The organism is Achromobacter xylosoxidans (assembly GCF_002192695.1).
GTDB lineage: Bacteria > Pseudomonadota > Gammaproteobacteria > Burkholderiales > Burkholderiaceae_B > Achromobacter > Achromobacter xylosoxidans_C.
Map to the genome: position 1 here is coordinate 1 of NZ_MTLG01000115.1, position 56836 is coordinate 56836.

48 protein-coding genes (1 of these 48 cut by a window edge) are annotated in these 56836 nt (G+C 66.2%); 29 read left to right on the plus strand and 19 right to left on the minus strand.

Translation table 11 applies throughout. The features are described from left to right. The first annotated feature begins 188 nt into the window (after positions 1-188). The 9 genes from BRO63_RS28620 to BRO63_RS28660 all read left to right on the plus strand — a co-directional run bounded on the left by BRO63_RS28620 (position 189) and on the right by BRO63_RS28660 (position 10228). A complete protein-coding gene (locus BRO63_RS28620; protein WP_013391329.1) occupies positions 189-1109 on the plus strand; it encodes a branched-chain amino acid ABC transporter permease in 921 nt (306 codons plus the stop codon). A gap of 2 nt (positions 1110-1111) precedes the next feature. Beyond that, positions 1112-2077, plus strand: a complete 966-nt coding sequence (locus BRO63_RS28625; RefSeq protein ID WP_088143018.1) for a branched-chain amino acid ABC transporter permease — start codon at positions 1112-1114, stop codon at positions 2075-2077. Beyond that, positions 2074-2841: an ABC transporter ATP-binding protein gene (locus tag BRO63_RS28630; RefSeq protein WP_088143019.1), complete on the plus strand. Its 768-nt coding sequence runs from the start codon at positions 2074-2076 to the stop codon at positions 2839-2841. Before BRO63_RS28625 ends, BRO63_RS28630 begins: the two co-directional genes overlap by 4 nt. Next, positions 2841-3545: an ABC transporter ATP-binding protein gene (locus tag BRO63_RS28635; protein ID WP_088143020.1), complete on the plus strand. Its 705-nt coding sequence runs from the start codon at positions 2841-2843 to the stop codon at positions 3543-3545. The genes BRO63_RS28630 and BRO63_RS28635 overlap by 1 nt, the downstream gene beginning before the upstream one ends. A gap of 308 nt (positions 3546-3853) precedes the next feature. Then, positions 3854-5842, plus strand: a complete 1989-nt coding sequence (gene siaA / locus BRO63_RS28640) for a biofilm regulation protein phosphatase SiaA (protein WP_218824122.1) — start codon at positions 3854-3856, stop codon at positions 5840-5842. A 23-nt stretch (positions 5843-5865) separates the two neighbouring features. Next, positions 5866-6405 carry a biofilm regulation protein kinase SiaB gene (gene siaB, locus BRO63_RS28645; RefSeq protein ID WP_088143022.1) on the plus strand — a complete coding sequence of 180 codons (540 nt, stop codon included), beginning with the start codon at positions 5866-5868 and terminating at the stop codon, positions 6403-6405. Between the two features lie 36 nt (positions 6406-6441). Further along, positions 6442-6819: a biofilm regulation phosphoprotein SiaC gene (gene siaC, locus BRO63_RS28650; protein WP_088143023.1), complete on the plus strand. Its 378-nt coding sequence runs from the start codon at positions 6442-6444 to the stop codon at positions 6817-6819. Beyond that, entirely contained in the window at positions 6816-7613 is a 798-nt protein-coding gene (siaD, locus tag BRO63_RS28655) for a biofilm regulation diguanylate cyclase SiaD (protein ID WP_088143024.1), read from the plus strand. The genes siaC and siaD overlap by 4 nt, the downstream gene beginning before the upstream one ends. Before the next feature lie 38 nt (positions 7614-7651). Next, positions 7652-10228 (plus strand): sensor domain-containing protein, encoded by a 2577-nt coding sequence (locus BRO63_RS28660; RefSeq protein ID WP_256943428.1) that lies wholly within the window; start codon positions 7652-7654, stop codon positions 10226-10228. Between the two features lie 430 nt (positions 10229-10658). On the opposite strand, the gene BRO63_RS28665 is transcribed toward BRO63_RS28660, so the two are convergent. From BRO63_RS28665 to BRO63_RS28675, 3 genes are all read right to left on the minus strand, one after another. After that, positions 10659-12137 (minus strand): efflux transporter outer membrane subunit, encoded by a 1479-nt coding sequence (locus BRO63_RS28665; RefSeq protein ID WP_088143026.1) that lies wholly within the window; start codon positions 12135-12137, stop codon positions 10659-10661. 74 nt (positions 12138-12211) lie between these two features. Further along, positions 12212-15427 (minus strand): efflux RND transporter permease subunit, encoded by a 3216-nt coding sequence (locus tag BRO63_RS28670; protein WP_088143027.1) that lies wholly within the window; start codon positions 15425-15427, stop codon positions 12212-12214. Positions 15428-15452: 25 nt separating this feature from the next. Further along, the gene (locus BRO63_RS28675) at positions 15453-16649 is read right to left on the minus strand and encodes an efflux RND transporter periplasmic adaptor subunit (RefSeq protein WP_088143028.1); all 1197 of its coding nucleotides are present in this window, start codon (positions 16647-16649) and stop codon (positions 15453-15455) included. 384 nt (positions 16650-17033) lie between these two features. Here BRO63_RS28675 and BRO63_RS28680 point away from each other — a divergent pair, with 384 nt between their 5' ends. The 3 genes from BRO63_RS28680 (at position 17034) to BRO63_RS28690 (ending at position 20129) form a co-directional block, all read left to right on the plus strand. Beyond that, the gene (locus tag BRO63_RS28680; protein ID WP_088143029.1) at positions 17034-18101 is read left to right on the plus strand and encodes a LysR family transcriptional regulator; all 1068 of its coding nucleotides are present in this window, start codon (positions 17034-17036) and stop codon (positions 18099-18101) included. A 151-nt stretch (positions 18102-18252) separates the two neighbouring features. Next, positions 18253-19353: an AI-2E family transporter gene (locus BRO63_RS28685; RefSeq protein ID WP_088143030.1), complete on the plus strand. Its 1101-nt coding sequence runs from the start codon at positions 18253-18255 to the stop codon at positions 19351-19353. 5 nt (positions 19354-19358) lie between these two features. After that, positions 19359-20129, plus strand: coding sequence for a phytanoyl-CoA dioxygenase family protein (locus BRO63_RS28690; protein ID WP_088143031.1), 771 nt, complete (start codon positions 19359-19361; stop codon positions 20127-20129). Between the two features lie 36 nt (positions 20130-20165). Here the strand turns inward: BRO63_RS28690 and BRO63_RS28695 are convergent, their stop codons facing one another. Continuing rightward, complete coding sequence (locus tag BRO63_RS28695) at positions 20166-21632, minus strand: MFS transporter (RefSeq protein ID WP_088143069.1); 1467 nt, start codon at positions 21630-21632, stop codon at positions 20166-20168. Between the two features lie 97 nt (positions 21633-21729). On the opposite strand from BRO63_RS28695, the gene BRO63_RS28700 reads away from it, so the two are divergent. The 4 genes from BRO63_RS28700 (at position 21730) to BRO63_RS28715 (ending at position 25282) form a co-directional block, all read left to right on the plus strand. Next, positions 21730-22620 carry a helix-turn-helix transcriptional regulator gene (locus BRO63_RS28700; protein WP_088143032.1) on the plus strand — a complete coding sequence of 297 codons (891 nt, stop codon included), beginning with the start codon at positions 21730-21732 and terminating at the stop codon, positions 22618-22620. A 91-nt stretch (positions 22621-22711) separates the two neighbouring features. After that, positions 22712-23605, plus strand: a complete 894-nt coding sequence (locus BRO63_RS28705; protein WP_088143033.1) for a DMT family transporter — start codon at positions 22712-22714, stop codon at positions 23603-23605. Positions 23606-23682: 77 nt separating this feature from the next. Then, entirely contained in the window at positions 23683-24444 is a 762-nt protein-coding gene (locus tag BRO63_RS34595; protein ID WP_256943429.1) for a PadR family transcriptional regulator, read from the plus strand. 22 nt (positions 24445-24466) lie between these two features. Next, positions 24467-25282, plus strand: coding sequence for a siderophore-interacting protein (locus BRO63_RS28715; RefSeq protein ID WP_088143034.1), 816 nt, complete (start codon positions 24467-24469; stop codon positions 25280-25282). 40 nt (positions 25283-25322) lie between these two features. Here BRO63_RS28715 and BRO63_RS28720 read toward each other — a convergent pair whose 3' ends face one another. Continuing rightward, on the minus strand, positions 25323-26201 hold the full coding sequence (locus BRO63_RS28720) for a LysR family transcriptional regulator (protein ID WP_088143035.1): 879 nt from the start codon (positions 26199-26201) through the stop codon (positions 25323-25325). A 103-nt stretch (positions 26202-26304) separates the two neighbouring features. Between BRO63_RS28720 and BRO63_RS28725 the strand changes: the two genes are divergently transcribed. Next, positions 26305-27165: an isocitrate lyase/PEP mutase family protein gene (locus tag BRO63_RS28725; RefSeq protein WP_088143036.1), complete on the plus strand. Its 861-nt coding sequence runs from the start codon at positions 26305-26307 to the stop codon at positions 27163-27165. Between the two features lie 10 nt (positions 27166-27175). Here the strand turns inward: BRO63_RS28725 and BRO63_RS28730 are convergent, their stop codons facing one another. Together BRO63_RS28730 and BRO63_RS28735 are read right to left on the minus strand one after the other, a co-directional pair. After that, positions 27176-30046 (minus strand): WG repeat-containing protein, encoded by a 2871-nt coding sequence (locus BRO63_RS28730; protein ID WP_088143037.1) that lies wholly within the window; start codon positions 30044-30046, stop codon positions 27176-27178. Next, positions 30043-33141: a WG repeat-containing protein gene (locus BRO63_RS28735; RefSeq protein WP_088143038.1), complete on the minus strand. Its 3099-nt coding sequence runs from the start codon at positions 33139-33141 to the stop codon at positions 30043-30045. The genes BRO63_RS28730 and BRO63_RS28735 overlap by 4 nt, the downstream gene beginning before the upstream one ends. Before the next feature lie 324 nt (positions 33142-33465). On the opposite strand from BRO63_RS28735, the gene BRO63_RS28740 reads away from it, so the two are divergent. Beyond that, positions 33466-34704 carry an MFS transporter gene (locus BRO63_RS28740; RefSeq protein ID WP_088143039.1) on the plus strand — a complete coding sequence of 413 codons (1239 nt, stop codon included), beginning with the start codon at positions 33466-33468 and terminating at the stop codon, positions 34702-34704. 7 nt (positions 34705-34711) lie between these two features. Here the strand turns inward: BRO63_RS28740 and BRO63_RS28745 are convergent, their stop codons facing one another. After that, positions 34712-35092 (minus strand): cupin domain-containing protein, encoded by a 381-nt coding sequence (locus BRO63_RS28745; RefSeq protein WP_088143040.1) that lies wholly within the window; start codon positions 35090-35092, stop codon positions 34712-34714. Positions 35093-35175: 83 nt separating this feature from the next. Here BRO63_RS28745 and BRO63_RS28750 point away from each other — a divergent pair, with 83 nt between their 5' ends. The 4 genes from BRO63_RS28750 to BRO63_RS28765 all read left to right on the plus strand — a co-directional run bounded on the left by BRO63_RS28750 (position 35176) and on the right by BRO63_RS28765 (position 38592). Continuing rightward, positions 35176-35418, plus strand: coding sequence for an Arm DNA-binding domain-containing protein (locus BRO63_RS28750; RefSeq protein ID WP_088143041.1), 243 nt, complete (start codon positions 35176-35178; stop codon positions 35416-35418). Further along, positions 35415-35960 carry an ureidoglycolate lyase gene (locus tag BRO63_RS28755; protein ID WP_088143042.1) on the plus strand — a complete coding sequence of 182 codons (546 nt, stop codon included), beginning with the start codon at positions 35415-35417 and terminating at the stop codon, positions 35958-35960. Before BRO63_RS28750 ends, BRO63_RS28755 begins: the two co-directional genes overlap by 4 nt. A gap of 103 nt (positions 35961-36063) precedes the next feature. Further along, positions 36064-37563 (plus strand): DUF1254 domain-containing protein, encoded by a 1500-nt coding sequence (locus tag BRO63_RS28760; protein ID WP_088143043.1) that lies wholly within the window; start codon positions 36064-36066, stop codon positions 37561-37563. 99 nt (positions 37564-37662) lie between these two features. Further along, positions 37663-38592: a LysR family transcriptional regulator gene (locus BRO63_RS28765; protein ID WP_088143044.1), complete on the plus strand. Its 930-nt coding sequence runs from the start codon at positions 37663-37665 to the stop codon at positions 38590-38592. Between the two features lie 8 nt (positions 38593-38600). Here BRO63_RS28765 and BRO63_RS28770 read toward each other — a convergent pair whose 3' ends face one another. From BRO63_RS28770 to BRO63_RS28780, 3 genes are read right to left on the minus strand one after another with little or no spacing between them, the layout of a single operon-like run. After that, on the minus strand, positions 38601-39419 hold the full coding sequence (locus tag BRO63_RS28770) for an SDR family oxidoreductase (RefSeq protein ID WP_088143045.1): 819 nt from the start codon (positions 39417-39419) through the stop codon (positions 38601-38603). Between the two features lie 22 nt (positions 39420-39441). Continuing rightward, entirely contained in the window at positions 39442-40641 is a 1200-nt protein-coding gene (locus BRO63_RS28775) for an ABC transporter substrate-binding protein (RefSeq protein WP_088143046.1), read from the minus strand. A 31-nt stretch (positions 40642-40672) separates the two neighbouring features. Further along, complete coding sequence (locus BRO63_RS28780; RefSeq protein ID WP_088143047.1) at positions 40673-41608, minus strand: 3-keto-5-aminohexanoate cleavage protein; 936 nt, start codon at positions 41606-41608, stop codon at positions 40673-40675. 338 nt (positions 41609-41946) lie between these two features. Here BRO63_RS28780 and BRO63_RS28785 point away from each other — a divergent pair, with 338 nt between their 5' ends. The 4 genes from BRO63_RS28785 to BRO63_RS28800 all read left to right on the plus strand — a co-directional run bounded on the left by BRO63_RS28785 (position 41947) and on the right by BRO63_RS28800 (position 46216). Continuing rightward, complete coding sequence (locus BRO63_RS28785; RefSeq protein ID WP_088143048.1) at positions 41947-43455, plus strand: xylulokinase; 1509 nt, start codon at positions 41947-41949, stop codon at positions 43453-43455. 84 nt (positions 43456-43539) lie between these two features. Further along, entirely contained in the window at positions 43540-44481 is a 942-nt protein-coding gene (locus tag BRO63_RS28790) for an ABC transporter permease (protein WP_088143049.1), read from the plus strand. Positions 44482-44500: 19 nt separating this feature from the next. Next, positions 44501-45463 carry a sugar ABC transporter substrate-binding protein gene (locus BRO63_RS28795; protein ID WP_088143050.1) on the plus strand — a complete coding sequence of 321 codons (963 nt, stop codon included), beginning with the start codon at positions 44501-44503 and terminating at the stop codon, positions 45461-45463. 12 nt (positions 45464-45475) lie between these two features. After that, positions 45476-46216, plus strand: coding sequence for an ATP-binding cassette domain-containing protein (locus tag BRO63_RS28800; RefSeq protein WP_088143051.1), 741 nt, complete (start codon positions 45476-45478; stop codon positions 46214-46216). Between the two features lie 86 nt (positions 46217-46302). Here BRO63_RS28800 and BRO63_RS28805 read toward each other — a convergent pair whose 3' ends face one another. Further along, a complete protein-coding gene (locus BRO63_RS28805) occupies positions 46303-46584 on the minus strand; it encodes a peptidylprolyl isomerase (RefSeq protein WP_006385706.1) in 282 nt (93 codons plus the stop codon). A 197-nt stretch (positions 46585-46781) separates the two neighbouring features. Between BRO63_RS28805 and BRO63_RS28810 the strand changes: the two genes are divergently transcribed. Further along, positions 46782-47210, plus strand: a complete 429-nt coding sequence (locus tag BRO63_RS28810; RefSeq protein ID WP_088143052.1) for a very short patch repair endonuclease — start codon at positions 46782-46784, stop codon at positions 47208-47210. A gap of 83 nt (positions 47211-47293) precedes the next feature. Here BRO63_RS28810 and BRO63_RS28815 read toward each other — a convergent pair whose 3' ends face one another. The 4 genes from BRO63_RS28815 to BRO63_RS28830 all read right to left on the minus strand — a co-directional run bounded on the left by BRO63_RS28815 (position 47294) and on the right by BRO63_RS28830 (position 52112). Continuing rightward, positions 47294-47944 carry an Eco29kI family restriction endonuclease gene (locus tag BRO63_RS28815; protein WP_088143053.1) on the minus strand — a complete coding sequence of 217 codons (651 nt, stop codon included), beginning with the start codon at positions 47942-47944 and terminating at the stop codon, positions 47294-47296. Next, positions 47919-49154 carry a DNA cytosine methyltransferase gene (locus BRO63_RS28820; RefSeq protein ID WP_088143054.1) on the minus strand — a complete coding sequence of 412 codons (1236 nt, stop codon included), beginning with the start codon at positions 49152-49154 and terminating at the stop codon, positions 47919-47921. Before BRO63_RS28820 ends, BRO63_RS28815 begins: the two co-directional genes overlap by 26 nt. 526 nt (positions 49155-49680) lie before the next feature. Then, entirely contained in the window at positions 49681-51126 is a 1446-nt protein-coding gene (locus BRO63_RS28825) for a M81 family metallopeptidase (protein ID WP_088143055.1), read from the minus strand. 11 nt (positions 51127-51137) lie between these two features. Next, positions 51138-52112: a tripartite tricarboxylate transporter substrate binding protein gene (locus tag BRO63_RS28830; protein ID WP_088143056.1), complete on the minus strand. Its 975-nt coding sequence runs from the start codon at positions 52110-52112 to the stop codon at positions 51138-51140. Positions 52113-52304: 192 nt separating this feature from the next. Between BRO63_RS28830 and BRO63_RS28835 the strand changes: the two genes are divergently transcribed. Next, positions 52305-53225, plus strand: a complete 921-nt coding sequence (locus tag BRO63_RS28835; protein ID WP_088143057.1) for a LysR family transcriptional regulator — start codon at positions 52305-52307, stop codon at positions 53223-53225. Between the two features lie 29 nt (positions 53226-53254). Here BRO63_RS28835 and BRO63_RS28840 read toward each other — a convergent pair whose 3' ends face one another. Then, a complete protein-coding gene (locus BRO63_RS28840) occupies positions 53255-54271 on the minus strand; it encodes an amino acid ABC transporter substrate-binding protein (protein ID WP_088143058.1) in 1017 nt (338 codons plus the stop codon). 140 nt (positions 54272-54411) lie between these two features. Here BRO63_RS28840 and BRO63_RS28845 point away from each other — a divergent pair, with 140 nt between their 5' ends. Continuing rightward, a complete protein-coding gene (locus tag BRO63_RS28845) occupies positions 54412-55536 on the plus strand; it encodes an FUSC family protein (RefSeq protein ID WP_088143059.1) in 1125 nt (374 codons plus the stop codon). A gap of 74 nt (positions 55537-55610) precedes the next feature. On the opposite strand, the gene BRO63_RS28850 is transcribed toward BRO63_RS28845, so the two are convergent. Both BRO63_RS28850 and BRO63_RS28855 read right to left on the minus strand, forming a co-directional pair. Beyond that, positions 55611-56456, minus strand: a complete 846-nt coding sequence (locus BRO63_RS28850; RefSeq protein WP_088143060.1) for a DMT family transporter — start codon at positions 56454-56456, stop codon at positions 55611-55613. A gap of 120 nt (positions 56457-56576) precedes the next feature. Then, positions 56577-56836 carry the 3' end of a LysR family transcriptional regulator gene (locus BRO63_RS28855; RefSeq protein WP_088143061.1) on the minus strand. Its footprint extends 649 nt past the window's final position, so 260 of the gene's 909 nt are visible here — the last part of the coding sequence; its start codon lies off the right edge, out of view; its stop codon occupies positions 56577-56579.

Sequence of the window (56836 nt, forward strand, 5' to 3'; positions counted from 1 at the left end):
GCCCACCCCCGAAGCGCTGCGCGCTTCCCCCTCAAGGGGGCATGCCTGTGGACCGGCGAAGCCGGCTCCGCGGCATCCGGATGGAGTGACACCAGTGCATGCGCCGTGCGTGGTGCGCAATCAGATTGGCTTTGGTGATTTGACCGCGAGCTAGGCCATCGGCAATTCGCGGCAAGGGGGAAGTCTTCATGACGTTTACGCTGATCGTCGAGCAATTGCTGAACGGTCTGCAGTTTGGGTTGATGTTGTTTCTGATCGCGGCCGGGCTGACCCTGGTGTTCGGCATCATGGACATCATGAATCTGGCTCACGGCTCGCTCTACATGGCCGGCGCTTATGTCGCCGCCGAAACCATGCAGCGCACAGGTTCATTCACCGCCGCCGTCCTGGTGGCGGCCGTTGCCACCGGCATCGTCGGGGTGGTGCTGGAACTGACGCTGATCCGCCGCCTTGCGCTGCGCGACCATCTGGCCCAGGTGCTGGGCACCTACGCCGTCATACTCATCGCCAACGACCTGGTCAAGATGATCTGGGGCCCGGCCCCCGTCATGCTGAACATGCCGGCCGCGCTGTCCGGCCCGGTCCGGCTGCTGCCCGATCTGCTCTATCCCGCCTACCGCCTCATGATCATCGTGTTCGGCGTGGCCGCCGCCGCGGGCCTGTACTGGTTCGTGACGCGCACCCGTGCAGGCGTGCTGGTGCGGGCGGGCGCGTCCAACCGCCAGATGGCCACCCTGATGGGCGTGCGCGTGCCGCTGCTGTTCCTGGGCGTGTTCGTGCTGGGCGCCATGCTGGCCGCCGTGGCCGGCGCCTTGCTCGGTCCGATCACCTCGGTGCAGGTGGGGATGGGTGAAGAAATCCTGATCCTGGTGCTGGTGTGCATCGTCATCGGCGGCATCGGATCGATCCGCGGCGCCTTTGTCGGGGCGCTGCTGGTGGGCATGGTGGACACGGCGGGGCGGGCCTTCTTGCCCATGTTGCTGCGCCAGGTCTTTTCTCCGGCCGTGGCCTCCAGCGTCGGTCCGACGCTGGCCGCCATCGCCATTTATGTATTGATGGCGGCAGTGCTGGTGTTCCGGCCCTCCGGCTTGTTTCCGGCGCGGGGTTGAGCATGAAATCCATGATCTGGACCGTGGTCCTGCTGGCCGCGTTGGCCGTATTCCCCCTGGTCGCGCCGGCGCTGGGCCTGGACTTCTATATTTCCTTCGTGCGGCGCGTGCTGATCTACGCGCTGGCCGCGACCAGCCTGAACCTGATCCTGGGCTACGGCGGCATGGTGGCGCTGGGGCACGCGGCCTTCTTCGGCGCGGGCGCCTATGCGGTCGGCATCCTGGCCATGTCGGGCGTGACGTCGGCCCTGATCGTCTGGCCGGCGGCGATGCTGCTGGCGGCGGTGCTGGCCTGCATCACGGGGGCGATTTCGCTGCGTACCCGCGGCGTGTACTTCATCATGATCACGCTGGCCTTCGCGCAGATGCTGTTCTATATCTTCATCTCGCTGCGCCAGTATGGCGGCGAAGACGGGCTGAACCTGCCGGGCTATTCGACCTTGCCGGGCATCGACCTGGCCAATGACGTCAGCTTCTATTACCTGGTGCTGGCGCTGTTCGCGCTGATCATGTGGATGTTCGGCCGCGTGGTGGCTTCCCGCTTCGGCACCGCCCTGCAAGGCATACGCGAAAACGAGTCGCGCATGGAGTCCATGGGCTATCCGGTTTATCGCACCAAGCTGATGGCGTTCACGCTGAGCGGCGCGGTGGCCGGCCTGGCCGGCGCGCTGCTGGCCAATCACAATCTCTTCATCTCGCCCAGCCTGATGCACTGGACCCAGTCGGCCAACCTGCTGATCATGGTGCTGGTGGGTGGCATCGGCCTGCGCTATGGCGGCGTGGCCGGCGCCGTGGTCATGCTGACCCTGGAAGAAGTGCTGCGCCTGTGGACCGAGTATTGGCACCTGCCCCTGGGCGTGCTGTTGCTGTGCGTGGTGTTCGGCGCGCCGCGCGGCCTGGTCGGGCTGTTCGGCCCCTTGTTCAGCGGCCGTGCCGCTGCCGCCCAATCCGGCAAGGTGGGATCATGAACGCTACCGTAACGCCGGCCTTGCAGGCTTCGGGACTGGTGCGCCGTTTCGGCGCGCTGGTCGCCACCGACAATGTGTCGCTGTCCCTGAACCCGGGCGAGATCCACGCCCTGATCGGCCCCAACGGCGCGGGCAAGTCCACGCTGATCCATCTGCTGTCAGGCACGCTGGCGGCGGATTCGGGCACGCTGAAGGTGGGCGGACGTGACGTCACCGGCATGAACGCCCATCAGCGCGTTTCCGCCGGGCTGTCGCGCTCGTACCAGATCACCAATATCTTCAAGCAGTCCACGGTGCTGGACAACCTGGTGCTGGCGGTGCAGGCGCACGCGGGCAGCAGCTTCCGCTTCTGGAAGCCGCGCGCCGCCGAATCGGCCTTGTACGAGCAGGCGCGTGAACTGGCGCGGGAATGCGCCATCGACGCCAGCCTGCTGGAACGTCCGGCCGGTACCCTGCCGCACGGCGAACAGCGCAAGGTCGAGTTCGCGCTGGCGCTGGCCGCGCGGCCTGCCGTGTTGTTGCTGGACGAACCCATGGCGGGCATGGGGCCGGACGAAACCGTGCGCCTGACCGAATTGATCGAATCGATGCGGGGCCGCGCCGCCATGCTGCTGGTCGAACACGACATGCAGGCCGTGTTCCGCCTGGCCGACCGCCTGTCGGTCCTGGTGTACGGCCGCGTCATCGCGACCGGCACCCCCGACGAAATCCGCGCCAACCCGGAAGTGCGGCAAGCCTACCTGGGCGACGAGGAGACCGTGTGATGCTGACCATCGAATCCGCCAAGAGCGGTTACGGCGCCAGCCAGGTGCTGTTCGGCGTGGACCTGCAGATCGGCGCCGGCCAGGTCGTGACCTTGCTGGGCCGCAACGGCATGGGCAAGACCACCTTGCTGCGCACCTTGTTCGGCCAGTTGCCGCTGCGCGGCGGCAAGATCCAGTTCGCGGGGCAGGACATCAGCGGCTGGAGTCCGGACCGCATCGCGCGGGTCGGCATGGCCATCGTGCCGGAAGGGCGGCAGTGTTTCCCCAACCTGACGGTGCGCGAACACCTGACGGCCTTCGTCGCCGCCCGCAATCCGGACATCGGCGAACCCTGGACGCCAGAACGCGTCTTCGAACTCTTTCCCCGCCTGCAGGAGCGCGCCCGCAACATGGGCAACCAGCTGTCGGGCGGCGAACAGCAGATGCTGGCCATCGGCCGGGCGCTGGTCACCAATCCGCGGCTCCTGATCCTGGACGAGGCCACCGAAGGACTGGCGCCCAAGATCCGCGAGGAAATCTGGAATTGCCTGGCGCGCTTGCGCCAGGCCGGCCAGACCATCCTGGTCATCGACAAATACGTCGAGCGGCTGCTCAGCCTGGCCGACCGTCACGTGATCCTGGAACGCGGCAAGGTGGTGTGGACCGGAGACTCCCAGGCCTTGGACGCCGATCGCGGCCTCTGGGAACGCTATCTGGGCGTGTAGCAAGAAAGCTGCAATACAAACAGGCAAATGCCGTCAGTCGTGACATAAAAAGCAATAAATTGACATTTGTATTGCAGCCATGCAACTTAAGACACTCGAGCGTCTTACAAGCGTTTGCTCCTGTTTCAATTGGAACCACTGTTCTCTACACTTGTCGCGCCGGACGCGCCTCGCGGGCGCGCCCGCAACAGGCTCATGGCTGAACAAGCGGGGCAAGCGCGCGGCGAAACATCGTTACACAACGAATGCCCGCTTATGCGTCCCCTTCACGCACGTTACGTCTTATCAGGCAGTAAGGAAGACTTTGCATGGCGAAATGGGGTTTGCGCAGAAAATCGTTGATGGCGCTGTTGCTGGCGTGCCTGGTCGCGCTGGCGCCGGCCGCCCTGATAGGCTGGCAGGTGCTGGACGGCGTCAGGGAGCACTTCGGGCGCGCTTTCTCCGACAACTTCACGCAATTGAACCGCCAGCGCATCCTGGCGCCGGTATCCCGCGAACTGGCCCTGTCGCTGCGGCTGGCGGATAGCGAGGTCACGCGCCGCTGGCTGCGCCACGAAGGCGATCCGGCCGCGCGCGAACTGTTCTTCCGCGAGGCCGATGGCTACCGCCGCGATCTGCTGGGCCGTGCCTACTTCATCGCCAGCGCGGCCTCCGGCAACTATTACTTCAACGACGACCAGCCCCTGTCCGAGACGCCGCGCTACACGCTGAGCAAAAGCGCTGCCGACGACGCCTGGTTCTACCTGACGCTGGCCTCGTCCGCCAAGTACAACATCAACGTCAACCCGGACCTGAAGCTCAAGACCACCAAGGTCTGGATCAATGTCCAGGTGCGCGACGGCGACCGGGTCATCGGCCTGACCGGCTCCGGCCTGGACGTGGGCGGGTTCCTGCGCGAATTCGTCAATAGCGGCCAGCCGGGCGTCACGCCCATCATCATCGACGAGAAAGGCGCGATCCAGGCGCACATGGACGCCTCGCTCATCGCCTACAACTCGGGCGCGGGCGGCGCCGGCGCCACCCGCGGCACGGTGTTCAATCTGCTGGACGGCGGCGAAGGGCGCGCCGAGCTGGCCGCGGCCATGAAGGCGGCGCGGACCGACCCGCAGTCGGTGCAATCCGCCTGGGTCAAGATGGACGGCATCCGGCAGCTGGTGTCCGTGGCCTACATGCCGGAGCTGCACTGGCACGTGTTGACCGTGGTGGACCTGGGCGCCGCGCGGGTGCTGGACACGGATTGGCTCTGGCCCGCGGCCATTGGCCTGGTGGTGCTGTTCGCGGCCATGCTGCTGTGCTTCGGCTACGCCATCGAACGCCTGATGCTGCGTCCCTTGCGCCGCCTGCAGCAGTCGGCGCGGGCCATCGCCGATGGCAGCTACGACGTGCGCCTGCCGCCGGGCGGCCAGGACGAGATCGGCGACCTCAGCCGCGCCTTCGGCGTGATGGCGGACAAGGTGCGCCAGCACACGGCCGAACTCGAGACCAAGGTGCGCGAGCGCACCTCCGAACTCGAGGACGCCAACCGCGCCATGGCCGCCGCGCACAAGAAAATTGACGATTCCATCGACTACGCCAGCCTGATCCAGCGCGCCATCCTGCCGGACCGCCAGCTGACCCAGTCCCTGGGCGCGCATCATTTCGTGCTGTGGAAGCCGCGCGACGTGGTCGGCGGCGACTTCTACGTGTTCCGCTCCGACGGCGCCAATTGCCTGCTGGGCATCATGGATTGCGCCGGCCACGGCGTGCCCGGCGCGCTGATGACCATGCTGGCCCGCGCGGCCATAGACCTGGCGATCACCGAGGCGGGACCGGCCGATCCGGCCGCCATCCTGACCCGCACCGACAGCGCCATCCGCGCCATGCTTGCGGACGCGCAATTGCCGCGCGCGCTGGCCACGAACACCGATGCGGCCCTGGTATATATTGACCGCCAAGCCGGCAGGCTGCTGTACGCGGGCGCCAAGATCAGCCTGTACGCAAGCAATGGCGAGGAACTGCGCGAGGTGCCCGGCGGCAAGCGGGCGCTGGGGGACAAGCGCACCGAGATCTACGAAAACATCGAGTTGCGGATGGAGCCGGGCTGGACCTACTACCTGGTCACGGACGGGTTCCTGGACCAGGCGGGAGGCGAACACGGCTTTGGCTTCGGCAATACGCGGTTCGCGGAAATGCTCAAGACACACGCGCGCCGGCCGTTAACCGAACAGGCGGCCGCCTTTACCCAGGCGCTGGCACAGTACCAAGGCGGGCGGCCGCAGCGTGATGACATCACCTTGCTGTCGTTTCGTTTCGAATAAACGTTATCAGGGCGCTTACCCCCATGAATGCCTCCGATCTTTACGCATTGGGCGAACGGTTCAACCAGAATCGCACTCTGTTGTGCTTCAACGGACCGACTTCCCGCAGCCTGATCGAGGAAATCGGCAATGCGCTCAAGAACTACCTGAACGCGGAGCACGCGCGGCCGGCCGAGGCCATGGATGTCTTCTCCGTCTACATCGAGATGATCCAGAACATCCGCCAGTACGCCGCGCTGCATGACGACGTGGACGCCTCGGCCACCGTGGTGATCGGCCGCCGCGATGAAAGCCGCTATGTGGTGTCCGCGGGCAATCTGGTCAAGGCGGAGGACGGCCAGTCGCTGGTTGCCCGCATCCAGGAACTGGCGGCGCTGGACAAGGCGGCGCTGAAGGCCGAGTACAAGGCGCAGTTGCACAAGCCGCGCGCCCAGGGCGTCGCCTCGGGCGCGGGCCTGGGCCTGATCGATATCGCCCGCCGGGCCGGCGCGCCGCTGGAAGCCAGCCTGACGCCCGCCGCGACACCCGGGCAGGCGTTCTTCAGCCTGAGCGTCGTGATCTGAAGGCGCGCCCGGCCAAGAACATATTTGGAGCAATTGATGAAAGATCTGAACATTCCCGGGACCCAGTCCACGCCCGCCATCACCGCCGACACCGCTGCCGGCGTGCTGGCGATGCGCGGCGACTCCTATCCCGAGAATTCCTTCGAACTCTTCGGTCCCGTGATCGAATGGGTCGAAGCCTACCTGCTGAGCAGCGCCGCGCCCCTGAAGCTGGAACTCGAGCTGCTGTACCTGAACACCAGCAGCATCAAGTCGGTCATGGACATCTTCGATCTGCTGGAGGCCGCCCACGGCAAGGGCCGCGAGGTCAGCGTGACCTGGTTCTACGACATGCGCAATGAGCGCGTCGGCGAGCTGGCCGAGGAATTCAAGGAAGACTGCACCTTTCCATTTTCAGTCATCGGCCGCCAATGAAATCCGACGCCGCCCAGCTCGACAAGCGCATCGCCGAATTGCTGGCGGATCCCGCCTATGAAGGCCATCCGCTGCGCGAAGCGCTGGGCGCGCTCTGGCGGCATACCGGCGAGCAGATGGCGCGCATCGAGCGCGTGACCCAGCTGTCGGACGCCTACCAGAGCATGGCGCATGAGCGCGAGTTGGGCCTGTGCGACCGTTTTGACCGGCAGTTGCGCCGCCTGACCCGCATCGCACGCATCTCGGACCACTATCAAAGCATGATGCGGGACCTGAATTCCGCCTTGCTGGAAACCTCCAATCGCGATCCCCTGACCGGTCTCCTGAACCGGCGCGCCTTGATGGAAATGATCAAGCAGGAGGTTCTGCGCGTGTCCCGCGGCGGCTCGACTTTCATCGTGGCGATGCTGGACGTGGATCACTTCAAGTCGGTCAACGACCGCTATGGCCATGAAACGGGCGACCGCGCGCTGGTCGAGCTGGCTGGCGTGCTGGGCAAGAACCTGCGTGAATACGATCTGTGCGGCCGCTGGGGCGGCGAGGAGTTCCTGGTGCTGTTGCCCAGTACCCAGCCCGAGGACGCCCAGCGCGTGATGGACAGGCTGGTGGGCGCGGTGCGCGCCCTGGCGATCACGGTGGGGGATGGCATGTTGAGATTGACGGTCAGCATAGGCATGGCATATCACCAGTTGGGGGAAACCTTCTCTGAAACGCTCAGCCGTGCGGACCAGGCCTTGTACCTGGCCAAGCAGGACGGACGCGACCGCGTCGAACTCGGGTTTCCGAAGCGCTGATGAAACCGGACCAGCTGTTATCCGGCATGGAGCCCCATATGCTTGATTCTTATCCAGGCGTCACCGACGAGCGCCCACAAGGCGCCGCATGGCATCCGGGCACATACCTGGCGTCCATGGATAGGGCGCTGTTGCTGTTCGATTTCAACCCTGCCGGCTCCTTGTTGAACGCCAACGCGAACTTTCTCGCCTTGGTGGGCCATGCCCGCGAAGAGGCGCTGGCGTTGCGCCACGACATGCTGTGCGACAGCATGGACGAGGGCAAGGGCATCGTCGGCGGCGAGCAGGTCTGGGCCAGGCTGTTGGGCGGCAAGCACTTTACCGGCACCTGCCGCTACCGCAAGAAGGACGGCGGCTTCGTCTGGATCGAAGCCACCTACATGCCCATCGCCGACGACGCCGGCGAGGTGGTCCGCATTTCCGTCATTTCCCGCAAGTCCATCGCCGACGCCGATCGCCAGGAAGAGGTCCGCCTCTTGCTGCTGGGTATCAACGAAACCGGCAACGCCGTCGCGGTGTCGGGCAAGGACGGCCGCATCGTCTACGTGAACGACGGCTTCCAGCGCATGCTGGGCTTTGCCCGCGGCGACGCCGTGAACCAGGAACTGGGCGAACTGCTGGCCGGCGGCAGGCCGGACGGCGGCACGCGCGAAGAATTGGACCGCCGCATCGCCTGCCGCGAGGGCTACCACAAGGACGTGCTGGTCTATGACCGCGCCGGCCGGCCGCTGTGGGTGTCGGTGATGGCGAACTCCGTGTTCGACGAACGCGGCGCGCTGGTTAACATCGTGGACGTCTTGACGGACATCACGCCGACCAAGGTGCATGAAGTGCTGCAGCGCCGCGTGCTGCAGGCCATGGTGAACGAGGCCTCGGTGGTCGAGGTCATGAACATGGTGTGCCGCGAGGTCGAGCGCCTGGCGCCCGAAGTCGCCGCCAGCGTGCTGCGCGTGGATGACGCGGGTCTGCTGCGGCCGCTGGCCGCGCCCAGCCTGCCGCAAGCCTATGCCGACGCCCTGGACGGCGTGGCCATCGGGCCGCAGGCGGGCGCTTGCGGCACGTCGGCCTTCCTGGGCCGGCCGGTGATCGTGCCGGACATTTCCACCGATCCGCTGTGGGACGATTACCGCCACCTGCCGCTGCCGGACGACGTGAAGGCCTGCTGGTCTTCGCCGATCAAGTCGAGCGACGGCCGGGTGATAGGCACTTTCGGCTTCTATTTCCGTGAACGGCGTCTACCCGACGATTTCCACCATCGGCTGGTGGATGTGTGCGTCTATCTCTGCGCCCTGGCGCTGGAACGCGAAGAGGCGCGCGCCCGCATCCGGCAGTTGGCGTTCTACGACGAACTGACGGGCCTGCCCAACCGCAATCTGCTGTTGGCGCAGGCGGAACAGGCGATCGCGCGCGCGGAGCCCGAGCGCAAGCGCGTCGCGGTATTGTTCCTGGACCTGGACCGCTTCAAGCAGGTCAACGACACGCTGGGCCATCCCATTGGCGACGCGCTGCTGCGCGACGTGGCGCAGCGTCTGCGCCGCCTGGCGCGCGCGACGGACATCGTGGGCCGCTTGTCCGGCGACGAGTTCGTGATGCTGATGCCGGACTTCGAGCACGGCCGCCTGACGGCCGCGGCCGAACACGTGCTGGTGGCGCTGGCGCAGCCGTTCTCGGTGGGCGGCATTACGCTGAATCCGTCGGTCAGCATCGGCATCAGCGTGTTCCCGGAAAACGGGCGCGACATGGATACGCTGCTGCGCCATGCGGACATGGCGATGTACCAGGCCAAGACGGCGGGACGCAATCGCATTTCCTTCTTCAGCGCCGAGATGAACCGGCAGGCGCAGGAGCGCCTGGCGCTGGAAGCCGCCTTGCGCGATGCGCTGGAGGCCAAGGCGTTGCGGCTGCATTATCAACCGCAGGTGGGACTGAAGAATGGCCAGTTGTACGGCGTCGAGGCGCTGGCGCGCTGGCGTCATCCGACCTTGGGCGATATTTCACCGGCGCGCTTCGTGCCGCTGGCCGAGGAATGCGGGCTGATCGGGGACCTGGGCGACTGGGCGGTGCATGAGGCTTGTTCGCAGTTGGCGGTGTGGCGGGCCAAGGGCCTGCGGGTTCCTTCCGTGTCGGTGAACCTGTCGGCGACGAATTTCCACAACCTGAATCTGCCGCGGATGATCGAGGCGACGTTGGCGGAGTTCGGGCTGGCGGCGGCGGATCTGATGCTGGAGATCACGGAAGGCGTGGTGCTGGACGCGACCGCGGGTACGTTGCGGACCATTGCTGAGCTGCATCGCCTGGGCGTGCGGCTGTCGATGGACGACTTCGGCACGGGTTATTCCAGCCTGGGGCATTTGCGGCGGCTGATCGTGGACGAATTGAAGCTGGATCGCAGTTTCGTGCAGGGGCTGGAGAGCGATGACGCGGCTCGGGCGTTGACCAGCGCGGTGATTCGTATCGGCGAGAGCCTGAGTCTGCCAGTGGTGGCCGAGGGCGTCGAGAACGAAGAGCAGCGGCGGTTTTTGATCGAGCAGGGGTGTGCGGCTGGGCAGGGGTTCTTGTTTTCGCCGCCGTTGCCGGCTGATGATCTTGAGGAGTGGCTGCGGGGGCGGCCTTAGTTTTCTTGCAGTGCGTTGCTGGTTCTTAAGACGCCAGTCGCTTCGGCGGCCTGGCGTGCGCGGGGCAACGATTGCGGTCCGGAGCGTTCGCTCCGGACTACCCCTTCGTCATCGTCGTCCAGGCCCTCGGCCTTCCCTTCCGATTCCCTCGGGCTTATCGACGCCCCGCGCACGCCAGGCCGCCGAAGCGACTGGCTCGGCTGGTTGAATCTTTACGGGCGCTGGGGCGGGGAGTGTGCTTGGCGTTCTTGCCGCCGGTGAGGGGTGGCGAAAGATTTTGCGGGGCCCGCCCCAGATCGGCCGCGCGGGCGGCCGATCTGGGGCTTACGCTTGGTCTTGCGACTGCGACTGCGACTGCGACTGCGATTGCGATTGCTGTCGCTGTCGCTGGTGCCGTGCTGCCAGATGATGCCCGTGGCGTGTCTATCTCTTACTTTGATGCCACCGTTTCCGGCGGCACCGGGTTTTCCCAGCCGCCGCCAATTGCGCGGATCAGGCCTACGGCCGAGCGCGCTTGTTCACCGCTTAATTGCACTGCAACGCGTTGCTGCAGCAGTACGCTGCGGTCGGCTTCGATCACGTCCAGGTAGCTGATGGAGCCTTCGCGGTACTGCGTGTGCGAGAGCTTGGCGGCGCGGGCGGCGGCGTCGACGGCGGCGTCTTGCGCCTTGGTCTGGTCGGCCAGGATGCGCAGGTTGGCCAGGTTGTCTTCCACTTCGCGGAACGCGTTCAGGATGGTCTGGCGGTAGACCGCCACGTCTTCCTCGTAGACGGCGCGGGCGCGGTCCAGGCCGGCCTGGCGGCGGCCGCCGTCGAAGATGGGCATGGACAGCGCGGCGCCGACCAGCGGGCCCAAGAGGAAGGTGCGGCTGGACCACTGGAACAGGTTGCCCAGGTCCGAGGACTCGTAGCCGAAGGCGCCGGTGATATCTAGGCGCGGGAAGAAGGCGGACTTGGCGGCGCCGACGCGGGCGTTGGCGGCGGCCATGGCGCGTTCGGCGGCGGCGATGTCGGGGCGGCGCTCCAGCAGGCTCGAGGGCAGGCCGGCCGGGATCGACAGCGCGACCTTCTGGATGGGCTGCTCGGGCATGGCGAAGTCCGACGGGGCGCGGCCCAGCAGCACGGCCAGGGCGTGTTCGGACGCGGCGCGGCGGCGGTCGATGCCCAGGGCTTCGGACTGCGCGCTGGCGAGTTCGGCCTTGGCGCGGGCCAGGTCGAGTTCGCTGATGTCGCCGGCGTCGTAGCGGCGCTGGATCAGTTGCAGGGTGTCGGTGCGCAGCTTGACCGTCTGGCGGTAGAGCTGCGATTCGGCGTCCTGTTCGCGCACCAGGAAGTAGGTGGTGGCGACGTCGGCCTGCAGGGCCAGCAGCACGGACCGGTACAGGGCTTCGCTTTGCTGGGCGTCGGCGCTGGCGGCATCGTAGGTGGAGGCGACGCGGCCGAACAGGTCGGCTTCGTAGGACACGGCGCCTTGCGCGCGCCAGGTGGTGACGGGGGTGGTCGCGGTGCCGTCGGGCAGGCCTTGCGAGACGGCCGAGGGGCGCTGGCGGTTGGGGCCGAAGGCGGCGTCCAGGTTGGGGAAGAAGCCGGCGCGGGCTTCGCGTTGCAGCGCGCGCGACTGGGTCAGGCGGGCGGCGGCGGCCTGCAGGTTCTGGTTGGCCTTCTGGGCTTCTTCCTGCAGCTGGTTCAAGCCTTCGTCGCCGAACACTTTCCACCAGGCGCCGCGCAGGGCGTCTTCGGACGGCTCGGCGGTCTTCCAGGTGCCGGCTTCGGAAGCGGGCAGGGCGGCTTCCTTGAAGGCCGCGGGCACCGCGGCCGAAGGCCGTTCGTAGGTGGGGCCCACCGCGCAGCCGGCCAGCACGAGCAGGACGGCAAGCAGGGCGGAACCGCGGGTCAGTCTTTTGATCATGATGACTATTCTCTTGTGGGCGCCTTCCGCCGCCGGGGCGGAAGGCGCTGTCTAGGCTTCTCTGGTTTGTCGGCTCAGGCCTGGTGTTGCGGGGCGGGCGGCGCGTTCGGGTCCAGGTGCGGCACGCACACCGGAGCCTCGTGCGGCGCGGCGGAGTGCAGCGTCTTGCCGCCCAGCGTGCGCAGCAGCACGTAGAACACGGGGGTCAGGAACAGGCCGAACAGGGTCACGCCCAGCATGCCGAAGAACACGGCAATACCCATGGCCTGGCGCATTTCAGAGCCTGCGCCCGAGGACAGCACCAGCGGCACCACGCCCATGATGAATGCGATGGACGTCATCAGGATGGGACGCAGGCGCAGGCGACTGGCTTCGATCGCGGCTTCGAGTGGGCTGCGGCCGTTCATTTCCAGTTCGCGGGCGAATTCGACGATCAGGATCGCGTTCTTCGCCGACAGGCCCACCAGCACCATCAAGCCGATCTGCGTGAAGATGTTGTTGTCGTTGCCGGTCAGGTAGACGCCCGTCAGCGCGGCCAGGATGCTCATCGGCACGATCAGGATCACGGCCAGCGGCAGGGTCAGACTTTCGTACAGGGCGGCCAGCACCAGGAACACCAGCAGCACGCTGATCGGGAACACCCACAGGCCGGCGTTGCCTGCCAGGATCTGCTGGTAGGTCAGGTCGGTCCATTCCATCTTCATGCCGCGCGGCAGGGTCTCGGCAGCCACGCGTTCGGCCGCGGCTTGCGCCTGGTCGGACGAGTAGCCGGGCGCCGGGCCGCCGTTGATGTCGGCGGCGGTGTAGCCGTTGTAGCGCACCACCATTTCGGGGCCGAAGGTCTGGTTGACCGTGACCAGCGAGGACAGCGGCACCATCTCGCCGGCGGCGTTGCGGGTCTTCAGTTGCAGGATGTCGTCGGCGTGGGCGCGGAATTGCGCGTCAGCCTGCGCCCGCACCTGGAAGACGCGGCCAAAGCGGTTGAAGTCGTTGACGTACATCGAGCCCAGATAGATCTGCATGGTGTCGAATACTTCGGTCACCGGCACGCCCAGTTGCTTGGCCTTGACGCGGTCCAGGTCCACATCCAGCTGCGGCACGTTGATTTCGTAGCTGGAGAAGGCCGGGCCGAGCTCGGGCGTCTGGCGCGCCTTGGCCAGGAAGGCTTGCTTGGCCTTTTCCAGTTCGGCGTAGCCGGCGGCGCCGCGGTCCTCGATCTGGAACTTGAAACCGCCCAGCGTGCCCAGGCCCATCACGGGCGGGGGCGGGAACACGGCGATGAACGAGTCCTGGATGGCCGCGAACTTCTGGTTGAGCGAGCCCGCGATGGCGTCGCCCGACAGCGCGGCGCCCTTGCGTTCGTCAAAGGGCTTGAGCGTGACGAACACGATGCCGGCGCTGGAGCTGTTGGTGAAGCCGTTGATCGACAGTCCGGGGAAGGCGATGGTGCTCTGCACGCCAGGCTCCTTCAGGGCGATCTCGCTCATGCGGCGGATCACCGCTTCGCTGCGGTCCAGTGAGGCGCCGTTGGGCAGCTGCGTGAAGGCGATCAGGTATTGCTTGTCCTGCGCGGGCACGAAGCCGCCGGGCACCAGGTAGGAGACGCCGATGGTGGCGGCCACCAGCACGGCGTATACGCCCATGGCGCCGGCCTTGCGGCGGATCACGCTGGACACGCCAGTGCCATAGGATTCGGACGCGCGACCGAACATGTTGTTGAACCAGTTGAAGAAGCGGCCGAAGACGCGGTTCATGCCACGGGTCAGCCAGTCGGGCTTGTCGTGGTGGCTCTTGAGCAGGATGGCCGACAGCGCGGGCGACAGGGTCAGCGAGTTGAAGGCCGAGATCACCGTCGAGATGGCGATGGTCATGGCGAACTGCTTGTAGAACTGGCCGGTCAGGCCCGTCATGAAGGCCAGCGGCACGAACACCGCGCACAGCGTCAGCGCAATGGCGATGATGGGGCCGCTGACTTCACGCATGGCGCGGTAGGTCGCGTCGCGCGGACTCAAGCCCGCCGCGATGTTGCGCTCCACGTTTTCCACCACCACGATGGCGTCGTCCACCACGATGCCGATGGCCAGCACCATGCCGAACAGCGACAGCGCGTTGATGGAGTAGCCGAACATCAGCAGCAGGGCGAAGGTACCCACGATGGACACGGGCACCGCCAGCAGCGGGATGATGGAGGCGCGCCAGGTCTGCAGGAACAGGATCACCACCAGCACCACCAGGGCGATCGCTTCCAGCAGCGTGGTCACCACGGCCTTGATGCTGGCGCGCACGAACTGGGTGGGGTCGTATTCGATGCGGTATTCCACGCCCGGCGGAAAGTCCTGCTGCAGGTCGGCCATGGCCGCGCGCACCTGGCTGGACACGTCCAGGGCGTTGGCGCCCGGCGACTGCATGATGCCCATGCCCACCGCCTGCTTGTTGTCCAGCAGCGAGCGCAAGCCGTATTCCTGGGCGTCCAGTTCGACGCGGGCCACGTCCGACAGGTGCGTCACGGCGCCATCGGGCGAGGTCTTCAGGATGATGTCGCGGAATTCCTCTTCGGTCTGCAGGCGGCCGCGGGCGTTCACGTTCAGTTGCAGCGGCACGTCGCCCAGCGTGGGGGACGCGCCGATGACGCCAGCGGCGACCTGCACGTTCTGTTCACGGATGGCAGCGACCACTTCGCTGGCGGTCATGCCGCGCTGGGCGACTTTCTGCGGGTCGAGCCAGACGCGCATGGAATAGTTGCCCGAGCCCCATACCGTCACTTCGCCCACGCCGGTGATGCGGGCCAGGCGGTCCTTGACGTTCAGGATGGCGTAGTTGCGCAGGTAGGTGATGTCGTAGCGGTCATTGGGCGAGATCAGGTGCACCACCAGCGTCAGCGTGGGGGAGCTCTTGGCCGTGGTCACGCCCAGGCGCTGCACGTCCGGCGGCAGGCGCGGCAGCGCTTGCGACACGCGGTTCTGCACCAACTGCTGGGCCTTGTCCGGGTCCACGCCCAGCTTGAAGTTCACCGTCAGGGTCAGGTTGCCGTCGCTGTTGGCCTGCGACTGCATGTACAGCATGTCCTCGACGCCGTTGATGGATTCCTCCAGCGGCGAGGCCACGGTTTCGGCGATGACCTTGGGGTTGGCGCCCGGATACTGAGCGCGCACGACCACGGACGGCGGCACCACTTCCGGATACTCGGAGATGGGCAGCTGGAACATGGCCAGCAGGCCCCCCAGCAGCACCAGGACCGATAGCACGCCGGCGAAGATCGGCCGGTCGATGAAGAATTTCGAGATATTCATGGACGTTCTCGTTAGACGCGCCGGCTCAGTTCAGGGTGGCCGAGGCGGTCTTGACCGGGTTGCGTTGGGCCGCAACCATGGGGACGACGGTGGGGGTCACGGCATCGCCGGGACGCACGCGCTGCAGGCCGTTGACGACGATGCGCTCGCCGGCGGCCAGGCCGGAATCGACCACGCGCAGGCCTTCCTGGTTGGCGCCCAGCTTGATCTGGCGATAGACGGCATGGTTCTTGTCATCCAGCACCAGCACGTAGCGCTTGTCCTGGTCGGTGCCGATGGCTTTTTCGTCGATCAGCACGGCCTGGCGGGGTTCGCTGCCGCCCAGGCGGACGCGGGCGTACAGGCCGGGCAGCAGTTGCCCGTCGGCGTTGTCGAACTCGGCGCGCACGCGGATCGTGCCGGAGGTGGTGTCCAGGCGATTGTCCACGGACTGCACGACGCCGGTGCGCGAATAGCCTTCCTCGTTGGCCAGGCCCAGCTCCACCGGCACGGCGCCGGAACGGCCGCCGCGGGCGGGGTTCACATAGCGCAGGAAGGTTTGTTCGTCCACGTCGAACGAGGCGTACATCTTGGAGACGGACACCAGCCGGGTCAGCGGCACGGAGCCGGCGCCAGCCGCCACCACGTTGCCCACCGTGACCTCGGCGCGCGACACCCGGCCGTCCACCGGGGCTTCGATGCGGGTGTAGCCGAGGTTCAGCTTGGCATAGTCCAGCGCGGCCTGGGCGCCTTGCAGATTGGCGGCGGCTTCGCGCGCGGCGTTCTGCTTTTCCTCGAAATCGCGGCGGGCGATGGCGTTGTCGGTCAGCAGGCGCTGGCCGCGGGCCAGTTCGCTGGCGGTGTACGAGGCGCGGGCCTTCGCGGCGGTCAGGGCAGCGGCGGCGCGGTCGACCTCGGCGGCATAGGGGCGCGGGTCGATGGTGAAGAGCACGTCGCCCTTCTTGACGATGCTGCCGTCCTGGAAGTGCACGGCGGTAAGGGTGCCCGACACCAGGGGACGGATGTCGACGCGGTCGATGGCTTCCAGGCGGCCGGAGTAGCGCTGCCAGTCCACGATGGTCTTGTTCAGGACCTCGGCCACCTCGACCGGCGTGGCGGCGGGAGCGGTCTGCGCCTGGGCGGCGTTGGCGCCGGCCGGGGCGCGGAAGAGGGCGTAACCGCCGCCGGCGGCGATGACAGCTGCAAAGACGGCGAGCACAGCAATACGATTGCGCGAAACCATGGTGTTTCCTTGAGAGATGATGGGGCGAAAGCGCGCTTGCCTGGGTGAGCCTGGGGGCGGGAGGCGGCTGCGGCGGCCTGGGGCAGGCCTGTCCTCAGGATCCGGTGAAAATGCTGCGATGCAGCATGCAATACTGCTGCGCATCCCAGGCAAAGGCGCCTGATCGGGGCGGGTCTTTGCAGTTGCCGGAATCTGAGGATAGGCATGCCCTTTGATGGCGCCTGGCGGCAAGGGCACTTCAAGATGGTTTGCATTTTGAGCGGTTTAGGGGGTCGGATAAACCCTGATGTTTCGGCAACACTAGTCGCTGAATTCGACTAATCAATGTCGAAATCGGGTTATGCTCCGTCCACACCGACTATTTCCCCAAAGGACACCGTCGCCATGGACCGTTTTCAGGCTATGCAGGTGTTTGTGCGCGTCGTGGACGCCAATAGCTTCACCCGGGCGGCCGACAGCCTCTCGCTTCCGCGCACCACCGTCACCACCATCATCCAGAACCTCGAACGCCTGTTGGGCGTGCGCCTGCTCAACCGCACCACGCGCCGCATCGGCCTCACACCCGACGGCGCCGGCTATTACCAGCACTGCGTGCGCATCCTGGCCGACGTCGAGGAAACCGAGGCCTGCTTCCAGGAAGCGGCCCTGCGCCTGAAGGGCCGGCTGCGCATCGACGCGCCTACCTGCATCGGGCGGCTGATCCTGATTCCCTCATTGTGTGATTTCCACGACAAATACCCCGACGTGGAGCTGGTGCTGGGCCTGGGCGATCGCCCGGTGGACATGGTGCAGGAGGCCGTGGATTGCGTGATACGCGCGGGCGAGCTGGAGGATTCCAGCCTGGTCGCGCGCCGCATCGGCACCCTGCAGAGCGTGACCTGCGCCTCGCCCACCTATGTGGCGCGCCATGGCCTGCCGCAGAGCATCGACGAGCTGCGCGACCATCACGCCGTGCACTATTTTTCCAGCCGCACCGGGCGCAATTGCGCCTGGGACTTCCGGGTCGATGGCAAGCACCAGGAAGTGGAAATGAAGGGCGTGGTGTCGGTGAACGAGTCCGGCGCCTACCTGGACTGCGGGCTCAAGGGCTTCGGCCTGATCCAGACCCCGCGCTACATGGCGTTGCCGCACCTGCAATCGGGCGAGCTCATCGAAGTGCTGCCGCAATGGAAGCCTAGCCCCACCGCGATTTCGGTGTTGTATCCGCAAAGCCGGCAACTGTCGCCCAAGGTGCGCGCCTTCACCGACTGGGCCGCCGAATTGTTCGCCAGCTGCCCGCTCCTGAGCGGCCGCGACGAGACCGATCCGGCCGCGGCCAGCTGCGGCGTTTATGCCCGCGGGGCTGGCCAGGCGAACGCCGTGGCGTCTGCCGCGCCCAGGCCGGCGCTGGAGGAATACCTGCCGCCGCGCCGCCGGACCGCGCGCGAAGAGGCCGCGGAGTACGCTTTGTAAAGTGTCCGGCGTGGAGGGCGGATGCGCCCTCCACCCTGGGAGCCACGGGAAACCCCGTAGTAAATACAGGCCTTGTGTCCCTCGAATTGCACGAAACGTCTGTATAGTCCGACAGTCAAAGCCTACAACGCCCTTACTGTCGGTCCGCTCCATGCAGCCTGTACTACCCGCTTACCTGATCGCCCGTTGGCTTTTGTTGCTTGTGCTATTGGCGGGGGTGTATTTCCTCAGCGGATTCCTGGTCCCCGCGCTCGCCGCACTCATCATCGGCCTGGCCAGCTGGCCTCTGTACCAACGCCTGGTCGCCCGTTGCGGCGGCCGCACCGCGCTGGCCGCCTCGTTGGCGCTGCTGGTGGTGATCGTGGTGCTGATCGTGCCGATGTCGTTCGCGCTGTCTTACGCCATCAAGGAAGCCAGCACCTTCTTCGCCTGGGCCATAGCGGCCAACCGCCATGGCGTGGACGTACCCAACTGGATCACCTCCATGCCCGTGGTGGGCGAGCGCCTGGGCCAGTACTGGGAATCCTATATCGGCCAGCCTCACGCGCTGGGCGCGCTGGTCGAGGCCGTCAGCGGCGAACACCTGGGCAATATCTACCGCATGGTCCTGGCGGCCACCGGCAACGTGTTCCAGCTGCTGCTGACCGTGCTGTTCATGTTGATCACGCTGTTCTTCGTCTACAAGGACGGCATCCGCATGGTGGCCCAGCTGGATGTGCTGGGCGAACGCATCCTGCCGGCGCGCTGGCTGCGCTTTTCGCGCGTGGTGCCGGCCACCATCAATTCCACCGTCACCGGCATGGGCCTGATCGCGCTGGGCGAAGGCGTGGTGCTGGGCATCGCCTACTGGGTGGCGGGCGTGCCGTCGCCCGTGCTGCTGGGCGTGGTCACGGGCTTCATGGCGCTGATCCCCGGCGGCGCGCCGCTGTCGTTCACGCTGGTGTCGCTCTATCTGGTCGGTTCGGGCCATCTGGTGGCGGGCATCGCCCTGATGGTCTGGGGCAGCGTGGAACTCTTCATCGTCGACAAGACCCTGCGCCCGCGCCTGGTGGGCGGGCCGGTCAAGCTGCCTTTCCTGCCGACCTTCTTCGGCCTGGTGGGGGGCGTGAAGACGATGGGCATCGTCGGGCTGTTCGTAGGGCCGGTGCTGATGGCCCTGCTGGTGGCGGTGTGGCGCGAATGGGTGCACCATGAAGTCCAGGAGCGCGACGCCGCCCGCATCAACCCGCCCGCCCAACCCCCTGCAGCCTGAATGCCATGTTGTTGCCCGATGATCAGATAGCCGTCCTGCGCGAGCAGGGCTTCGTGGTGGCGCGCCAGTTCGCCAGCCCGGACCAGGTGGCGGCGCTGCGCGCCGTCGCCGAACGCCATTTGCGCGATTACGTCGCGCCCATCGAATACGAAGCCGACCTGCGCTACCCCGGCGCGCCCGAGTCGCGCGCCGCCGCAGGCGGGCTGACCGTGCGCCGGCTGCTCGGCGCCCATGGCCGCGATCCGTTGTTTGCGCAATGGGCCACGGATCCGCGCATCGGGCAGTGGCTGGGGCGCTACTTCGACGAAACGCCGGTGCTGTCCACCGTGCATCACAACTGCGTGATGACCAAGCATCCCGCCTACGGCAGCCTGACGGGCTGGCACCAGGACATCCGCTACTGGTCGTTCTCCGACACGGACCTGGTGTCCACCTGGCTGGCGCTGGGTCCGGAAACGCGCGCCAACGGCGGCCTGTCGTTCATCCCGGGTTCGCACGCGGCCGCCTTTGCGCCGGAACAGTTCGACCAGCAGAAGTTCTTCCGCGACGACGCGCCCCAGAATGCCGAATGGATCGCGCGCGCCGTCTGTCCCGAGTTGCAGGCCGGCGACGTGGTGTTCTTCCATTGCCGCACGCTGCACGCGGCCCAGGGCAACAGCAGCGACCGCGTGAAGCTGTCGGTGGTGCACACCTACCATCCACAGTCCTGTCATCCGCTGCCGGGCACGCGCTCGGCCAGCCAGCCGGGCGTGCCGCTGCCAGTTTCGGCAACCTGACGGTGACTGCGGCAGCCACCAACGCCCACGCCACCTTCACGATGAGCTATCAGTAGCGCCCCGCGCGCAGCGCCCCAGCCACCACAGCAGGGCCGCCGCGGCCAGGATCGCCCCGACATTGAACTGCATGGCGCTGGCGAAGGCGCGCGCATGGCGCTCAGCCGCGCTGGCATCGGCATGGGCTTCCAGCGTGCCGGCATACAGCATCCCCGCCGCCGACACGCCCAGCGCCGCGCCCACTTGCTGCAAGGTCGACACCACGCCCGCCGCCATGCCGGCCTGGCGGTCCTCCACCAACCCTAGCGCCAGGTTCACCAGCGGCGTATTGACGGCGCCTTGCGCGGCGCCCAGCCACACCAGCGCCGGCAACAGCGACCACGGCGCGAGGCTGGCGGCGGCCGCGCCGACCTGCAGCATCAAGGCGGCCGTGGCGCCGCCATACAGCAGCGCAGCCAGCGCAATGGCGCGCGTGCCGTAGGCTGCCACCAGCCGCGGCGCCGCCATCGATCCGGCCACGAAGCCCACGCTGGCAGGCGCGAAGATCAGGCCTGCCGTCAGCGCGTCCAGTCCGAAGCCTGTCTGCACCAGCAGCGCGTAGCAGAGGAAGATGGCGCTGGCGGTTGAGAACACCAGCAGCACCAAGAGGCAGCCGGCCGCGAAGCGCGGCTGCGCCAGCAAGGCCATGTCGACCAGGGGTGCGCCGCCACGGGCCGCGATGTGGCGCTGCATGCGCACGAACAGCGCCAGCGTGGCCAGCGCAGCCACGCCGCACGCCACCGTCCATGCGGGCCAGTGCCGCTGCGGGCCTTCGATCAGCGCCAGCAGCAACAAGGTCAGGCCCGCGCCCACCAGCGCCGCGCCGGGCCAGTCCATGCGCGCGCCCGAAGGCTCCCGCGATTCCGGGATGTGGCGGGCCAACCGCAACGCCAGCAGGCCCACCGGCACGTTGAGCAGGAAGATGCCGCGCCATGCCAAGCCGAACAGGTCCGCATGCACGATCCAGCCGCCCAGCACCTGTCCAGCGATGGCCGCCAGCCCCAGCGTCATGCCCAGCAAGCCGAAGGCGCGCCGCCGTTCGTGGCCCTGGTAGCTGACGCGGATCAGCGCATACACCTGCGGAAACAGCATGGCCGCCGCCATGCCTTGCAGGACGCGCGCGACGATCAGCGCGTCGGCCGTGGGCGCCAGGCCGCACAGCGCCGAGGCCAGCGCGAAGCCCGCCATGCCCAGCATGAACAGGCGCCGCCTGCCGTGGCGGTCGCCGAGCCGGCTGCCCGCGATCAGCAGCACGCCATAGGCCAGTTCGTAGGCGGCGATGATGAAGCTGATCTGCGCGAAGCTGGCGGACAGGGTGGATTGCATGCTGGGGATGGCAACGTTCACCACGAACAGGTCGAAGATCGTGATGAAGCCGCCAGACAGCAGCACGGCCAGGCCCAGGCGGCCCAGGGCGGGCTGGCGGGTGGCGTGAAGATCAGGGCAGGCAAGCGCGGAGGAAGTCATGGAAAGCGCCATCGGAGTGTCGATGGGCGCTATTCTGTAGAGGCTTTCAGCCTTATACAATTTAGCTGTTTATGCTATTACTGCTTGCAATAGACACATGACCGCGACCCTAGCTCCGAAGCGCCTGGACCGCACCCGCGCCGATCTGTCCGAATTCCTGCGCCTGCGCCGCGAACGGCTCAGTCCCGCCCAACTTGGGCTGCCCGCTGGCGGCCGCCGGCGCACGCCGGGATTGCGGCGCGAGGAAGTGGCCGCGCTGGCCGGCGTGGGCCTGGCCTGGTACACCTGGTTCGAACAAGGCCGCAACATCAGCGTGTCGGCCGGCTTTCTGGAAAACCTGGCGCGCGTGCTGCGGCTGGACGCCGCCGAGCGCCGCCACTTGTACCTGCTGGCGCATCAGCGCCCGCCGTCGGAACCGGGCCGCACCTGGTGCACGGTGCCGGCGCAAGTGCGCCGCCTGATGGACGATCTGCCGGCGCGCCCCGCCTACATCCTGAACCTGCGCTGGGACGTGGTGGTATGGAACGCGGCGGCGGACCGGGTATTCAATTTTTCCGCGCAGGCGCCGGGGCGCAGGAACCTGCTGTGGATGCTGTTCGCGGATCCCGCGATGCGGGAACGGTTCGTGGACTGGCAGGCCCAGGCGCCCGCCATGCTGTCCACATTCCGCCGCGATTTCGTCAGTGCCGGCCAGGCGCCGGATGTGGGGGAGCTGGTGGACGAGCTGGAGCGCGTGTCGCCGGACTTCAAGACCTGGTGGCGCGAACACGATGTGCATGGCGCCTGCATGGGCGAGCGCCGCCTGCGGCTGGAACCCCTGGGCGAGTTGGCGTTCGAGCATTCGACCTTGTCGGTGGACGAGAGCCGGCACTTGCGGCTGGTGGTCTATGCGCCCGCGCCGGACGAGCCCAAGGCGGCGGCCTTCGAGCGCTGGCTGGAGGGCCGCGCGACTGCCAGGCCTCAGTCCGCCCGTGGCACCAGCGAATAGGCGCGGCGTGGGTCTACGGAGCCGCGTCGGGCGGCTCCTATAGTCGGGGCTTCTTCATACCGCCGCGTCCCCGTGGACGCATACGCCGCCCATGTCCATCGCCACGCTTTCCCGCCGCCACGCCTTGTTGCTCCTGGGCGTGGTGGTGCTGGCCTGGGGCTTCACCTGGATCGTCAATAAGCAGCTGTTGCAGTACATGACGCCCATCTGGGCGGCGGCCGCGCGCAGCATCGCGGGCACGGCCGCATTGCTGGCGCTGGGTCTTGCGCTGCGCCGCGTGGCCCGGCCGGTCAAGGCCGACCTTCCCGTGATTCTCAGCGTGGGGCTGCTGCACATGGGCGCCTTCGCCGCGCTGGTCAGCCTGGGCATGCTGCATGTGCCGGCGGGCCGCTCGGCGGTGCTGGCCTACACCACCCCCTTGTGGGTGATCCCGGGCGCCTGGCTGTTCCTGGGCGAGTCCGTGGGCCCAGCCAGGCGAGCCGGGCTCGTGCTGGGCCTCTTGGGGCTGGTCGTCATCTTCAATCCCTTGGCCTTCGACTGGACGAATCGCGATGCGTTGCTGGGCAACGGCCTGATCCTGCTGGCGGCGCTGTGCTGGGCGGCCAACATCGTCTACGTGCGTGCGCACCGCTGGGTCACGCCGCCCTTCGAGCTCGCGCTGTGGCAGGCCTTGCTGGCCTCGGTCGTGCTGTCGGCCGTGGCCTATGCCGCCGAAGGCCCGCCGCAAGTGGCGTGGAGCGCGGACCTGGCGTGGCTGCTGGGCTATGCCGGCGTGTTCGGCATCGCGGTGGCGCACTGGGCTGCCGTGAATGTAAATCGTGCATTGCCCGCGGGCGTGACTGCCATCGGGCTGTTGGGGGTACCGGTGTTCGGCCTGCTGTGCTCGGCCCTGTTCCTGCGCGAGCCGGTCAGCGTTTCGTTGCTGGCGGGTATGGCGCTCATCGTGGGAGGCATCGCGGCAGGGGTGATCGAACGTCGCGCTTGACGGCCGGACTATCGCAGGTATATCGTAAGATATATGTCGTAAGATATAACTCGTACGATAGACACCGGAGGTAAACCATGCGTGATGCCCAATTCCTTACCGCATTCGTGCGCCGAGCCCGCCAGAAGCCGCAGGGCCGCCACGATCGTTCCCATTCCCATCATCCCCATGCGCACCATCGCCACCACGGCGAAGGCCATGGCCACCATCAGCGCCACGCCGGCGCGGGCGGCGACTGGTTCTCCGGTCCGGCCGGCGAGCGTGGCGAAGGCGGCGGCTTTGGCGGTGGCTTCGGCGACGACGGCCGCGGGTGGACCCGCAGCCGCAAAGTCAGCGCCGACGACCTGCAACTGATGCTGCTGGGCCTGCTGGAAAAGAATCCCAGCCATGGCTATGAGTTGATCAAGGCGCTGGGCGCGCTCAGCAACGGCTTCTACACGCCTAGCCCCGGCATGGTCTATCCCGCGTTGACCTACCTGGAAGAGCTGGGCTACGCCACCGTGGAGCAAGAGGGCGCGAAGAAGCGCTACCACCTGGCCGAGCCGGGCCGCGCGCACCTGGACGGCAACCGCGAGCGCCTGGCGCTGATGTTCAACAAGCTCAAGCATGTGGCGCGCAAGATGGACTGGATGCGCCAGGCCTGGAGCGGCGAGCCGCGCAGCGTCGGCCCGGAAGGCGAAGACACCGCCACCGGCTGGCTGCCGGAATTCGTGGCCGCGCGCCAGGCGCTCAAGCGCGCATTGCTGGACCGCACCGACGCCTCGCCCGCGGAGCAGCGGCGCATCGCGGCCATCCTGGCCCGCGCCACTGAGGACATCAATGGGCAGGCCTGTTCCTGAAGACCTTATTCCTGGAGTATCCATGACCCGCAACGACCTGAATGTCGAACGCGTCCGCCACAACCTGAAGATGCGCACGCTGACCGTGGCCAGCGTCGAACGCGTCGCCGGCCTGATGGCCCGCGTCACCTTCACTGGCGACGAGCTGCAGGACTTCGTGTCCGCTTCGTTCGACGACCACGTGAAGCTGTTCTTTCCCGCCGATCCGTCCTTGCCGCCGGCGCTGCCGGTGGTGACCCCGGACGGCATCAAGTTCCCGGAGGACATGCCCAAGCCCGCCGCCCGCGACTACACGCCGCGCTTTTTCGATGCGGCGCGCAAGGAACTCGTCATCGACTTCGTGCTGCACGGCGACGGCCCCGCATCCACCTGGGCCGAGCAGGCCAAGCCCGGCCAGCAACTCGGCATAGGCGGACCGCGCGGCTCCTTCGTCGTACCCACGGGCTTCGACTGGCATGTGCTGATCGGCGATGAAACCGCCTTGCCCGCCATCGCCCGCCGCCTCGAAGAGCTGCCCGCCAGCGCGCAGGCGCTGGTGCTGATCGAAGTGCCGGACGCCTCCAACGAAATCCCGCTGACGACCGCGGCGCAGGCTTCGGTGCGCTGGCTGCACCGCAACGGCACCGCGGCGGGCTACAGCACGCTGTTGCTGGAAGCGGCGCGCGAGCTGGCGCTGCCGTCGGGCGAGGGCTATGCCTGGGTCGCCGCCGAATCCGCCGCGGCCAAGGCTGTGCGGGAAATCATGGTGGCGCAGCATGGCGTCGACAAGAGCCGCATCCGCGCCGCCAGCTACTGGAAGCGCGGAGCGGTAGCCGTGCACGAGTCGCACGAAGGCTGAGCGCCCCTCGAACCGCCGGCAGGCGCGAAGAGCAATAGCCTCAGCCGCCGGCCAAGGCCAGCAGGTTGCGCACGCGCCCGCCCGCGCCGTGCTCGCGCACCGCCAGGCCCAGCACCGCGCGCGGCCAGTCCAGCGCGAAGGGGCGGTACACCACGCCGTCGGGGCGCAGATGGCGCAGCGACTCCGGCACGATGGCCACGCCCATGCCGGCGGCGACCAGGTTCACCGCCGACGACAGCTGCGGCGCGCGCTGGCCGATCTGCGGATTAAGCCCATGCTGGCGGCAGGCCGCCATGATGTCGGCGCTGAGCCCGTAACCGGATTTGCGCGAATACAGGATGAAACGCTCCTGCTGCAGATCCGCGGGCGCCAGCCGCTTGCGCCGCGCCAGCGCGTGGCCCAGGGGCAGCGCCACCACCAGCGGCTCTTGCGCCAGTTGCGTGAACGCCAGGCCGCCGTCCAGCGCGAAGGGCGGACGCACGAAGGCGGCATCGATGGCGCCGCTGCGCAGCTGCGCCACCAGTGTTTCGCTATCGCCCTGCGACAGCGTCATCTCCACGTCCGGATATTGCTGCCGATACTGCCGTATCAGTTCCGTCACCACACCGCTGAAGGACGCGGATTCCGTGAACCCCAGCGTCAGCTCGCCGACCTCGCCGCGCGCGGCCCGCTGCGCCGTCCGCACGGCGGCGTCGGCGCGCTGCAGGATATCTTGCGCGCAAACCAGGAAGGCGCGGCCGGCATCGTTCAGCGCGACGCCGCGCCCGGCGCGGTCGAACAGCGGCGTGCCGACTTCCTGCTCCAGCTGCCGGATCTGCTGCGACAGCGGCGGCTGCGCCATGCCCAACTGTTCGGCCGCGCGCGTGAAGTGCTGGGCTTCGGCGGTGGCGACGAAGTAACGCAAGTGGCGCAGTTCCATATCGGTACTCCAAAAGTATTGATTATGAATTTTTCATATATTGGACATTCTATTGCGACGCGCCGATCATGCATGCATCGACGACACCCGCAAAGGAATCCGCATGACTGCCCCCATCAAACCCAGCACCCTGTTGCGCCAGCACCTGGCGCGCGACATCGTCGTGGCGCCCGGGGCCTATGACGGCATGTCGGCCCGGCTGGTGGCCGCGGCCGGCTTTTCCGCCGTCTACGCCAGCGGCGGCGCCATCGCGCGCGCCGCCGGCTATCCGGACATCGGCTTGCTCAGCTTCACCGAGGTCATGGACCGCGTGGAAAAGATCGTGGACGCCAGCGACCTGCCGGTGGTGGCCGACGCCGACACCGGCTTCGGCGGTTCGGCCAACGTGGAGCGCACCGTGCGCATCATGGAGCGCGCCGGCGTGGCGGCCTTCCATATCGAAGACCAGTCCTTCCCCAAGCGCTGCGGCCACCTGGACGACAAGAGCCTGGTGGACGCCGACGAAATGTGCCGCAAGGTGCACATCGCGCGCCAGACGCTGAGCGACCCCGATGCGCTGGTGATCGCCCGCACCGACGCCATCGCGGTCGAAGGTTTCGAAGCCGCGCTGTCGCGCGCCGAGCGTTACCTGAAGGCGGGGGCGGACATGATCTTCGTGGAAGCGCCCGAGACGCTGGAGCAGATCCGCGCCATCGCCGAACGCCTGCCGGGCCTGAAGCTCATCAACATGTTCTACGGCGGCAAGACGCCGCTTACGCCGCTGGCCGACCTGGCGGCCATGGGCTACCGCCTGGCGATCATTCCGTCGGATCTGCAGCGCGCCGCCATCCACGCCATGCAGGCCACGCTGGCGGCGATCAGGCAGACGGGCGACAGCAGCGCGCTGGCCGATCAGCTCACCAGCTTCAAGGAGCGGGAAGAGATCGTGCAGACGCGCCGCTATCTGGCGCTGGACGCGCAGTAGGCGCGCGGCGCTAGCGGGGGCAGCGGCTGGGCAGGCTCAGCGGCCACAGCCGCTGGTTGTGCGAGCCGTACAGCGTGCGCACGCCGCATTGCATTTCCACGCGCGCCACCTGCTTGCCAGAGGGATCGATGATCATCGATTGCTCCAGCGTGGACACCACCGCGCGGCCCTTGCTGAACGGCGAGACCACGCGGTAGTCGGCGGCGATGACCAGCTTGCCCCGGGCGTCCACGTAGCCGTAGCCGTTATCCATGCTGGCCGGCGCCAGGCCTTCGCTCAGCGGGCCCAGCGCGTCGTACACGGGGCTGGCATACGCGCCCTTGCCGTCCAGGGCGCGCATGCCGTGGTTGGACACGCGCGTCACCGCGAGGCCTTCGGAATAGGCCGATGCGCGGCCTTCGACGGAAAGCCGCTTCTTGCCGTCCAGGCCGGTGTAGTCGGTCATTTCCCGGTTGCCCGCGTAGTAGTGCCGCAACAGCATGTCGGAGCCCTGCGGCCAGCGCCATTCGCCGGCGGGCAGCGCGGTCACGGTCTTGCCCTGGTCGTCGATCAGGCGCGGACCGTCCTCGCCCGTCAGCAGGGCGCGGGCGGGGGCGCCGCGGAAGGTGCCGGCGACGGCCGAGGACGGCGCGATCCGCCATTGCCCCTGGCTGTCCAGATAGCCTTGGCGCGGCTGGCGGCGCAGCACCGTCCAGTCGCCCATGCGCACGTAGTCCGCGTCTTCCATGTCCACGGCTTCCGAGCCGTCCGGCGTGATGGTCCAGCGCTGCTTGTCGTCGGCGGCCGCGATTGCGCCTTCGCTGTCCACGCCGACCGAGAGCTTGGGCCGGAACGCGGTCAGCGCGCGGCCCTCGGCGTTGAAGACGGCGGCGGGACGTTCGTACTCTTCCTGCTGCGGGCCAGCCTGGCGCAGCTTCCAGATCTTGGCGGTGATGCGTTCCGCGCTGTGGTGGCTGGGCGGCACAATCCACTTGCCCTTAAGGTCGATGATCCCGACGCGATCCTGGCCCAGCGAGGCGACCGCCTGGCCGTCCTGGAAGAGGCCGATGTCCTGGAACGCGGGCGCGGCGATTTCCTTGCCGGCGACGAAGTCGTACAGGCCCCAGGGCGAGCCCTCGGCCGCGGTCTTCAGGAACCGGACCACGCCGGGGGCGACGATCTGCGCTTCAAAGAAGTCGCGGGGCAGGTCGTAGGTCTTGCCGCTGCGATCCAGCATGCGGCTTACGCCATCGGCGTAAGCCGGCGCATAGCCGTGGCGGAACGGCCCGATGTGCTGTTGCGCGGGCAGATCCATGGGCTTGCCCATGGCGTCGAGCAGCAGCAGGCCTGCGGCGGTCTGGGCGGCGTAGCGCAGCTGTTCAGCCTTGAGCCCGGCGGCTTCGGCATCCGCCTGCGCGCCGTAATCCTCGTCGGATCCGTCCAGCGGGATGATGTTGCGCCAGGCCGGGTCGGAGGCGATGCCGCCGTCGGCCAGCAGCAGGCCGGCGCCGTCCTCGGCGCATTGGCAGTGGTCCTGGGCCAGCAGGCCCAGCGCGCTGCCGGGGATGTCCAGCGGCAGGTTCTTGAGCGAACGGCTCTTGGCGGCTTCCACGGTTTCGGGCTTGAGCAGCAGGCGGCCTTCCTCGTCCAGCACGTTGAGCAGTTCGCCTTCCTGTTTGAAGAGCCACAGCTTGCCCTGGCTGAGCACCATCCTGCCGGTGTCCTTGAGCCAGGCGGGCGCCGTGTCGCCGTGCAGCCAGTTGCCCCTTGGCGTCAACAGGCCTGCCGGTACGCGTTCCTCGTTCGAGAACAGCACGTAGCCGTTCTGGTTCTCGGCCACGAACAGGTCCGCGCCCAGCGTCAGCGGCTCCGCGCGCCCCGGAATCAGGGCCATCTGCTTGCCGCCGGACGGGTAGACGATGGCATCGCCGTAGCGCTGCGATTCCTGCGCTTCGGCGGACTTGAGCGTAACGACGGGCTTGCCGCCGCTATCCAGCACTACATAGGAACCGCGGTCGAGCTCGGCGCTCCAGAATGCCTTGGTCACGGGCATCAGGCTGCGATAGCCCTGGTCCGCGCCCACGGGCTTGCCATCAAGGTCCAGCAGCAGCGCATCGCCGTCGGCATAGGCGACGGCCATCGAGCCGTCTTCGCCCGGCACCGAGATGTCCTGATAGTCGGGCTCGAGCACCCACTTCCAGTCCCTGTCCACCAGGCCGTACCGGCCTTCCTTGTTGGTGGCGATGTACAGGCCATTGCCATAGGACTTGATGATGCCGACGCCGGTGTCGCCGTAGCGGCGTTCGCCGGTGCTGGAGCGGTACTCCGGTTTGTATTCCACCGTCGCCAGCGCTGGCACGCCCGCACCCACGTGCAAGGACTGCATGCCTTCGTCCATCGGTGCGCCTACCGGCTGGCCCTTGCGGTCGATCAATAGATAGCGGCCGTCCAGTATGGCCACGGTCAGGCCGATCTCGGCGTAGTCCTGCACGGCGTCGTAGCGCGGCGGCACCGCCATCCGGCCTTTGGTGTCGATGAAGCCCCACTTGCCTTTCCATTTCACCGCGGCCATGCCGTGACGGAAATCGCCCACCGCCTCGAAGATGGGCGAAATCGCCAGCCGGCCGTTCTGGTCCAGGAAGCCCCAGGCATGGCGGCGCAGCGAATGATCGCGCGGCACGCGCTCGATGTTCACCAGCGCGGAGGGCAGCAGCACAGCGGCGCGCTGGTCCGCCAGCGTGCGGATGCAGCCGTTGGCGTAGGGGCTGATATCGTCGTCGGCTGCGACGCTGTAGGGCTTTTCATCGATGCAGTACGAGTATTGCGCATGCGCCGACAGGGACGCGCCCAGCGCGGCCAGGGCGCAGGCAAGGCGGGTGGTGCGTATCGCGCGTGACTTCATGGTTGTTTCGCTTTGGCGTTGTCGGGGGCGAGTTCGAACTTGTCGGCCACGGGGCAATCCATTTTCTGCTGCGGCCAGGTGATCCTGCCCTGGTCGTCCAGGATGGTCACCGTGTCGCATACCTCGGTGAACGTGGCGATGGGCACGCCCTTGGTATCGATGTACTGCGTGTTGCGGCCCTGATGGTTGCTGCGGACCAGCGCGCGTTCCTCGCTGAAGTTGCCGGCCCAGGTAAAGACGGGCGGAATCGCATAGCGTCCCGTCAGGTCGATGTAGCCATATAGCGTGCCCGAATACTGCAGGCGGCGCGCCACGGCCAGTCCGTTGTTCAGCGGACCCAGCGTGTCGAAGTGCGGTCCCACGATGCGCTTGCCGCTGGCATCGATGAAGCCGTGCCTGCCATTGCCCGAGCCGCTGCGATAGGGGGCCACGCCCTCGTTGGCGCTACGGTCTTCCACGCTGTAGGTGCCGTCGATGCGCGTGATCTCGCGGCCCTGCAGGTCCGTCATGATGCTGACGGAATTTTCCGAGTCGTGGAACACGATGCGCTGCATGGTTGCCAGCGGCGAGCCGTCGCCCAGCTTGCCCAGCACGGTCTTGCCGTCCTGGTCGATCACGCGGTAGTCGGAGCCGTTGTAGGCGCGCGCCAGCCCCTCGGGCTGCGCGAAGAAGGGATTGAACTCGCCGTAGATGGCGGGAACCTTCATGTTGCCGCGGGCATCGATGGCGCCCTCGCGATTCTCGTGTTCGATGTAGAGCCAGTGCTGGTAGACCTCCTTGCGCTTGGCCTGGCCGTCGGAGACGCGCGTGGCGCCGCCCTTCGTATCGAACACCGCGATTCCGCCGCCTGCCAGTTCACCGAGGTAGCGTCCGTCCTTCAAGCGCTGCGGCTTGCCGGTAACACGCTCGCTGGGCTTGCCGGTACGCAGGTTCACCAGGCGGTAAGGCGTGCTGAAAGAGCTGCGGTTGCGCGCTCCGGGTTCGTTGTCTTCGACCAACATGAGGCCGTTGCCCAGGTACTCCAGTTTGTAGGAGCTGTCCTGCGTGGCGGGTATCACCCATTTGCCCTCGCGGTTCATGACACCCCAGTTGTCCTGGTGTTGGACCTTGGCCCAGTCGTCTTCGAACCGCTCCATGTTTTCGTACATCGGCTTGACGGCGGGCGCGCCCTTGGCGACGTTCCAGATGCCCCAGCGGTTCTGGCGGTTTTCGTCCGGCGCGCGGTACTGGATCAGTTCGCCGTTGACGTACGTGGCGCCGTCCAGGACTTCGGCCGGAACGCGCGCGGCCTTGCCGTGGGCATCGACCACCAGGCCGTCGTCGTCGCGGCTGTGCGTAACGCTCGCCAGCGTGTAGGCGCCATTGAATGGGCGGAGGATGCTGTAGCGGGGCGGCACCGTCCAATTGCCGTTGGCGTCGATGGCGCCATACTTGCCGTTGGCGGCGCGGACCGGCAAGGGCATGGACGCGTCAGCGCTGGACATGTCCTCCCAGTCCGGATTGGTCACTATCTTGCCCTTGGACGTCAGGATGCCTAGCGGCTTCTGGTAGTCCAGGGGCCGCAGCAGCGCCAGCGGCAGGCCGTCCGCGGCGGCGCGGCCGCGGGCCGACTCTCTGGCGGAAAAGGCCCTGATGTCGTAGTCCTGCAGGCGCGCGACGGTGTCGGCGTCCAGCAGCGGCTTGCCCTCGCGCGTATAGATCTGCAGCAGGCCGCCGCCGGCGTCGGGAGCGGCATCCGCGCTCGTCGCTTGCGCGGCGGCTGCGGCGGCGTCCACCGCCACGGCGGCTACGTCCATTGCGGCAGGCGTGGCGACGTCGACGGCCACGGTCTCGGCTTGCGAGGCATCGGCTGCCGCTGCGACCGCCTCCTGCGCGGCAACTGCGGCGTCGGCCGATGCCTCCACCGCCTCTCCGGGGCCGTCGTCAGGGACCGCGGCGGCGCTGGCTGCCGCGGCATCGGCTGCCACGGCAGCGGCCTCGGCCGCCTCGACTGCCATATCCGCGGCGCGCGGGGGCAGGGATGCCGTCACCCAGGCCAGCCCGTTGCTCAGTTGCACGCGGCCATGGCGCGCGTCTATCTTGCGGAAATTGCCGGCGGGATCGATCAGCAGCACGGCGTCGTCGTCGATCATGACGCCCCAGCCCTCGCTTTCATCCAGGCCGATGTAATTGCCCTTGAAGGCATGCTGGACGCCGAGCTTGCCGTTCAACAGCAGCGCCTTGCCTGCGCCTTTCTGCTTGACCAGCCACAGCCCGGGGCCCGCCAGCTGCACGTGCTCGTAGCGCTGCTTATGGATGGTCTTGCCGCGCGGATCCACGAACGTCCAGCCTGCGTCGCGGCTCACCGCCAGCACGTCGCCGTCGCGCAATGCGGGCTCGCGGGCGCGCAACACGTCGGGTGCGATCGCCCAGCGGGCCTGCTCGTCCAGCAGGCCCCACCAGCCGCTGTAGCGCGAATCGCGCAGCTGGGCAGGCAGGTAGCCGCCGCTGGGCGCGGCCAGCGCCATGACGCCGGCGGGCAGCGTCGCCGCCTTGCCGGTTGCGGTGTTGAACAGGCGCGGCGGCATGGGCATCTCCATCGATGCCAGCTTCTGCCCCCGCTGGAAGCCCCAGGAGCGCGTGCCCAGCTCAAAGGTCTTGATGATGTTGCCCTTGCGGTCGATCAGCACGTCGTGCCCGTCTTCCTCGACCAGCGCGGTGCCCTCGGCGTTAAAGCCCGTCGCCTCGGAAAAGCGCGGCTTGATCGCCCATTGCCCTTGCGTATCGATATAGCCCCAGAGCCCATCCTGGTTCACGGCCGCCAGGCCGTTCTGAAAGGACTTGGCCTCCCGGAAGGACGGCGCGATGGCTATGCGGCCTTGCTTGTCGAGATAGCCCCAGCGTCCGGCGTCGTCATCGGCCGATCCGGTCAGCACGGCGGCCAGCCCTTGGTGGAAAGCCTGCTGGCATTCCAGGTTGGCGCTGTCGTATTCGTTGTAGCCAGGGGCGCACTGGTCAATCCAGTTGGACCTGGCCTGCGCCGCGCCGGGCGCGGCGGGCAGGGCGGCCAGCGCCATGGCCAGCGCCAGGGGTTTGAGGGCGAGCGGGGTCTTCATCGTGCAGCGGCGCGGGCTGCAACCGCGCAAGCGTAAAGGCCGGGCTGGGCGTGCCACATGGTCGTATGCCTGCCAAGAATGATGGGAAAGGCAGCACTGTAACCAGCGACTGCCGCCAATTACGCGGCAAATGTAACCGTAACAAACAAACCGTTAACAGCAGCCGCGGGCGCGCCTGCGCAGCGTCGTTTTTCGCCCGGCTCTGACATTCCCGCAAAGCATGTAGCGGACAAAAAATAATCGGTTGATGTCCGAGCCCCGCGGTCCTGTAATGGACGCCGGTGCCTGCCTGCATGGAGGCGACGTTCCATTGCCGAGGTTCGCATGCCTGTCTTGCGCAAGTCTTCCCTGGATGCTTCTCAGCTCTTGCTGCTGGTGCTGGCCGGCGGCGTCATCATGGGCCTGGCGCTGGGCGTGCGCCACGTGCAGGGCCTGTTCCTCCTGCCCGTCACGATGGATCGCGGCTGGAGCCGCGAGACCTTCGCCATGGCGCTGGCGGTGCAGAACCTGACCTGGGGCGTGGTCCAGCCCTTCACCGGCATGATTGCCGACCGCTACGGCTCGGCCAAGGTGATTGCGGGCGGGCTGGTGTTCTATGCGCTGGGGCTGGCGGGCATGGCGCATGCCACTACACCCGCCGGGTTCCTGTGGACGGCGGGCGTGTGCATCGGCATCGCGCTGTCCGGCACCGCCTTCGCCGCGATCTACGGCGCGCTCAGCCGGCTGGTGGCGCCCGAGCGCCGCAGCTGGGCGCTGGGCGTGGCGGGCGCCGTGGGCGGGCTGGGCCAGTTCACCATGGTGCCGGCCGCGCAGTGGCTGATCGGCGGCTGGGGCTGGGTTGCGGCCCTGCTGTCGTTCGCGGTGGTCCTGGCCATGTTGCTGCCCCTGGCATTGCCGCTGCGCGAGTCTCCCGGCCGGGAGCAGGGCGCGGCGGCAGGCGAGGCAGGGCTGTCCATGTCCGCAGCCATCCGTGAAGCCTTCGCCCAACCGGGCTTCTGGCTGCTGAACCTGGGTTTCCTGGCCTGCGGCTTCCAGTTGGCCTTTATCGGCACGCACCTGCCCGCCTACCTCATGGACAAGGGCCTGCGGGCGTCCGACGCGGTGGCGGCGCTGGCCATCATCGCGCTGACCAACGTCATGGGCACCTATGTCTGCGGCGTCCTGGGCGGACGCCACCGCCGCAAGTACCTGCTGGCCGGCATCTATCTGCTGCGCACGGCCGCCATCGCGCTGTTCGTACTGCTGCCGCTGTCGTCATGGACCGTGTACGTGTTCGCGGCGGTCATGGGCTTTGTCTGGCTGGGCACGGTGCCGCTCACCAACGGGCTGATATCCCAGGTGTTTGGGGTGCGTTACATCACGACCCTGTTCGGCTTCGTGTTCTTCGGCCACCAGCTCGGTTCCTTCCTGGGCGTGTGGCTGGGCGGCGTCGTGTTCGAGGCCACCGGGTCCTATGACCTGATCTGGCTGGGCGCGATGGCGCTGGGCGTGCTGTCGGCGGCGCTGCACTGGCCGATAGACGACCGCGAGATCCAGCGCCGCGCCGTCGGCGCTCCGGGCTAGCGGCGGCTTACAGCGGCCGGTGCTGGGTGCCCGCGCCCATGGTGATGTGCAGCATGCGACAGGGACCGGCCACCTTGAGCGTGTGCCAGATGCCCTTGGGGATCACATAGGCGTCGCCCGCCTGCATCCGCACGGCCTGCTCGCCCGTGGGCCATTCCAGCCGCAATTCCGCCGCGCCTTCGATCAGGCGCACGACCTCGTCGGCCTGCGGGTGCATTTCCCACTGCGGCCAGTCTGTCTCGAAGGCGTATTCGGACACCAGCCAGCCACGGCCGAACCGTTCCAGCTCCTCTTCGGGCTGCGACCAGAAGGCGTTGCCGCCTTCGACGGCAGAGCAAGTACCCGAGGCGTCCAGCAGGAGATAGTGCGATGACAGATTGGTAGTCATGTTGCGCGTCCTGGTGAGAGAGGGGTCGAGCCAGTGTAAAGCGATATCATGTGCATCTTCATCGGGTATAAAAGGAGAGGGCGATGCGCCAGGGGTTCGATGGGGTCAGGCCCGCGTCCGAGTCTTCCATCGAGATCGGCTTCTTCCATGAAGGCCGGCATTGCGTCGAACGCATCCGCGCCAAGCCCACCGCCGCCAACCTCAAGCGCGCCGCCGACCGGCGAGCCGCCATCCTCGAGGCCATTGCGCGCGGTGAGTTCGACTACGACGCCGAGTTTCCCAAGCGCGGCGGCGCGACCAAGCCACCACAGGGTTCCGCAAGATGAGCGACAAGCAGCTGGACATCAACGATCTGACGCCCGACGCCTTCAAGGCCTACGGCTGGATGCTGGGCAAGCCCATGCCGGACGGCAACGGCGTGCCCCTGTTTTCCAACCAGGACACCGACTTCTGGCAGGAGCACCAGTTCAACACCGGCGCCGGCGGCGACGCCGAGTTGCTGTGGGTCAACTACCGCAGCCAGTCCTTTGAAATCTCCAGCCTGGAAAAGCATCTGCTGACGCAGCAGGCCATCGTGCCGCTGACGGGCGAGATCATTCAGGTGGTGGCGCGCAGCGCGGCCGACGGCAGTCCGGACCTGGCCACGCTGGCGGCGTTTCGCGTGCCGCAGGGGCAGGGCGTCTGCATGCGCCCGGGCTGCTGGCACGCCACGCGCGTCACGGACGAGGAAGTCACCTGCCTGATGCTGACCCGCCGCTCCACCACCGTGGACCTGATCCAGCACCTGACCACGGACGCCAGCGCCAGCGAAAGCGCTATTGTGCCGATTCCCGTGCAGCGGCTGGAGGCCCAGATCCAGCCGGCTTGAGCGCATGCGGGGGAATGTGCCAGAATTCCCCGGAAATTCACGCCTCGCATGCGACGCTGCCTTCAGCGGGCGTTGCCAACATCACGTAGTGTTGGAGCATTGAATGCGCGACCGTCAGACTGGCATCGGATTCTTTTGCGCGGCCCGGCTGCTGCTTGCCGCGCTGCTGATCGGCGGCGCCGCCGGATGCGCCATCAATACGCACGACGCAAGCGGCTCGCAATCGGTAGGCATCGACGGCGTCACGGCGCAGCAGACGCGCGGCATCGCCCGCGAAGCCTATCTGTACGGCACGCCAATGGTCGCAAGCTACCAGACCATGCATGCCTTCAGCATCGACAAGAACAACCCCCAGTACAAAGGCCCGTTCAACAGCGTCAACAACGTGGCGCGCGTCTTCACGCCCGAAGACACCGCGTTCGTCACGCCCAACGCCGACACGCCATACACCTTCGCGGTGCTGGACCTGCGCGCCGAACCCGTGGTCATCACCGTGCCCGCCATGGAGCCGCGCCGCTACTTCGTGCTGCAGCTGATGGACCTGTATACCTACAATTTTGCCTACATCGGCAGCCGCAGCACGGGCAATGGCGGCGGCCGGTTCCTGGTCGCGGGCCCGCGCTGGAAGGGCAAGCCCCCGGCCGGTATCACCAAGGTGATCAGGTCGGAAACCGACCTCGTCAACCTGGTCGGGCGCACCCAGCTCTTTAACGCGGGCGATCTGTCCAACGTCAAGCGCATCCAGTCGCGCTACAAGATCCAGACGCTGTCCGCCTACCGCAAGCAGCGCGCGCCCGAGCCGGCCCCGGCGGTGGACTGGATCGCGCCCGAGCCGCCCGCCCAGATGCGCAGTTCGCTGGAGTTCTACAACCAGCTCGCCTTCCTGCTGCAGTTTGCGCCGGCCCATGCCTCGGAACAATCGTTGCGCGAACGCTTTGCCAGCATCGGCCTGGAACCCGGCCGGCAGTTCGATTTCAACAGCATGAACCCCGCATTGCGCCGCGCCTTGCAGGAAGGCATGCATGACGGCCAGAACGACATCGACAAGAACCGCGAGGCCCTGAACGGCAAGACCGATGGGTTGTTCGGCGACCGCAACACGCTGAAGAACGACTATCTGGCGCGCGCCACGGGTACGCAGGTCGGCATCGGCGGCAACAGCCGTGTGGAAGCGCTGTACCCCGTGCTGGAAAACGACAGCACAGGCCAGCCGCTGGATGGCCGCTACAAGTACACCCTGCGCTTCGCGCCGCGCAGCCTGCCGCCCGTCAACGCCTTCTGGTCCATGACCCTGTACCGCCTGCCCGAACAGCAGTTGGCGGCCAATCCGCTCAAGCGCTACCTGATCAACTCGTCCATGCTGCCATCGCTCAAACGCGACCGCGACGGTGGCATCACGATCTACATCCAGTCGGAGTCGCCGGGCAAGGGCAAGGAGTCCAACTGGCTGCCCGCGCCGGCTGGGCCTTTCATGGTCACGTTGCGGTACTACTGGCCCAAGCCTGCGTTGCTGGACGGCAAATGGACGTCGCCGCAGATCGAAAGGGCCCGGCAGACGCCGCAGGCCCGGCCCGCGCCTTCGCCGCTCCAGGTTCGACACTAGCGGCGGTCTGGGCTACAAGAAGGCCTCGCGCAGGCCGGTCGTCGCAGTCTCTGGCCAGGCGCAGTCGGGCAGCCGCCCATACAGGGAGCCTCGCGCCGCATGAAGCGCAATTTCAATATCCACGACCTGCGCATTTTCTACGCGGTGGTCATGACCGGATCGACCCGGCAGGCCGCGCAGTCCATGCACCTGACGCAACCGGCGGTCAGCCACGCGATATCCCGTCTGGAAGGCGCCACCGGCGTGCAGCTGTTCGACCGGTCCCATAAGACCTTGCGTCCCACCGAGGCTGGCCAGTACCTCTACAGTGAAGCGAAATTCGTGCTGGACGAGCTGGTCCGCATCGACGAGGCCTTGCACAGCATCGAACAGTTCGGCGGGCGCGGCCTGCGGATCGCGTCTTCGCCCGCGCTGGCGCTGGGTTACGCGCCTGACGCGGTGCGACGCTATCTGGACGCCAACGGCACCCGGCCGTTTTCCATCGACATCGAATCGTCGGTGCAGGCCATCAGCGCGGTCGAAACCATGCGCGCGGATTTCGGCCTGGGCGCGGTGGAGCGCGACAGCGCCCGTCTGGCGTTCACGCCGTTCCTGCGAGCCGATGTCATGGCCATCGCGCATCGCGATCATCCCTTGGCGGCGCGCGACACCATCGCGGCGGCCGATATCCCGCCAGACACCTATGTAAAACCCTTGTGGTCCGACTATGTGGTGGCCCAGGGCGATATCGCGGATTCGCTGTTGCTGAGTTCCGGCATGCGGGCGCACATGTCCCTGCTACCCGGGACGGTGCGGGCCGTCAGGGGTATCAGCCTGGTCAACGCCTTGTCCGCCTGGGACATCGTAGCGGCCTATCCCGATCTGGTCGCCCGGCCCCTGGCGTCGCGGCAGTGGTTCGATTTCTACCTCATCACCCGCAAGGAGGAGCGCGGACAGGATCTTGCCGAGCGGCTGCTTGACGCCCTGCGCGCCACCGCGCAGGACCGCCGCCAGGGCGTCTACGCGCATACGGTCCAGTTGCTGGAGTAGGCTGCAGCCTACTCTGCCGGCGGCTGCCAGGGCAGCGATTGCAGGTCGCCGTCTATGCTGATGGCCTGTCCGCTGATCATCGCCCCGAACGGGCTGGACAGGAACAGCGCCATGTTGGCGATGTCCGCGGCGCGCACGAACTGCCGCAGGCTGACGCCGGCCAACTCCAGCCGGGTCTCTTCTTCCACTGTCAGGCCCATGTTCCTGGCGCGCGCCTCGATCACCCGGTCGATCCGCGGCCCCGCCACCAGCCCGGGCAACAGCGCGTTGACGCGGATGCCATAGCCGCCCAGCTCCACCGCGAGCGAGCGCGTCAAGCCCACCACGCCCCACTTGGTCGCTGCGTAGGGCGTGCGCATGGGGATGCCCATGCGGCCCGCCACCGAGCTGATGTTGATGATGCTGCCGCCGCCTGAAGCGCGCAGCGCCGGCAGCGCATGCCGCACCGTGTGGAACTGCGATGCCAGGTTGATGTCCAGCGTCGCGTCCAGCTCATCCGGCTGGATGTCCGCGATGCCCGCCGTGGGGCCGGCTATGCCCGCGTTGTTGACCAGCACGTCCAGGCCGCCCAGTTGCGCCAGCGCTTCCTGCATGTAGCGATCGATCTCTTCGCGCCGGCTCACGTCGGCGCGCGACCAGGGATGAGGGCAGGCCGCCAGTGCCTGCTCATCCACGTCGCAGACGTGCACCCTGGCGCCGCGGTCGGCGAATGCGGCCGCGATCGCCGCGCCGATGCCGGCGGCGCCCGCGGTCACGATGGCGCGCTTGCCGGATAGATCTACGGGCAACGCGGAAATGTCCCCGGGAACAGCGTTCTTCACAGTCATGCCAGATCCTTGTCGTTACGGCTCAGGGCTTCATCAGACGGCAGGTCGATTCTGCCGGCGAGGTATAGACCTGATCGCCCGGCACCCGGGCCACCTGCTTGTAGTAGTCCCAGGGCGCCTTCGACTCTGCCGGGGTCTTTACCTGCATCAGGAACATGTCGTGCACCATCAGGCCATCGGCGCGGATCTTGCCGTCCTTCACGAAGAAGTCGTTGACCGGATTTGCCTTCAGCCATTTCATGATGGTGTCGCCATCGGTGCTCTTGGTGGCTTCCACCGCCTTCAGGTAGGTCGTGGCGGCGGAGTAGTCGCCAGCCTGCAGCATCGACGGTTTCTTCTTCATTGTGGCCTCGAAGCGCGAGGCCCACTTGCGCGAGGCGTCGTCCTGGTCCCAGTACCAGGCCGTGGTCAGGTACATGTTCTGCGCGGCTTGCAGCCCCAGCGCGTGCACGTCCGTGATCAGCACCAGCAGGCCCGCGATCTTCATTTTCGGGGTCAGGCCGAATTCATTGGCGGCCTTGACGGCATTGCTGGTGTCGCTGGCCGAGTTCGCCAGGCCCAGCACCGATGCGCCAGACGCCTGCGCCTGCAGGATGAACGATGAGAAATCCGCCGCGTTCAGCGGATGCCGGACCCGACCCTTGATGTTGCCGCCGTCGGCCTGCACCACCGCTGACGCATCGCGCTCCAGCGCATGGCCGAAGGCGTGGTCCACCGTCAGGAAGTACCAGTCCTTGTTGCCTTCCTTCATCATCGCCCGAGCCGTGCCGCGCGCCAGCGAAACCGTGTCGTACACATAATGCACGGTGTAGGGCGTGCATTGGGAGTTTGTCAGTTCGGAGGCGCCCGCGCTCACCACGAAGAACGGCGTCTTCTTTTCTTCGGCCACCTTCGCCATCGCCAGCGCCGCCGCCGAATTGGCGCCCGCAATCAGCATGTTCACGCCCTTCTGGTCCAGCCACTCACGCGCCCTGGACGAGGCGATGTCGGCTCGGTTTTGATGGTCTGCCACCAGCACCTCGACCTTCTTCCCCGCCACCACGCCGCCCAGGTCCGCCACCGCCATCTTGATCGCCTCGGCGCCGCCCGGGCCGTCGGCGTCCGCCGACAGGCCGGACATGTCGGTAATGAAGCCGATGCGGATCACGCCGTCGTCGGCCTGCGCCATGCCGGCCGTCCCCAACAGCGTCGCGAGCGCGGCCGCGCAAAGTGTCTTTTTCATGTCTGGTCTCCCCACTGGATAGGATTCTTGTTCAGAACGCGACGTTGTCGCGGCCCTTCAGTTGCAGCGTCTCGCGAGCTTCGTCGGGCGTGGCGATCTGCAAGGACAGGTCTTCCAGGATGCGGCGTATCCTCCGCACCTGGTCAGCATTGGATTGCGCCAGTTCTCCCGGCCCGTCCCACAGCGAATCCTCCAGGCCCACACGCACGTTGCCGCCCAGGGTCGCCGCCATCGTCGCCAGCGGCGTCTGCTTGCGCCCGGCGGCCAGCACCGACCAGATGTAGTTGTCGCCGAACAAGCGGTCGGCGGTGCGCTTCATCATCATCACGTCTTCGGGGTGCGTGCCGATGCCGCCGCGTATGCCGAACACGGACTGGATCAGGAAGGGCGGCTTGAGCAGCTTGCGGTCCACGAAATGCGCCGCCGTGTACAGGTGCCCGATGTCATAGCACTCGATCTCGAAGCGCGTGCCGTTGTCGCTGCACGAGGTCAGGATGTGTTCGATGTCCTTGAAGGTGTTCTTGAAGATAAGGTCGTTGCTGCCTTCCAGGTAGGGACGTTCCCAGGCGTGCTTGAATTCCTTGAAGCGTTCCAGCAGCTCATACATGCCGAAGTTCATCGAGCCCATGTTCAGCGAGGCAACCTCCGGCTTGAACTGCAGCGCCGGGGCCATGCGGTCGGCGATGGGTAGCACCGGAGATCCGCCGGTCGTGATGTTGATCACCACGTCCGAGGCCTGCTTGATGCGGGGCAGGAACTGCGCATACAGCGCCGGGTCCTGGGTCGGCTGCCCGGTATCGGGCTGGCGCGCATGCAGATGCACGATGGCGGCGCCCGCCTGGGCAGCGTCCAGCGCGGACTGCGCAATCTCATCGGGCGTGACGGGCAGATGGGGCGACATCGACGGCGTGTGGACCGATCCGGTGATGGCGCAGGTGATGATGACCTTGTTCCTGGACTTTTTCATGGGCCTCGGGCTGCGCGCTTGCGCATGCGGTTTTGATGGTTTTCATGGCCCCGGCTGTCTCCTCCGGGCGTGGGCCATTCTGTCCCACGCCCGCGGCCCGTGTCACCTGAACAGAAATAATCAATTGATAGGATTTTCGGTGCTGCGGTGCAGCGACGAAGGGCGCTAGCGCTGCGCGGAATCCTCGACAGGACTACAATTTGCCTATGCCGGAACGCCCGTTCCGGCGGCCATCCGATCACGCAGAAGTCGCCTCCCATGCTTGATATCCCGACCCTCCGCCCGCTGCGGGCCATGCAGCCCGGGTGCGGCCAGATCCGCCTGATGCTGGTGCCGGCATGAGCTACGTCCTGGCGGTGGATCTGGGTGGCACACGCTTTCGCGCCGCGTTGGTGGACGATCGCGGCGGTATCGCGCATTCGTGTTTCATCGAAAGCCCGGCGCGTGCCAGCCCTGCCGCTCATCCGGGCTGGGACGAGATCGATGCCGATGCCTGGTGGAGCGGGCTGCAAGCCCTGGCCGATGCGCTGGCCGCGCAGGCGGACGCCGCTTTCAATGCGGTGGAGGCCATCGCGATCTGCGGCGTCACGCGCACGCAGATCTTCATCGATGCGCACGGCGCCGCCATCCGGCCGGCGATCACCTGGCGCGATACGCGCGCGGCAATGGACGTGGGTGCGTGGCTCGCGTCCATGCCGTCTTCCCATCCCGAACATGGACAGATCAACGCCTTCCATCCCTGGGCGCGCGTGGCTTGGCTGTTGCACGCCGAGCCCGAGCACGCGGCGCGGGTGCGATTGGTGCTGGAACCCAAGGATTATCTGAATTTCCGCCTGACCGGACGCGCCGTGAGCGACACCGTGTCGATGGCGCGTCTGGCGGCGGCCGCGACGGCCGGGCTCGACTGCGCCGATCTGCTGACGGCGGTGGGAGCCAACCAGGCCTGGGTGCCGCGCCTGCTCGATCCGCTGGAGGTCGTCGGGGTCGTGCAAGCGGGCCTGCCGGGCGCGCTGGCGCGTCTGTCAGGGCGTCCCGTCGTGGCTTGCGCCAACGACACCTGGGCGGCCGTGGCCGGCCTGGGCGCCTTGCGGCCGGGCTATGCCTACAACATCTCCGGCACCACCGAAGTTTTCGGCGCCGTGGGCGCCGAGCCGGTGCAGGCGCAAGGCCTGATGACGGTGGACTGGGGCGGCGGGCATCACCAGATTGGCGGACCAGGCCAGAACGGCGCGGATACGGTGGCGTGGCTCTTGCCGCTGTTGGGTCGCCTGGGCGACGAAGGCATGGCCGGCGTGGGCGAGGCCATGGACGCCTTGCTCGACGCGCCGCGCGATCCGCAGCCGGCGCTGTTCCTGCCCTATCTGCAAGGCGAACGGGTGCCTTATTGGGATCCGCACCTGCGCGGCGCTTTCCTGGGCTTGAACCGCCGCCACGGCCCCGGCGACTTGGCCTGGGCCGTGCTGGAAGGCGTGGCCTTTCTCAACCGCATCGTGCTGGAGCGCGCCGAAAGCGCGCTGGGCAGTCCCGTGGAAGAAATCCGCTTTGGCGGCGGCGCGGCGTCCAATGCCCAGTGGTGCCAGGTCAAGGCCGACATCTGCGAACGCGCCCTGGTGGTCGGCCAGGCCGAACAGCCCGGCGTGCTGGGCGCGGCGGTCGCCGCGTGGACAGGCCTGGGCCGCTACGGCAGCTTCGCATCCGCCCAGGACGCGCTGGTGCGCGTGGCGCAACGCTACGAGCCCCAGGCCGAGCGCGCGCACGCCTATCGCCGCATGTACCGCCAGTTCCGCGCCGCGGAAGCCGCGCTGGCGCCCGTGTCGCGCGCGCTGGCCGGCATCGACATGGGCTGATGGCCCAGGTATAAACTACCTCGCCATCAGCGGGGCGCGGCGACGCGCCCACATAACAAGCAAAACGCAGCAAGGGTTGAGTCGATGCGCGGCATCCTGGAAAAGTACGGCACGGCAATCGCGGGATTGGTCCTGGTGGTTTTCTTCGCATTGGCAGCCCCGAATTTCGCGGCGCCCAACAATCTTCTGAACATCGCCAAGGAAACCAGCTTCCTGGCCATCATCGCCATCGGCTTCACGCTGGCGCTGGTCACGGCCGAACTGGACCTGTCCGTGGCCGACGTCGCCAGCCTGGCGGCCGTCGTGACCGGCGCCCTGGTGCATACCGGCCAACCTGTGCTCCTGGCCATAGGCGCTGGCCTGGGTGTAGGCCTCTTGTGCGGCCTGGTGAACGGCATCGCCGTCACGCGGCTGCGGGTCCCTTCGCTGATCGCGACATTGGGCATGGCCGCCATGGCGAGGGGCTTTGCCTTCATGTTGACCGACGGCGTTTCCTATGTGGGCCGCTGGCCTGCCGCATTCACCGACCTGGCGCGCGGCAAGCCCTTCGGCATTCCCGCCCTGGTGCTGTGGATGCTGGGCGCCGTGCTGCTTGCCTTCTTCCTGGTGAAATGGACCCGTACCGGCGCCCGCATGACCGCCACCGGCGAGGCCGGTGAATCCGCGCGGCTGGCCGGCATCAACATCCGCGCCATGAAAAGCATGGGCCTGGCGCTGTCCGGCCTGTGCGCGGGGCTGGCGGCCGTGCTGCTGACATCCAGCCTGTCGTCCGCCGCGCCCAACATGGCCGGCGACTACTTCCTGTACGCCATCGCCGCGGTGCTGCTGGGCATGACCATGTTCAACCCCGGCCACGCCAACATACCCGGCACGCTGGTGGCCGCGCTGATCCTCAAGGTGCTGGGCAACGGCCTGGTCCTCATGGGGGCGCCGTATTACGTGCAGGACATCGTGCTGGGCTTCATCATCATCGCGTCCGTCGCGGTGTCATCGGCCGTGCTGAAGAAAGCGGCCTTCAAATTCTGATCGGAAGGGGAAGAGAACCATGCGTAAATCCTTGATGCGCAACCTGCTGTTGGCCGCGTTTTCCGTGCCGGCCCTGGCCATGGGCGCGGCCGCGCAAGCCTTCGACGTGGGCGTGGTCGCGTTCCAGATGTCTTCGGAAACCCACGCGCGCGTCGCCAATGCCGCCGCCGAGGCCGCCCGCTCCAAGGGCTGGACCGTGACCCAGTTGAACGCCGAAGGCTCGCTGCCCAAGCTGGCCGAACAGCTCGACACCCTGGTCAACAAGAAAGTCGACGCCATCGTCATCGCCATGGGCAAGCCCGTGGAAACCGACGCGCAGCTGCAGGCCGCCAAGGAGAAGGGCATCCCGGTCGTCGGCGTGATGTCCGGCGCCAGCCCCCACATGCTGTTCGACGTCGAGGTCAATGAATACGCCACTGGCGCCCAGTCCGTGCTCTACATGCTGGGCAAGATGGGCTACCAGGGCAACATCCTGTCCGCCCGCTTCGACGGCAACTCCGGCACCCGCATCCGCGGCAAGATGCTGGACGCCGTCCTGACCGAGAACACCGCCGTCAAGGACCTGGCCAAGTTCAGCATGGCCCGCACCCAAAGCTGGCGTGACGACGTGCGCAATGGCATGCAGGCCCTGCTGCTGCGCCATCAGGGCCAGTTCAAGGGCATCTGGGCTTCGTTCGACGGCCAGGCCTACGTCATCGACGACCTGCTGCAGGCCCAGGGCATGAAGAAGGGCGACATCACGCTCGTGTCCGTCGACGGCAGCCCGGAGACCTACCGCCGTATCGCCGATCCCAACAGTCTCATCACCGCGACCATGATGATTCCCTTCGAGCAGATGGGCACCAAGGCCATCTACGCCATCGACCGGATCGTCGTAAAGAAGGAACCCAGGGAAACCATTGCTGCCGGCCCCTACCTGTTCATGGACTCCGTCCTGGTCGACGCCAGCAACGTCCAGAAATTCCTGCAACCCGCCAAGTAAGAGCCAGCAGCCATGACCGCCGCGTTGTCGCTACGCCAGATCAAAAAGTCGTATGGCGCCGTCGAAGCCCTGAAGGGCGTGGACCTGGACGTGCCCCAGGGCAAGGTCATGGCCATCTGCGGCGACAACGGCGCGGGCAAGTCCACGCTCATCCGCATCATCTCAGGCGCGCAGGAACCCAGCGGCGGGGCGCTTAGCCTCAACGGCCAGCAGGTCGTGTTCGGCTCGCCCCACGACGCCCTGGTGCAAGGCATCGCCACCATCTACCAGGATCTGGCGCTGGCTCCGCGGCTGTCCATCTGGGAGAACATCTTCATGGGCGCCGAGCTGGTGCGGCGCGTGGGCCCGTTCAGCGTCCTGGACAAGCGCCGCATGGCGCAGGACGCGCGTGGCTACCTGCAACGCCTGTCCGTGCCCATCGACGACATGGACCGGCCCGTGGAGCGCATGTCCGGCGGCCAGCGCCAGGCCGTCGCCATCGCCCGCGCCCTGCGCTGGGACGCCCGCGTCGTCATCATGGACGAACCCACCGCCGCGCTGGGCGTCAAGGAAACGGCGCTGGTGCTGAATCTGGTGCGCAAGCTGCGCGAAGAAGGACGCACCGTCATCCTCATCAGCCACAACATGGCTGACGTGGTGGCGTTGGCGGACCGGGTGGCGATCCTGAAGAGCGGCGCCAAGGTCATCGAGCGCGACGTGGCCGGGTTGGATGCGGATGCGCTGGCGCACATGGTGATGACGGGCAAGGAATAGATTCCTGGCTCGCTCTTTCGAGCAGACAAAAAAAGGCCGACGCCAGGTTCTTCTGGCGGCGGCCTTTTTTCGTATGGCAGCGGGACTTAGTCCTTGCGGCTGGTCACTTCAACCAAGTGGTAGCCGAACTGGGTCTTCACCGGACCCTGGACCTCGCCGACCGGGGCGCTGAACACCACGGTGTCGAATTCCTTGACCATCTGGCCCGGACCGAACGTACCCAGGTTGCCACCGTCGCGCGAGGACGGGCAGCTGGAGTTTTCCTTGGCCAGCTGAGCGAAGTCGGCGCCGTTCTCGATGGCGGTCTTCAGTTCGTTAGCCTTGGCTTCGGTGGAGACGAGGATGTGACGGGCGGAGGCTTGTGCCATTTGGGAGCTCCTTGCGGACTTGAATTGGGGAGGGGGAGAGTAACGCATTTGGGGGGAATCCGTGGCTAGCGTAACCTACAGAAATGAACTGGTCTGCAATGTAAGTCTGGAATCTCAGCGCCAGAGACTCTGTGACCCATTGTTGCGAGATCCTGCGAGCCGATGCGTGGCGCAGTCCACCAAGGAGCTGACTAGTCATGACTGATACGTTGAGTCCTGCTGATCGCAGTTTGCGTATGTCGAAGATCAGGGCGAAGAATACAAAGCCTGAAATGTTGGTGCGATGCCTCATATACGGGGCGGGCTATCGCTATCGGCTACATGATGGGCGGATACTTGGAAAGCCGGATCTGGTTTTCAAGCGGCGGCGTAAGTTGATTTTTATTAACGGCTGCTTTTGGCACCGCCATGAAAGCTGCGTTCTGGCGCGATTTCCAAAGACAAATCAGGAATTTTGGGTAAAAAAGCTGTGCGCGAACAAGGCCCGAGATGAGGGTAACTACGAGAGGTTGAGAAATGATGGGTGGGGAGTTTTGGTTGTTTGGGAGTGTGAGCTTCGAGATCCGAAGAAGGTTCTATCGCGTATAGAAGATTTCCTGGGTCCGGCGCGCAAGAAGGCCTGTTGACCCAGGATAGCTCTCTTAAACAACCGTTCTAGCAGTGCACCGTTGTCGGCCGACAAGCTTGCTATGTGCTGTTGAGGCTTCAGTTACTTGCCTTCGGCCGCAATAAACTGTCCCGACAAGCATGGTGGCGGCGTGGCAAGATAGGTGGCAGCCTCCTGGAGAATGTGAGCCTGATTTTCGGGGCGCTCTGCAAGATTCAATGCCCAGTTTCGGCCGGGATGCAGTACATCCCAACGAGGACGCATGCCCGCATGCCTACCTTTGCCAGGATTGTGATTGCCAAATCCATCGATTAAGGAGTTCCACAGCGGAGTGAATCTGGCGATGATTAGCGACTCACCAAGGGGGATCCAAATGTCGTCAACTACAAGAAAGCGGCAATGGAAGTCTTTGATATCCAAATTCTGGGCGGCCTTGACGCTGTCAGCGTGCTCTCTCAAACGCTTATGAAGCACCTTTCCCGCAGCTAGCTCTACGTTGGCGCCCATCCTGGCCCCGGCGGGAACTGCTTTGCCGACGTAGATTGGCCATAGAAATTTGCCATTGTTATTAAGCTGGGAGATCGGTTTGTATGCTTCGAAATCTCCCGTGTAATAAATGGCGTAAATGCCAGCTCCCTCGAAAACCGGCACATGTGCAAGAGGATGTGCTTCCTTGGTTAGCAAAGCCTCGGCAACGCTTGCTCCGAGGTTCTTCTTGTCCAAAGGGTTAAACGGAATTACATGACTCGTCACGCTTTCGTCCTTTATTGCTCTTTTCCTGTTTTCCAATTAGCCGTAGCCCCGCAAGGGCCAGCTCTTCGGCCACGCTGGCAGCGACACGCTGCGCTAGCATAACTGGAACCGCATTTCCTAGCTGCCGCATGGTTTCAGTCCAGCTACCGTGAAACAGAAAACCATCAGGAAAGGTTTGGATGCGTGCGCTTTCTCGAACTGTAAAGTATCGGACGCTGCCGTCATCTCGAACCAGCATGTTTTCGCCACCTGGTACGCCATGTCCTCCTGCTTTTAGTGTTTTTGCAGGTAGGTCAAGTGGGCTCCCGGTATGCCCTGGATATGTTCGTGCTCCATCCTGGAATACGTGATTCGGCATCTTGGATGCAGCCGCCGATTTCGGATCAGGCAGGCCCTGAATGGCGTCTCGGACGGTTCTCCAAGGTAGTACGGAAGGGGTGAGTTCCATTTGGCGTAGCTTTGCGACGCGCGTCGCGAGGCTTTGGGGCATTGGCGGTGCCTTCACCTTATGGCGCTTCCAGTAGGCTCCGGTCACCCACTGGTCATGCAGAAGAGCGTCATAGCTATGCGTCTCTTCTGGGAAAGACCAGTTGGTGTCGAGGTCGTCGCGAAAACCAATGATGAAAACCCGTTCGCGTTTTTGAGGAACTCCATAGTTGGCTGCGTTGAGGAGCTTGGAGAACACGTTATAGGTGCGCCCCTTTCCTTTTCGTTTTCCGGACTTGCGTTCTGCCTGCAGACGCGAGAGATGGTCTGCCCAGTCTTCGTCCTTAAGTGGCGGAACCTCAGGAAACTCGAGTTGGAGCTTTATGTAGGCGAAGTAGTTGGCGAACGATGCACGCGTCAAGCCCTTCACGTTTTCAACAATGAATGCCTTTGGTCTTAGACTGCGGAGAATCTCGACGGTCGCGGGGAACATGTCCCGATTGTCCGCATGAGCTTTGTGCTTCCCCCCAATGGAAAAGGGCTGGCACGGGGGGCCTCCGGCCAACAGCTCAATGTCTTGAGGAATGGACGCCCAATCGAAGTGTCGAACATCGCCTTCGTGCAACGTCCAGTCAGCGAGCAGCGGATAACCGCGTCTTTGGTTCTCACGGACCGTATCACACGCCCATTTGTCCCATTCCACTACCGCGAGATGTTCAAAGCCTGCGATTTCGCAGCCCATCGCCAGTCCGCCCGCCCCGGCGAATAGCTCTACTGATTTCATGTTGGCGACCTTGTTTGATCCACAATTACTGTACGTATGGACAGTGTATCGTCTAGCGGCAGGCACGCAAAGATAGCTGCGGTAAGTACGTAGCTATGTGGATCAGGTGGAAATTTGCGTGCGCCTTAGCCCGCTTGGGGGCTCGGGGAATGTAGCACGGATCACTAGCCACTTTTGAGGCTTGCCAAGACGGACTCGTAGTCATTTGATGCGCGTGTTCCCAGGTCTTTGCTGGCTTAGACTCGGGGGCGTGCTTCTCATACAAACTGCGCCAAGAGCTGTTGACATCGTGCCGAAATCTACTTAGGCCAATCGGTCACCAGAGAGGCGCTTACCTGTGGCCCTAACCCCAAGCGCGCTGGAGCAAGCGGCAATTCCTGACCCAGACGGCGGGTGACGGCATCTGACGGCCGTGCAGTGGTGCAGTCGAGGTGGGGCCGTCGAACGCCCTGTGATTGGCTCGTCGGTCAGCCGGTTTGGCGTAATGATTAACGGTGTCGCTCGGTCAAGCGACGATAGGCAACCCTTACTCATCAATCGGCCACTTCGGCCGACTCACTCGCCGATATGGCAACCCATTCAAATCCAGCGTCGCCGACCCCGGAGCATCCGCAAACACCACATGCTGCGCCACCTTGGCGAACGACGCCTGGAAGTGCTGCGCCGACTTCACCACGATCAGCGCCTTCTCCTCCAGCCGGCAGCCGAGCTGGGTGAAGACATCGATATCCATGGCCTGGGCCCGTACCGTGATCAGCACAATCTCAACGCCATCCGCCTCGACCAAGGCGGAATTCCCTACGACAGCGGGCGATCCAGACAAGCCCGTCATGACCATGTCCGGCACCAGCGCCTTGACCGTGCACATCAGGTCTAGAGGCTCGCCAGACAGGGGGCTGATCTTGCCCCCTATGCGCAAGGGCAAGCGCGCACCCACGCCAGCACTGAAGGCGATACGGACGGCAATCGGGTCCCACATGGGGCCGATCGCCACATTGCGCACGCCCCTTTCCAGCAGACGCCGTAGCAGAAAGGTGGAGTCGCCCGCGCCGCCGCCGCCCGGGTTGTCGGCCGCATCGGCGATGACGACCGGCGTTGCGCCAAATGCCACAGCCTGATCAATGGCTTCGTCCGGTTTGGGGTAGACGGGCGTCAATACTTCGCGCATGCCGATCAGCTCGTCGGCCAGACGCCGCGCCAATTGCTGGGCGGCTCGGGCGTCGCCATCGGCATAGACCAGCAGCTTGGTCCCCATGTCGGGCACATCGCCCCAGGCGAAGCTGTGCACCACGGAAACGGAGAGTATGCCGTCCCGGCCTTCCAGCGCGCTGATGCGGTCTATGTAGCTGCGCGCCGGCTCTTGCGGCGTGCGTATGGTGACGACCATACCGCAGTCGACAACGGCAGCCACCGGGGCGATGCGGCGTTCGACGATCCCCGCGCAGAAGTCCACCAATTCCAACGCGCGCTCACGGATATCGGTGTGGGGATATTCCTTGTAGGCGACCAGCATATCGGCGTTGGCCACCATGGCGTCCGACAGGTGGCAGTGCGGATCCAGCTCCGCGCCCACGACGACATCCGCGCCGACGATGGTGCGGATGCGCGTCAGCAGGTCGCCCTCGCAGTCCTCGTAGCCGTCAGCCACCATCGCCCCATGCAGGCCCAGCACCACCATGTCGACGGGCAGCGCTTGCCGTAGGTCGCGCAGTAGTTCATCGCGCAGCGTCTCGTAAGCGTGGCGCGTGGTGATGCCGCCGGGCTGGGCGCCGGCGGCCATGCCTTCGATCACGGTCCAGCCGTGTTGCGCGCCGCGCTGGCGCGCTGCCCACAGAGGTCCGCTGAAGATGGTCATCTCGGGAGGATGGGTACCGGCGGGGTAATAGCCCCGGTCGGCGAAGTCATCCAGCGAGGTGGGCAGCGGAGCGAACGTATTGGTTTCCGTGGACAGCGAACCGGTGAAAACGCGCATGGTACGAGTGCTTAGTCCGCGGTGGCGCCGGAGGCCTTGACCACGTCGGCGTACTTGGCGATTTCGGAAGCGACGTGCTGGCGCAGTTCTTCGGTCGTGCCGCCGCCGGGGGTGGCGACCATGCCGGCGAGCTTTTCCTGGATGTCCTTCTCTGCCAGGATCGCGTTGACTTCCTTGTTCAGCTTTTCCACGATGCCGGCGGGCGTGCCGGTGGGTGCGAACAGCGCGTACCAGGACGTCATTTCGTAACCCTTGACGGTCGCGTCGATGGTGGGGATTTCGGGCGCGAAGGGTTGGACGGCAGCGCTGGTGACGCCCAGCGCGCGCAGCTTGCCACCTTGGATGAGCTGCATGACGGAAGGCGCGGTGTCGAACATCACCTGGATGCGGCCGGCCATCAGGTCGGTGAGGGCGGGCGCGCTGCCCTTGTACTGCACGTGTTCCATCTGCACGCCGGTCATCATCTTGAACAGTTCCGCCGACAGGCGCGTGGACGAGCCCGCGCCGGACGAGGCGAAGAAGATGTTCTTGGGGTTGGCTCGGGCGTAGTCGATGAACTCCTGCACGGTCTTGGCCGGCACGGTGTTGTTCACCACCATGATGTTGGGGAAGCGCGTCAGCAGCGCCACCGGCGCGAAGTCCTTCTGGAAGTCGAAGGACAGTTCCTTGTAGAGCGACACGTTGATGGTGCTGGCGTTCGAGCCCAGCAGGATGGTGTAGCCGTCGTTGGGCGAGCGCGCCACGGTGGCGGCGGCGATGTTGCTGGCGGCGCCCGGACGGTTTTCGACCACGAAGGTCTGGCCCAGCTTGTCCGACAGGCGGCCGGCGATCAGCCGCGCCACGGCGTCGGACGAGCCGCCCGGCGCGTAGCCGACCACGACCTTGACGGGCTTGCTCGGGTAGGCGGCTTCCGGCGAGGCGAATGCGGCCTGTTGACTGAACACGCTCAGGGTTGCGGCAGCGAGGATCGAAGCGAAGAGTTTCATGCTTTAAGGCTCGAAATGGGCGTTACCTCGCATTGCCGCCGCCGCTGGTTTCCAGCTTGCGGCTCGCAACCGAGCGGATTTGAAAGTACGCGCATTATTCGCAATCGCAGCCCTGTAAATCAATGTAAGCTGCGAGGAAGTTTGTTGCCAAAAAGGCAACGATTTGAAGAAATCGTAGAAAAGGGGACAAGCATGGACGGAGGTTTGAGCGCGCGGCGCCTGCAATACTTCTTCGAGGCGGTGACGACCGGATCGGTGCGCGGCGCAGCCGAGCGCCTGGGCGTGGAGCCGTCCATCGTCAGCCGCCAGATCCAGCTGCTGGAGACGGAGCTGGGCGTGGCGCTGCTGGAGCGCAAGGGCCGCGGCATCGTGCCCACCGACATGGCCGCCATTGTGATGGATCACTGCCGCGACCGGCAGGCCAGCGAACAGGCCCTGCGCGCCCGACTGGACGAGGTCAACGGTTTGCAACGCGGCGATATCCAGATCGTCACCAGCGAGGGCTTCGTCGATATCCTGATGAGCGGCGTGGTGGATGAATTCTGCCGGCAGCATCCCGGCGTGCGGGTGTCGCTGAAGGTGGCTGGCGCTTCCGACGCGGTGCGCGCCGTGGTGCACGACGACGCGCATATCGGCGTGGTGTTCGGCGCGCCGGCGGACCCCGGCATACGCGTGGTTCATACGCGCAACCATCCTCTGTGCGTGATCGCGTGGCCGGATCATCCGCTGGCGCGGCAGCGCAAGCGGCCGACGCTGAAGGACGTGGCGCGCTATCCGATTGCGCTGATGGGGCCGGGCTTCGGCTTGCGCCAGCTGATCGAGATGGCGGAACTGTCCGAGAACATCGTGCTGTCGCCCAGCTTCATCGCCAACTCGGTGGTGACGCTCAAGCGCTATGTGGAGAGCCGCCTGGGGCTGACCTTCACGTCGGCGAATTCCGTGGTGAAGGAAGTCGCCCGGGGCGAACTGGTGGCGCTGCGCACCACCAACCCCATCTTCGAGGCGGCGCAGACGCGGCTGATCGTGCGGGCCAACCGGCCGTTGACGAGCGCCGCGCGCGGCATGCTGGAACGGATCCAGGCATCGCCGCTGTTCCACGGCGCGAAGCCGTAGCGGGCGATGCCTGGAGAGAGGTTGCTTGTTTAACGCACCGGCCAACCGTACATCAGCCCGCCATCGCGGTAAGAAGCGTTCAGGCCGCGCGGCAGCTTCAGCGGGCTGCTGGGGCCGAGATTCTTCTCAAAGCTCTCGCCGTAGTTGCCGATGTTCTTGATGATGTTGTAGGCCCACTTGTCGTCCACGCCCAGGTTCTTGCCCATGCCCGGCGTCACGCCCAGCAGGCGCTGCACGTTGGGGTTGGTGCTCTTGAGCATTTCGTCGACGTTCTTGGACGTGATGCCGTATTCCTCGGCTTCCAGCATGGCGAACAGGGTCCAGCGCACCACGTTGAACCATTGTTCGTCGCCCTGGCGGACCATCGGGCCCAGGGGTTCCTTGGAGAAGTTCTCCGGCAGGATGTCGTACTTTTCCGGGTTCTCCAGGTTGCTGCGCGCCGCCGCCAGCTGCGACTTGTCGCCGGTGAACGCATCGCAGCGGCCCACCGCGAAGGCGCGGATGATCTCGTCCAGGCGTTCCACGACCACGGGCTTGAAGACGATGTTCTGCGAGCGGAACCAGTCAGCCAGGTTCAGTTCGGTGGTGGTGCCGGGCTGCACGCAGACCGTGGCGCCGTCCAGTTCCTTGGCGCTTTTGACGTTCAGGGACTTGTTCACCATGATGCCCTGGCTGTCGTAGTAGTTCACGGCCACGCCGATCAGGCCCAGCGTGGTGTCGCGGGTCAGCGACAGCGTGGTGTTGCGGGGCAGGACGTCGACTTCGCCGGACTGCAGCGCGGTGAAGCGCTGCAATGCGCTGACGGCCATGATCTTGGCCTTGGAGGCGTCGCCGAACATGGTGATGGCCAGCGCGCGGCACAGGTCCACGTCCAGACCGATCCAGCCGCCCTTGCTGTCGTTCACCGAGAAGCCGGCAACGCCGGTGGACACGCCGCATTGGACGAAGCCCTTGTTCTTGACCGCCTCGAAAGTCGCGCCGGCGTGGGCGGTCAAGGACGAAATGAGTAAGGCGGTGCCTGCCGCAGCCAGTTTGAGTGCTTTCATGGGTGTCTCCGCGCCATCCGGCGCATTTTTAGCGATCAGCCGAAGGCTGAGGTGCGGCGAATGGTAGCCAGCGGCATAAGGGGGGAGAATCAGGGAATTCCCGTTAAATCCGTCGGGCGGAATTTTCGACAGGCTTATCCATGAACAAGAACAAAGAACCCTCGGGGCACGGCCCGGCTGCGTGGCGCGGGTACGCCTGGGCCAAGGCGCGCCTGCTCGGCATATGGCGCGAACTGATCCGCGTCAACGCCAGCGACCGGCCCTGGGAAATGCCCCTGGCCGCAGCGCTGTCTTCAGGGCTGCCCTTGCTGGTGGGCGCCTATTTCGGCCGCATGGATTACGGCCTGATGTCCAGTCTGGGCGGCATGGTGTTCCTGAGCTTGCCCAATTCCTCGCTGCAGCACCGCATGATGATGTTGCTGGCGGCGTCCTTCGGCATGGTGGCCTGCTATGCGGTGGGCGCGCTGACGCAGTTCTGGCCCGCGGTCATGCTGGTGGCGTTGACCTTCATTGCCATGGTGGTGAACATGGTTTGCCGCTGCTACCGGCTGGGGCCGCCGGGCAGCCTGTTCTACATCATGGCGACCGCGATCGCGGCCTACACGCCGGGGAACGTGGAAGAAATCCCCACACGCGTCGGCATGGTGGCCCTGGGCAGTCTGGTCGCGTGCCTGGTGGCGTTTGTGTATTCCCTGCACATGACGCGGGTTGCGCCGCCGCCGCCCGAAACCGCGCTGCCCAGGCCCACGTTCGACTTCGTGGTCTACGACTCCGTGATCATCGGCCTGTTCGTGGGCGTGTCGCTGCTGGTAGCCGAGCTGCTGCAATTGCCGCGCCCCTACTGGGTGCCTGTCAGCTGCCTGGCCATCATCCAGGGAGCGACCCTGATGGCGGCCTGGAACCGCCAGCTGCATCGCATCCTGGGCACCGCCGTGGGCCTGTGCGTGGCGTGGGCCTTGTTGAGCCTGCCGCTGAATGTGTGGACCCTGAGCCTGGTGATGATGGCGCTGTCGTTCGGCATAGAAACGCTGGTGGTGCGCCATTACGCCAGCGCCGTGGTGCTGATCACGCCGCTGACGATTTTCCTGGCCGAGGCGCCGCACCTGGGCCAGGGCTATCCCGCGGCCGTCATCGAGGCGCGCTTCCTGGACACGGTGGTCGGCGCGTTCATCGGCGCCGTGGGCGCCGTGCTGCTGCACAACCAGCGCATCCGGCCGCGGCTGTCGCGCTGGATGCGGGCGGTGCTGCCCAGGCGGGTGAATTGACGGCGCCGGCTCGCGGAGTCCGTCGCCACGCATAGCTCCATTCGTGGCTGATTTACGTACCCGGCGCCGCGCCGTCAAGCGGGCCGCTTGACCAGCACCACCAACGCAATGCCGAGCAGGATCAGCACCGAAGCCGTCACCAGGATGGCGGTCACGGGCTCATGCAGGAACAGGGTTCCTCCGAACGCCGTCAGCACCGGCACGCTGAGCTGCACGGTCGCGGCGTGGGTCACTTTCAGCCCCTTGAGCGCCGCGTACCAGAAGACATAGCCCAGGCCCGATGTCACTGCGCCGGAGGCCACGGCATACGCCACGCCCGCCGCGTCGTAGCCCACGCCCGCGGCCAAGGCATGCAGCAGAAACAGCAGCAGCGCGACCGGCGCGGCGCGGATGAAGTTGCCCGCCGTCGCCGATGCCGCATCCCGGGCGCTTCGGCCCAGCAATGAATAGGCGCCCCACGCGATGCCGGCCGCGATCATCAGCAAGGCATGGAACGACGGCGGCGCGCTGACGCTGGGCAGCATCAGGATCACCAGGCCGGCCACCGCCAGGCCTATGCCCAGCCCCTGCGTGATGCTCAGCCTCTCGCCGATGAAGAATCCGTACAGGATCATGCTGATCTGGATCGACGCGAACAGCAGCAAGGCGCCGGTTCCTGCCGGGATCTGGGTGTAGGCATAGGCGAAGGCCACGGCATAGGCCAGCAGCGCCAACGCACCACGCCAATTGCCTTCCAGCGCCTTCGTCGGCTTGCGCAGGCGCAACACCAGCCACAGCACCAATGCGCCGGAAGCGATGCGGATGGCGACGAAGGTGGCCGGATCGATCGCGGTCTGCTTGAGCGCAAGGCGGCACAGCAGCGAGTTGCCGGCGAACGCGAGCATGGAGAGCAGGGTGAGCGCGTACAGGCGGGGTGTCATGGCGCGGTGTTTCCCTTGGGCAGCGCTTCGGCGATCGTGTCCGGAAAAAGCGGGATGGAACGATGATCAGATCGTAGCGCGGAGTTTCGGCTGGCGGTTGGGATACGCGTGCGATTCGTCTCAGTGGGTACGTACTTTGGCCGAAGCTTTTGAGCTGAGGGCATGGGCGGCATGCTGCCACAGCGCGCCCACTGCCGCGGATTGCCGTCCAGCGGCAGAGCGCAGCAGCCCGAATTCCCGGCGCGCCGCCGGGCTCAGCGGCAAGGCCCGCAACTGGCGCATGTCCGCGGGCAGCGTGGACTCGGGAACCACCGCGACCCCCATGCCCTCTCGCACCAATGCGCAGGCGCTGGCCCAGTCGCGGACCGTGACGCGGATGT

Coding starts and splice junctions, on each gene's coding strand:
- BRO63_RS28700 (WP_088143032.1), top strand. CDS start 21,730: ATGACCGCGACCCTAGCTCCGAAGCGCCTGGACCGCACCCGCGCCGAT.
- BRO63_RS28770 (WP_088143045.1), bottom strand. CDS start 39,419: ATGACTGTGAAGAACGCTGTTCCCGGGGACATTTCCGCGTTGCCCGTA.
- BRO63_RS28825 (WP_088143055.1), bottom strand. CDS start 51,126: ATGCGCGTTTTCACCGGTTCGCTGTCCACGGAAACCAATACGTTCGCT.
- BRO63_RS28620 (WP_013391329.1), top strand. CDS start 189: ATGACGTTTACGCTGATCGTCGAGCAATTGCTGAACGGTCTGCAGTTT.
- BRO63_RS28840 (WP_088143058.1), bottom strand. CDS start 54,271: ATGAAAGCACTCAAACTGGCTGCGGCAGGCACCGCCTTACTCATTTCG.
- BRO63_RS28805 (WP_006385706.1), bottom strand. CDS start 46,584: ATGGCACAAGCCTCCGCCCGTCACATCCTCGTCTCCACCGAAGCCAAG.
- BRO63_RS28800 (WP_088143051.1), top strand. CDS start 45,476: ATGACCGCCGCGTTGTCGCTACGCCAGATCAAAAAGTCGTATGGCGCC.
- BRO63_RS28820 (WP_088143054.1), bottom strand. CDS start 49,154: ATGAAATCAGTAGAGCTATTCGCCGGGGCGGGCGGACTGGCGATGGGC.
- siaD (WP_088143024.1), top strand. CDS start 6,816: ATGAAATCCGACGCCGCCCAGCTCGACAAGCGCATCGCCGAATTGCTG.
- BRO63_RS28690 (WP_088143031.1), top strand. CDS start 19,359: ATGTTGTTGCCCGATGATCAGATAGCCGTCCTGCGCGAGCAGGGCTTC.
- BRO63_RS28660 (WP_256943428.1), top strand. CDS start 7,652: ATGCTTGATTCTTATCCAGGCGTCACCGACGAGCGCCCACAAGGCGCC.
- BRO63_RS28850 (WP_088143060.1), bottom strand. CDS start 56,456: ATGACACCCCGCCTGTACGCGCTCACCCTGCTCTCCATGCTCGCGTTC.
- BRO63_RS28705 (WP_088143033.1), top strand. CDS start 22,712: ATGTCCATCGCCACGCTTTCCCGCCGCCACGCCTTGTTGCTCCTGGGC.
- BRO63_RS28675 (WP_088143028.1), bottom strand. CDS start 16,649: ATGGTTTCGCGCAATCGTATTGCTGTGCTCGCCGTCTTTGCAGCTGTC.
- BRO63_RS28760 (WP_088143043.1), top strand. CDS start 36,064: ATGCGCGACCGTCAGACTGGCATCGGATTCTTTTGCGCGGCCCGGCTG.
- BRO63_RS28790 (WP_088143049.1), top strand. CDS start 43,540: ATGCGCGGCATCCTGGAAAAGTACGGCACGGCAATCGCGGGATTGGTC.
- BRO63_RS28685 (WP_088143030.1), top strand. CDS start 18,253: ATGCAGCCTGTACTACCCGCTTACCTGATCGCCCGTTGGCTTTTGTTG.
- BRO63_RS28845 (WP_088143059.1), top strand. CDS start 54,412: ATGAACAAGAACAAAGAACCCTCGGGGCACGGCCCGGCTGCGTGGCGC.
- siaA (WP_218824122.1), top strand. CDS start 3,854: ATGGCGAAATGGGGTTTGCGCAGAAAATCGTTGATGGCGCTGTTGCTG.
- BRO63_RS28740 (WP_088143039.1), top strand. CDS start 33,466: ATGCCTGTCTTGCGCAAGTCTTCCCTGGATGCTTCTCAGCTCTTGCTG.
- siaB (WP_088143022.1), top strand. CDS start 5,866: ATGAATGCCTCCGATCTTTACGCATTGGGCGAACGGTTCAACCAGAAT.
- BRO63_RS28715 (WP_088143034.1), top strand. CDS start 24,467: ATGACCCGCAACGACCTGAATGTCGAACGCGTCCGCCACAACCTGAAG.
- BRO63_RS28780 (WP_088143047.1), bottom strand. CDS start 41,608: ATGAAAAAGTCCAGGAACAAGGTCATCATCACCTGCGCCATCACCGGA.
- BRO63_RS28765 (WP_088143044.1), top strand. CDS start 37,663: ATGAAGCGCAATTTCAATATCCACGACCTGCGCATTTTCTACGCGGTG.
- BRO63_RS28670 (WP_088143027.1), bottom strand. CDS start 15,427: ATGAATATCTCGAAATTCTTCATCGACCGGCCGATCTTCGCCGGCGTG.
- BRO63_RS28830 (WP_088143056.1), bottom strand. CDS start 52,112: ATGAAACTCTTCGCTTCGATCCTCGCTGCCGCAACCCTGAGCGTGTTC.
- BRO63_RS28720 (WP_088143035.1), bottom strand. CDS start 26,201: ATGGAACTGCGCCACTTGCGTTACTTCGTCGCCACCGCCGAAGCCCAG.
- BRO63_RS28630 (WP_088143019.1), top strand. CDS start 2,074: ATGAACGCTACCGTAACGCCGGCCTTGCAGGCTTCGGGACTGGTGCGC.
- BRO63_RS28835 (WP_088143057.1), top strand. CDS start 52,305: ATGGACGGAGGTTTGAGCGCGCGGCGCCTGCAATACTTCTTCGAGGCG.
- BRO63_RS28775 (WP_088143046.1), bottom strand. CDS start 40,641: ATGAAAAAGACACTTTGCGCGGCCGCGCTCGCGACGCTGTTGGGGACG.
- BRO63_RS28810 (WP_088143052.1), top strand. CDS start 46,782: ATGACTGATACGTTGAGTCCTGCTGATCGCAGTTTGCGTATGTCGAAG.
- BRO63_RS34595 (WP_256943429.1), top strand. CDS start 23,683: ATGCGTGATGCCCAATTCCTTACCGCATTCGTGCGCCGAGCCCGCCAG.
- siaC (WP_088143023.1), top strand. CDS start 6,442: ATGAAAGATCTGAACATTCCCGGGACCCAGTCCACGCCCGCCATCACC.
- BRO63_RS28745 (WP_088143040.1), bottom strand. CDS start 35,092: ATGACTACCAATCTGTCATCGCACTATCTCCTGCTGGACGCCTCGGGT.
- BRO63_RS28635 (WP_088143020.1), top strand. CDS start 2,841: ATGCTGACCATCGAATCCGCCAAGAGCGGTTACGGCGCCAGCCAGGTG.
- BRO63_RS28785 (WP_088143048.1), top strand. CDS start 41,947: ATGAGCTACGTCCTGGCGGTGGATCTGGGTGGCACACGCTTTCGCGCC.
- BRO63_RS28625 (WP_088143018.1), top strand. CDS start 1,112: ATGAAATCCATGATCTGGACCGTGGTCCTGCTGGCCGCGTTGGCCGTA.
- BRO63_RS28755 (WP_088143042.1), top strand. CDS start 35,415: ATGAGCGACAAGCAGCTGGACATCAACGATCTGACGCCCGACGCCTTC.
- BRO63_RS28735 (WP_088143038.1), bottom strand. CDS start 33,141: ATGAAGACCCCGCTCGCCCTCAAACCCCTGGCGCTGGCCATGGCGCTG.
- BRO63_RS28695 (WP_088143069.1), bottom strand. CDS start 21,632: ATGACTTCCTCCGCGCTTGCCTGCCCTGATCTTCACGCCACCCGCCAG.
- BRO63_RS28730 (WP_088143037.1), bottom strand. CDS start 30,046: ATGAAGTCACGCGCGATACGCACCACCCGCCTTGCCTGCGCCCTGGCC.
- BRO63_RS28795 (WP_088143050.1), top strand. CDS start 44,501: ATGCGTAAATCCTTGATGCGCAACCTGCTGTTGGCCGCGTTTTCCGTG.
- BRO63_RS28725 (WP_088143036.1), top strand. CDS start 26,305: ATGACTGCCCCCATCAAACCCAGCACCCTGTTGCGCCAGCACCTGGCG.
- BRO63_RS28665 (WP_088143026.1), bottom strand. CDS start 12,137: ATGATCAAAAGACTGACCCGCGGTTCCGCCCTGCTTGCCGTCCTGCTC.
- BRO63_RS28680 (WP_088143029.1), top strand. CDS start 17,034: ATGGACCGTTTTCAGGCTATGCAGGTGTTTGTGCGCGTCGTGGACGCC.
- BRO63_RS28750 (WP_088143041.1), top strand. CDS start 35,176: ATGCGCCAGGGGTTCGATGGGGTCAGGCCCGCGTCCGAGTCTTCCATC.